Annotated in this window: 48 protein-coding genes and 1 tRNA gene (1 of these 49 running past the window's edge); 29 read left to right on the forward strand and 20 right to left on the reverse strand. The window is 55.3% G+C overall.

The annotated features are described in order from the left end of the window. Positions 1-47: 47 nt before the first annotated feature. Positions 48-124, forward strand: a tRNA-Met gene (locus ACVDG4_RS22455). Between the two features lie 199 nt (positions 125-323). Here ACVDG4_RS22455 and ACVDG4_RS22460 read toward each other — a convergent pair. Together ACVDG4_RS22460 and ACVDG4_RS22465 are read right to left on the reverse strand one after the other, a co-directional pair. Further along, on the reverse strand, positions 324-1,262 hold the full coding sequence (locus ACVDG4_RS22460; protein ID WP_447236752.1) for a LysR family transcriptional regulator: 939 nt from the start codon (positions 1,260-1,262) through the stop codon (positions 324-326). 174 nt (positions 1,263-1,436) lie between these two features. After that, positions 1,437-2,234 (reverse strand): creatininase family protein, encoded by a 798-nt coding sequence (locus ACVDG4_RS22465; RefSeq protein ID WP_447236753.1) that lies wholly within the window; start codon positions 2,232-2,234, stop codon positions 1,437-1,439. A gap of 153 nt (positions 2,235-2,387) precedes the next feature. Here ACVDG4_RS22465 and ACVDG4_RS22470 point away from each other — a divergent pair, with 153 nt between their 5' ends. After that, positions 2,388-3,422, forward strand: a complete 1,035-nt coding sequence (locus ACVDG4_RS22470) for a putative metalloprotease CJM1_0395 family protein (protein WP_447236754.1) — start codon at positions 2,388-2,390, stop codon at positions 3,420-3,422. A gap of 37 nt (positions 3,423-3,459) precedes the next feature. Here the strand turns inward: ACVDG4_RS22470 and ACVDG4_RS22475 are convergent, their stop codons facing one another. Continuing rightward, positions 3,460-4,185 (reverse strand): YEATS-associated helix-containing protein, encoded by a 726-nt coding sequence (locus tag ACVDG4_RS22475; RefSeq protein ID WP_447236755.1) that lies wholly within the window; start codon positions 4,183-4,185, stop codon positions 3,460-3,462. Between the two features lie 243 nt (positions 4,186-4,428). On the opposite strand from ACVDG4_RS22475, the gene ACVDG4_RS22480 reads away from it, so the two are divergent. Then, positions 4,429-4,947 (forward strand): MarR family winged helix-turn-helix transcriptional regulator, encoded by a 519-nt coding sequence (locus ACVDG4_RS22480; RefSeq protein ID WP_209174874.1) that lies wholly within the window; start codon positions 4,429-4,431, stop codon positions 4,945-4,947. 39 nt (positions 4,948-4,986) lie between these two features. On the opposite strand, the gene chrA is transcribed toward ACVDG4_RS22480, so the two are convergent. Together chrA and ACVDG4_RS22490 are read right to left on the reverse strand one after the other, a co-directional pair. Continuing rightward, entirely contained in the window at positions 4,987-6,324 is a 1,338-nt protein-coding gene (gene chrA / locus ACVDG4_RS22485; protein ID WP_447236756.1) for a chromate efflux transporter, read from the reverse strand. A 424-nt stretch (positions 6,325-6,748) separates the two neighbouring features. Continuing rightward, complete coding sequence (locus ACVDG4_RS22490) at positions 6,749-7,204, reverse strand: methylated-DNA--[protein]-cysteine S-methyltransferase (RefSeq protein WP_447236757.1); 456 nt, start codon at positions 7,202-7,204, stop codon at positions 6,749-6,751. Between the two features lie 111 nt (positions 7,205-7,315). Here ACVDG4_RS22490 and ACVDG4_RS22495 point away from each other — a divergent pair, with 111 nt between their 5' ends. The 4 genes from ACVDG4_RS22495 to ACVDG4_RS22510 all read left to right on the forward strand — a co-directional run bounded on the left by ACVDG4_RS22495 (position 7,316) and on the right by ACVDG4_RS22510 (position 10,727). Next, positions 7,316-8,227 (forward strand): DMT family transporter, encoded by a 912-nt coding sequence (locus ACVDG4_RS22495; protein WP_447236758.1) that lies wholly within the window; start codon positions 7,316-7,318, stop codon positions 8,225-8,227. Between the two features lie 164 nt (positions 8,228-8,391). Beyond that, a complete protein-coding gene (locus tag ACVDG4_RS22500) occupies positions 8,392-8,982 on the forward strand; it encodes a L,D-transpeptidase (protein ID WP_306147884.1) in 591 nt (196 codons plus the stop codon). Positions 8,983-9,005: 23 nt separating this feature from the next. After that, positions 9,006-9,551, forward strand: a complete 546-nt coding sequence (locus tag ACVDG4_RS22505; protein WP_447236759.1) for an OmpA family protein — start codon at positions 9,006-9,008, stop codon at positions 9,549-9,551. An 84-nt stretch (positions 9,552-9,635) separates the two neighbouring features. Further along, positions 9,636-10,727: a LacI family DNA-binding transcriptional regulator gene (locus ACVDG4_RS22510; RefSeq protein ID WP_447236760.1), complete on the forward strand. Its 1,092-nt coding sequence runs from the start codon at positions 9,636-9,638 to the stop codon at positions 10,725-10,727. Between the two features lie 59 nt (positions 10,728-10,786). Here the strand turns inward: ACVDG4_RS22510 and ACVDG4_RS22515 are convergent, their stop codons facing one another. The 4 genes from ACVDG4_RS22515 to ACVDG4_RS22530 all read right to left on the reverse strand — a co-directional run bounded on the left by ACVDG4_RS22515 (position 10,787) and on the right by ACVDG4_RS22530 (position 16,578). After that, complete coding sequence (locus ACVDG4_RS22515; RefSeq protein ID WP_447236761.1) at positions 10,787-12,424, reverse strand: BCCT family transporter; 1,638 nt, start codon at positions 12,422-12,424, stop codon at positions 10,787-10,789. 30 nt (positions 12,425-12,454) lie between these two features. Further along, positions 12,455-12,868 (reverse strand): universal stress protein, encoded by a 414-nt coding sequence (locus ACVDG4_RS22520; protein ID WP_447236762.1) that lies wholly within the window; start codon positions 12,866-12,868, stop codon positions 12,455-12,457. Positions 12,869-13,084: 216 nt separating this feature from the next. Further along, positions 13,085-15,253, reverse strand: a complete 2,169-nt coding sequence (locus tag ACVDG4_RS22525; RefSeq protein ID WP_447236763.1) for a sensor domain-containing diguanylate cyclase — start codon at positions 15,251-15,253, stop codon at positions 13,085-13,087. 149 nt (positions 15,254-15,402) lie between these two features. Next, complete coding sequence (locus ACVDG4_RS22530) at positions 15,403-16,578, reverse strand: pyridoxal phosphate-dependent aminotransferase (protein WP_447236764.1); 1,176 nt, start codon at positions 16,576-16,578, stop codon at positions 15,403-15,405. Positions 16,579-16,811: 233 nt separating this feature from the next. Between ACVDG4_RS22530 and ACVDG4_RS22535 the strand changes: the two genes are divergently transcribed. The 5 genes from ACVDG4_RS22535 (at position 16,812) to ACVDG4_RS22555 (ending at position 21,027) form a co-directional block, all read left to right on the forward strand. Continuing rightward, positions 16,812-17,879: a CobW family GTP-binding protein gene (locus tag ACVDG4_RS22535; protein WP_447236765.1), complete on the forward strand. Its 1,068-nt coding sequence runs from the start codon at positions 16,812-16,814 to the stop codon at positions 17,877-17,879. Between the two features lie 9 nt (positions 17,880-17,888). Beyond that, positions 17,889-18,869 carry a WD40 repeat domain-containing protein gene (locus ACVDG4_RS22540; protein ID WP_447236766.1) on the forward strand — a complete coding sequence of 327 codons (981 nt, stop codon included), beginning with the start codon at positions 17,889-17,891 and terminating at the stop codon, positions 18,867-18,869. 63 nt (positions 18,870-18,932) lie between these two features. After that, positions 18,933-19,427 carry a DUF2937 family protein gene (locus ACVDG4_RS22545; protein ID WP_447236767.1) on the forward strand — a complete coding sequence of 165 codons (495 nt, stop codon included), beginning with the start codon at positions 18,933-18,935 and terminating at the stop codon, positions 19,425-19,427. 45 nt (positions 19,428-19,472) lie between these two features. Further along, positions 19,473-20,387: a LysR family transcriptional regulator gene (locus ACVDG4_RS22550; protein ID WP_409694464.1), complete on the forward strand. Its 915-nt coding sequence runs from the start codon at positions 19,473-19,475 to the stop codon at positions 20,385-20,387. Between the two features lie 100 nt (positions 20,388-20,487). Continuing rightward, a complete protein-coding gene (locus tag ACVDG4_RS22555; protein WP_133951281.1) occupies positions 20,488-21,027 on the forward strand; it encodes a TetR/AcrR family transcriptional regulator in 540 nt (179 codons plus the stop codon). A 65-nt stretch (positions 21,028-21,092) separates the two neighbouring features. Here ACVDG4_RS22555 and ACVDG4_RS22560 read toward each other — a convergent pair whose 3' ends face one another. Beyond that, on the reverse strand, positions 21,093-22,166 hold the full coding sequence (locus ACVDG4_RS22560) for a Glu/Leu/Phe/Val dehydrogenase dimerization domain-containing protein (RefSeq protein ID WP_447236768.1): 1,074 nt from the start codon (positions 22,164-22,166) through the stop codon (positions 21,093-21,095). Between the two features lie 246 nt (positions 22,167-22,412). Here ACVDG4_RS22560 and ACVDG4_RS22565 point away from each other — a divergent pair, with 246 nt between their 5' ends. After that, positions 22,413-24,338 carry a HoxN/HupN/NixA family nickel/cobalt transporter gene (locus tag ACVDG4_RS22565; protein WP_447236769.1) on the forward strand — a complete coding sequence of 642 codons (1,926 nt, stop codon included), beginning with the start codon at positions 22,413-22,415 and terminating at the stop codon, positions 24,336-24,338. A 41-nt stretch (positions 24,339-24,379) separates the two neighbouring features. Here the strand turns inward: ACVDG4_RS22565 and ACVDG4_RS22570 are convergent, their stop codons facing one another. The 3 genes from ACVDG4_RS22570 to ACVDG4_RS22580 form a co-directional block, all read right to left on the reverse strand. Next, on the reverse strand, positions 24,380-25,138 hold the full coding sequence (locus ACVDG4_RS22570; protein ID WP_447236770.1) for a gamma-glutamyl-gamma-aminobutyrate hydrolase family protein: 759 nt from the start codon (positions 25,136-25,138) through the stop codon (positions 24,380-24,382). Between the two features lie 68 nt (positions 25,139-25,206). Further along, a complete protein-coding gene (locus tag ACVDG4_RS22575; RefSeq protein WP_040452569.1) occupies positions 25,207-25,875 on the reverse strand; it encodes a response regulator in 669 nt (222 codons plus the stop codon). A 7-nt stretch (positions 25,876-25,882) separates the two neighbouring features. Beyond that, positions 25,883-27,244 carry a cache domain-containing protein gene (locus tag ACVDG4_RS22580; RefSeq protein ID WP_209179893.1) on the reverse strand — a complete coding sequence of 454 codons (1,362 nt, stop codon included), beginning with the start codon at positions 27,242-27,244 and terminating at the stop codon, positions 25,883-25,885. A gap of 189 nt (positions 27,245-27,433) precedes the next feature. Between ACVDG4_RS22580 and ACVDG4_RS22585 the strand changes: the two genes are divergently transcribed. The 3 genes from ACVDG4_RS22585 to ACVDG4_RS22595 all read left to right on the forward strand — a co-directional run bounded on the left by ACVDG4_RS22585 (position 27,434) and on the right by ACVDG4_RS22595 (position 32,336). After that, positions 27,434-28,534 carry a TRAP transporter substrate-binding protein gene (locus ACVDG4_RS22585; protein WP_055672577.1) on the forward strand — a complete coding sequence of 367 codons (1,101 nt, stop codon included), beginning with the start codon at positions 27,434-27,436 and terminating at the stop codon, positions 28,532-28,534. 118 nt (positions 28,535-28,652) lie between these two features. After that, the gene (locus ACVDG4_RS22590; protein ID WP_306147845.1) at positions 28,653-29,648 is read left to right on the forward strand and encodes a TRAP transporter small permease subunit; all 996 of its coding nucleotides are present in this window, start codon (positions 28,653-28,655) and stop codon (positions 29,646-29,648) included. 21 nt (positions 29,649-29,669) lie between these two features. Further along, entirely contained in the window at positions 29,670-32,336 is a 2,667-nt protein-coding gene (locus ACVDG4_RS22595; RefSeq protein WP_447236771.1) for a TRAP transporter large permease, read from the forward strand. Between the two features lie 85 nt (positions 32,337-32,421). Here ACVDG4_RS22595 and ACVDG4_RS22600 read toward each other — a convergent pair whose 3' ends face one another. Further along, entirely contained in the window at positions 32,422-33,165 is a 744-nt protein-coding gene (locus ACVDG4_RS22600) for a response regulator transcription factor (protein ID WP_447236772.1), read from the reverse strand. After that, positions 33,162-35,204 carry a PAS-domain containing protein gene (locus ACVDG4_RS22605; protein ID WP_447236773.1) on the reverse strand — a complete coding sequence of 681 codons (2,043 nt, stop codon included), beginning with the start codon at positions 35,202-35,204 and terminating at the stop codon, positions 33,162-33,164. The genes ACVDG4_RS22600 and ACVDG4_RS22605 overlap by 4 nt, the downstream gene beginning before the upstream one ends. Before the next feature lie 166 nt (positions 35,205-35,370). Here ACVDG4_RS22605 and ACVDG4_RS22610 point away from each other — a divergent pair, with 166 nt between their 5' ends. The 10 genes from ACVDG4_RS22610 (at position 35,371) to ACVDG4_RS22655 (ending at position 46,697) form a co-directional block, all read left to right on the forward strand. Further along, positions 35,371-37,356 (forward strand): AMP-dependent synthetase/ligase, encoded by a 1,986-nt coding sequence (locus tag ACVDG4_RS22610; RefSeq protein WP_133951297.1) that lies wholly within the window; start codon positions 35,371-35,373, stop codon positions 37,354-37,356. Beyond that, on the forward strand, positions 37,353-38,180 hold the full coding sequence (locus ACVDG4_RS22615) for an ABC transporter ATP-binding protein (protein WP_133951299.1): 828 nt from the start codon (positions 37,353-37,355) through the stop codon (positions 38,178-38,180). Before ACVDG4_RS22610 ends, ACVDG4_RS22615 begins: the two co-directional genes overlap by 4 nt. Before the next feature lie 13 nt (positions 38,181-38,193). Continuing rightward, complete coding sequence (locus ACVDG4_RS22620) at positions 38,194-39,147, forward strand: branched-chain amino acid ABC transporter permease (protein ID WP_133951301.1); 954 nt, start codon at positions 38,194-38,196, stop codon at positions 39,145-39,147. Positions 39,148-39,151: 4 nt separating this feature from the next. Next, complete coding sequence (locus ACVDG4_RS22625) at positions 39,152-40,228, forward strand: branched-chain amino acid ABC transporter permease (protein WP_306147840.1); 1,077 nt, start codon at positions 39,152-39,154, stop codon at positions 40,226-40,228. A 107-nt stretch (positions 40,229-40,335) separates the two neighbouring features. Then, positions 40,336-41,664, forward strand: coding sequence for an ABC transporter substrate-binding protein (locus ACVDG4_RS22630; RefSeq protein ID WP_133951305.1), 1,329 nt, complete (start codon positions 40,336-40,338; stop codon positions 41,662-41,664). 54 nt (positions 41,665-41,718) lie between these two features. Further along, complete coding sequence (locus ACVDG4_RS22635) at positions 41,719-42,573, forward strand: ABC transporter ATP-binding protein (protein ID WP_008196185.1); 855 nt, start codon at positions 41,719-41,721, stop codon at positions 42,571-42,573. Between the two features lie 26 nt (positions 42,574-42,599). After that, entirely contained in the window at positions 42,600-43,838 is a 1,239-nt protein-coding gene (locus ACVDG4_RS22640) for a phenylacetate--CoA ligase family protein (RefSeq protein WP_447236774.1), read from the forward strand. 130 nt (positions 43,839-43,968) lie between these two features. Continuing rightward, a complete protein-coding gene (hemH, locus tag ACVDG4_RS22645) occupies positions 43,969-45,045 on the forward strand; it encodes a ferrochelatase (protein ID WP_447236775.1) in 1,077 nt (358 codons plus the stop codon). Positions 45,046-45,243: 198 nt separating this feature from the next. Then, entirely contained in the window at positions 45,244-46,230 is a 987-nt protein-coding gene (locus ACVDG4_RS22650) for an SPFH domain-containing protein (protein WP_286183432.1), read from the forward strand. Next, a complete protein-coding gene (locus ACVDG4_RS22655) occupies positions 46,227-46,697 on the forward strand; it encodes an NfeD family protein (protein WP_133951313.1) in 471 nt (156 codons plus the stop codon). The genes ACVDG4_RS22650 and ACVDG4_RS22655 overlap by 4 nt, the downstream gene beginning before the upstream one ends. Positions 46,698-46,722: 25 nt before the next feature. Here ACVDG4_RS22655 and ACVDG4_RS22660 read toward each other — a convergent pair whose 3' ends face one another. The 3 genes from ACVDG4_RS22660 to ACVDG4_RS22670 all read right to left on the reverse strand — a co-directional run bounded on the left by ACVDG4_RS22660 (position 46,723) and on the right by ACVDG4_RS22670 (position 49,541). Next, positions 46,723-47,577 carry an OmpA/MotB family protein gene (locus ACVDG4_RS22660; RefSeq protein ID WP_133951315.1) on the reverse strand — a complete coding sequence of 285 codons (855 nt, stop codon included), beginning with the start codon at positions 47,575-47,577 and terminating at the stop codon, positions 46,723-46,725. A gap of 26 nt (positions 47,578-47,603) precedes the next feature. Further along, a complete protein-coding gene (locus ACVDG4_RS22665) occupies positions 47,604-48,371 on the reverse strand; it encodes a motility protein A (RefSeq protein WP_133951317.1) in 768 nt (255 codons plus the stop codon). A 156-nt stretch (positions 48,372-48,527) separates the two neighbouring features. Next, a complete protein-coding gene (locus tag ACVDG4_RS22670; RefSeq protein WP_306147837.1) occupies positions 48,528-49,541 on the reverse strand; it encodes a KpsF/GutQ family sugar-phosphate isomerase in 1,014 nt (337 codons plus the stop codon). A gap of 192 nt (positions 49,542-49,733) precedes the next feature. Between ACVDG4_RS22670 and ACVDG4_RS22675 the strand changes: the two genes are divergently transcribed. The 3 genes from ACVDG4_RS22675 (at position 49,734) to ACVDG4_RS22685 (ending at position 53,788) form a co-directional block, all read left to right on the forward strand. Then, positions 49,734-51,206, forward strand: a complete 1,473-nt coding sequence (locus tag ACVDG4_RS22675; RefSeq protein ID WP_447236776.1) for an outer membrane beta-barrel protein — start codon at positions 49,734-49,736, stop codon at positions 51,204-51,206. Positions 51,207-51,279: 73 nt separating this feature from the next. Next, positions 51,280-52,566: a lytic murein transglycosylase gene (locus tag ACVDG4_RS22680; RefSeq protein WP_447236777.1), complete on the forward strand. Its 1,287-nt coding sequence runs from the start codon at positions 51,280-51,282 to the stop codon at positions 52,564-52,566. A 163-nt stretch (positions 52,567-52,729) separates the two neighbouring features. Beyond that, entirely contained in the window at positions 52,730-53,788 is a 1,059-nt protein-coding gene (locus ACVDG4_RS22685) for an SGNH/GDSL hydrolase family protein (RefSeq protein ID WP_447236778.1), read from the forward strand. 92 nt (positions 53,789-53,880) lie between these two features. On the opposite strand, the gene ACVDG4_RS22690 is transcribed toward ACVDG4_RS22685, so the two are convergent. Beyond that, positions 53,881-55,314, reverse strand: coding sequence for a glutamate synthase subunit beta (locus tag ACVDG4_RS22690; RefSeq protein WP_447236779.1), 1,434 nt, complete (start codon positions 55,312-55,314; stop codon positions 53,881-53,883). Between the two features lie 86 nt (positions 55,315-55,400). After that, positions 55,401-57,671: the end of a glutamate synthase large subunit gene (gene gltB / locus ACVDG4_RS22695; RefSeq protein WP_447236780.1), read on the reverse strand. 2,529 nt of this gene lie beyond the right edge of the window; the window shows 2,271 of its 4,800 coding nt (coding positions 2,530-4,800); the start codon falls outside the window, past its right edge; its stop codon occupies positions 55,401-55,403.

Here is a 57,671-nt window from a genome sequence, read left to right on the forward strand (position 1 = left end):
CTAACGCCTACTTGAGTGCATCTCTTCAACGATAGCCTCCACCTTCACGCGGGATGGAGCAGTCCGGTAGCTCGTCAGGCTCATAACCTGAAGGTCGCAGGTTCAAATCCTGCTCCCGCAACCAAATCCCAACAAAATAAACAAAACCTCGCTCTCGCGGGGATATGCGCGTCCTGGTCGGCGCACCGAACTCCTCGCAGAGGCCAAAACGCCAATCCGCTCAAACAATAGGGTAAATTCTAAGGCGATATTTCCGGAAGTGATTGGGTCTCAGCCGATCATTTTCAGGTTGGCCCGATCCTAACTAAAAATTTATTCGCACATCAAGAAACCGGCCTAATCATTGATGCCCGTATTTCGGAAATGCGTTCGCCAAGCGTATTGGAAAATTCTTTAGCCACGATAGATATCGGTCGATGGGTCGGAGTCAGTATGGACAGATTGTTTTGGATCCGAGGCCGAAAGGGTCTAAAGACTATCAGTGGCGGGCCAAAACCATGCTTGTATATTTCTTGAGTTTTGAACGCTGTTACCATGTCGCAAATGAGTGCACAAAGACCAGCTTCTACGAATTTTAGACCAGGTTTGGATGTTTGGAGTTCAAATCGTTGAATTAATTGGACGCCTGTATCACGAAATCGGTCCAAAATTTGCTTTTGACTGCGGTGTTCCGGATGCAGCAGAGCAAGCGGGTACCCGTCGAGATCTGCAGGTGTGATTACTTCTTTAGATGCGAGTGGATCTGAAGAGGAAAGTGCACACATGCACTCCAGTTCGAAATCAACTTGATCAAAAGAACTCCTAATCCTGGGGGTTTCAGCAATCCCGATGTCAAAGTGTTGCGCTGCGATCAGGTCTTCGATTTCTGAAGAAGACTTGCTGGCTAGCGCAATATTCACTTTTGTCTTATCGGATAAAAAACGTGATATCACATCCGGCAAGAAGTCCTCAGCGACTTCCGGAATACAAGCGATACGCAGCTGACCTTGTTCTCGATTGGCAAGTCCACGCAAGGTACGCTTGGAAATTTCGAGGCGTTTTAGAATAGCGTCCGCTTCCTCTAGGAAAAATTCAGCTTCCGGTGTGGGCACAAGACGACCCTGTTCTCTGACAAAAAGTTTGAGTTCGAGTTCGGTTTCAAGGCCGGATATGGTTGAACTAATGGCCGGTTGCGTGCGCCCAAGCGTTCGTGCGGCTTCAGATATTGATCCGCACCGCATGACTTCCCGAAAGGTCGCAAGCTGCCTGATAGAAAGGTTCATAGAGGCTCTATGTTACAATCCGCAAATCCACTCACACTGTGGAACTGAATTTAACCACCGTCAACTGCTTGTCGTTGTTGGAAAAATCCAATTTATAGCAATCGCGAAAAGATTTCTGAACATTACTCAGTATACTTTCCGTTGTGAAATATGCGTTGGGAAGTCGTTCATTTATTAACGGTGCTTAAGCCGCTGAAGATCATAACTTTGTACATCTTCTAAGAGTTCGATTAAGGCATGAGCCGCGTGATCCAGTGATTGCTGCCCCTTTTCTACGGTTGCTGCAGAAGCGTTGCCTTGAGTGCCGTGCGGGTTGAGGTCTTGTGCTTTCCAGCCGAACTGGGCCTTCCCGTGCCCTCTTAAATGTCTAAATTCTTTGAGAAAATTCTGTTGTTCCGATGAGAAGTCCTGTGAAAGTTCCATCCGCACTAAATCAGGCCGGATAGCAAGCATGAGCGACGTTTCAATGTCACCGCCGTGGATGCCGTAGGTAAATTCGTCCTCCGGAAAAAGACCTTCTGGCTGTCCAAAGCGGAGCCAGTTCGTTCCAAGCACAAACATGTCGTGCCGAATGCGCAGTTCCCGGCTCACAATATCAATCACGGGAACATTACCGCCGTGGGAATTGATGATAACCAGTTTCCGTATTCCGGTACGGGCGACCGACTCACCGATCTCTATCCAGCAATTGGTAAGGGTGTCCCAGGTGAGCGTAAGGGTTCCCGGATAATCGATGTGTTCGTCTGATTTTCCGATAGTCTGTACAGGAAGGAATGTCACTGGAAGGTGCTTAGGAAGAAGCTCAATTACCCGTTGGATCTGACCCTCGGCGAGCGTAGTGTCCGTCGAGAGTGGCAAATGTGGCCCATGCTGCTCAATTGCCGCCACAGGCAGGACTGCGATCCAGTCTTCGGTGCCGGCACCTTTGAAGTCCTCTGTTGTCATCTCATGCCAGAAACGTTTGGGCAGCATTCTTGGTATCCTGATTCTAAGTCTCGCCTTCTTGATACCCGATTTTCTGTTGTCTGACGAAAATGGGCGCCGAATAATCCTCGCGAAGTTTTGATCTCGAATTCTTAATGCAAATTAACAAATTGGCGATGTTTTTCGGGGATATATGGCCCGATGATCGGCGCACTTTTATCCAACACGCCGGCGAACCTATTGAGAAGCAGCGGTGTCGCTGGTGACGCGGCTCCCGGTTCTGAGGAGACAGCCCAGAACCGGGACGGTGGTGCTGTGCGCGACAGTCAGGCGAGCCCAAGGGCTATTGCTGTCCGGGCGGGGGCGACCACCCTTTTAACGCCGCAAGCAATCCTTGCCTTGCAAGAAACCGATGAATCGGACGCCCCAGCGCGCCGAAAATCCCAGGCGGAACCGTTAGGTAATGGGCGCCAATTATCTGAAGAAAGTGGCCAGGACCAATCTCAGAAGTCCGGCGATACTGTGAGTACTGGTGCAGCGCAATCAGCCGGCGCGCAATTGCCTGCTAACCCTGCGTCTTCTGGTCAGGATGCGGCACAGCAGACAGAGCCGGACGACGATGCAGATGGAGATGGCCTGACGGAGGGCGAAGAAAAACAGGTTCAGGAACTGAAGCAAAGAGACCGTGAAGTCCGAGCACACGAGCAGGCTCATGCTCGGGTGGGCGGTGCTTATGCAAGTGCGCCGACCTACACCTTCCAGCAAGGCCCTGACGGCAAGCGTTATGCCGTTGGCGGTGAGGTTCAGATCGATACCTCAACAGAACGCACACCTGAGGCAACGATCCGGAAGATGCGCGTGGTGATCAGCGCTGCTCTGGCCCCGGCCGAACCCTCTGGCCAAGACCTTAGAGTTGCGCAACAGGCACGTTCGCAATTGTCTGAGGCTCAAGCTGAGCTGCGTCAACAAAAGCTGGAAGAGTTGCGCGGCGATGAAACTGATGAAACGTCAGAAGTCTCGGGTGCTGAGAACAGCTCGGCGAGCAGGAATAACCCATCTGAAAATGTGGCCAGTGCCAATGAGGCAGAATCATCGGACGACGCCAATTCCGATAATGAGGATGATAGTAGCAGCTCCTCGCGCAACCGACCTGACGCCAGCGCAATAGAGGCGTACCAAGCAGCCTTGGAGCGGGCGAATGACTTGCAACAAGCAGCAGGATCGCTTTTTGCCTGAAGACGCTTTCGGCTTCATTTATGATACCAGCGTGATGCTAGAGAATTGCACCGGTTGCAAGACGGGCTGCCAATTCGAGACCATCTTGTGTGAGCGAAACAAGCCTCCGGCGGGTTCCGAAAGGCAAATGGTGGGTGGCAAGCTTGCGGTCGATCAGTTTCGCGATGGCGTCTTCTGTCTGGTCGTTTGTGATCCCGCAATCCTGGGAAATGCCGTCTATTGTCCGGACAGCCAAATCGCCCAATGCGCTTAAGACCGTTTTCTCAAGATCGCTCAGCGACCGACCTATTTGGCTGAGTTTCGGCGACAAAGGACTTTTTTGATCAGCAACTGCGGCTTCTTCCTTTTGTAGTTTATAGGCGAGATTGTCCTTTAGCTCCTGAATTTGAACTTCCGCGCGCTGTTGGCTGTCGGCCATCTTGTTAGTCAGCTCGTTGATGACGCGATCCGACAATGTCGACAGAAAGGCCTTTGCCGAGAAACCGGCCAATATGCAGAAGCCTCCAAAAATGAGATAGGACTCACTGTTTTCGCCGTTCTTAACTTCATTCAAGATGTTCGATTGTAGAAGTGAAAGGAAAAGGGGAACAGTGAAAGCGGCGATGATGCCGACTATCGCAAAACCGGCCATACCGAACCGAACCTGCGTCGAAGCGGTCTTTGATGTGGTTAGAAATGCAGCGATGCCACCCAACCCACCTGCGATCAAGGTGGTCAGGCTCAATGGCAAAAGTGCTTCCAGGAATGAGATGATATCCGCCATGGGTTTCAATGACAGTTAATGCCGCCGCTGCCTTGATATCGCACGTTCACCTGAAGAGACGCTTGAGGCGGGCTGACGTGAAACTGCCCTTCCAAGGCTTCTGAGCTGCGGCAAGTTTTTTGCGCAGAACACGCTTGTGGGATGTCGAAATTCAGACTGTCATTTGACGGTTAAATAACTTGGTTAGGTTTCCACCCGTTCAAGATGAACGATTTGAATGAATCTGCGTTCGGGGATCCATTAATGCCTTTCAACTACAAAAAGAGCATTACATTCCGGCTGTTACAGGCCGCCAAAGCACAGCGCGCCCGGTCAGGTGCGCATCTGATGCGGATTGGTTTGCATCCAGGGCAGGAGCTTGTTTTGAAGGTTTTGGCGGATGCCGACGGCCGGACGATGAGCCAGCTTGCTTTGGCCCTTGGGGTTCAGCCGCCGACGGTCACCAAAATGGTTACCCGGCTCTCCAGTCAGGGATATGTCCGCCGTCAGGTGTCAGATTCAGATGGACGCCTTGCACGTGTCTATCTGACAGAAACTGGCCGGGACCTGGTCGTCTCTGTCGATAAAGCCTGGAAGCGTTTGGAGCGTGAGGCAATGGCGGGCATTGAAGACAAGGATCGCAAGAAACTGCGTAAGCTTTTGCGGCAGGTTGAAAAAAATCTGTCTGTCTCGGTTGATGATGACCCGGATCACGAAGAGGATCTGGAACCCGACGAAGCGGACACAGCGAGCAAAACCAATAAGGAATTGACTGCCGCTTAATAGGGGCGGTCAGCGCCACACTCTTAAACCAGGTGTGTTTTAGCTGGTCAGCATTTTTGCGGCCAGGCCGAGGGCAGCCGTTGTTCCGATCACTGTGAACATTCCGCGCTTTGCCCAAAAAACAAGTATGGCGGCGGCAACGGCGATCGCAAAAAGGATCGTGTCTAAGCTGCCAGGGGCCGGCGATATGACTGTCACGGGACCGATCGACGCGGTCTTTGTTTCAGTAAACAAAACATTGATTGCGAACCATACGGCAAGGTTTAAGATTGTGCCCGCAACGGCAGCAGTGATCGCTGACAGAGCGCTTGCCAAATACGCATTCCCATAGAGCCGTTCCATCCAAGGGGCACCAGCCAAAACGAACAAGAAACTTGGCACAAACGTTACCCAGGTGGTCATTGCTGCAGCGAGCAACGCCATGGTTACCGGTGTGAACGGTCCTGGGTTCTGCCAGCCTCCCAGAAACCCGACGAATTGCGTCACCAGAATGAGTGGGCCCGGAGTTGTTTCGGCAAGGCCGAGGCCATCCAGCATTTGGCCTGCAGTTAACCAGCCTTTTGTGTCAACAGCGACCTGGGCCATGTAGCTGAGGAGGGCATAAGCTCCCCCAAAACTGACCACAGCAAGAGTTGCAAAGAACCCTGCAACGTCAACGAGGACGGACTGGGGTGTCAGCAATAGAGCAGCCAGGAACGGCGGCGTCAGCCAAACAAACCCTCCGATTGCGAGCGTCTTGAGCGTGTTGATGGCAGATGGATGAGACTGCGATGTGTCTGCCGGTCGCTCTTTTTCTTCTTCCCGCTTGTCAAAGAAAAGCCCGATAGCTCCGGCTGTGATGATGACCAACGGAAAGGGAACTGCGAAGAAAAACAGGGCGCAAAACGAAAGACCGCATAGTAGCCAGCTTAATCGGGTCTTTAGTGCCTTTGCGCCAATCCGGAACAACGCTTGCAGCACGATTGCCAGCACTCCGGCTTTGATGCCGTAGAACAGCGCGTTGATAATCTGGGTTTCGCCATATGCCGCATAGATGTAGCTCACGACAGCCATTGTGAGAGCGCCGGGCAGGATGAAAAGCAAACCGGCGATCAGCCCACCCAAAGTCTTACCGGTCAACCAGCCACAATAGGTTGCCAATTGCTGGGCTTCCGGACCGGGCAGAAGCATGCAGTAATTCAAGGCATGAAGAAACCGCTCCTCGGAGAGCCAATTACGGGTTTCGACAAACTCCTGGTGCATCACCGATATTTGCGCCGCAGGGCCACCAAAAGACAGAAGCCCAACTTTCGACGCGACTTTCGTCACCTCCATAAGTGACGGCAAGTTGTCATTGAGATTTTCATTTTTGTTATTGGTGTCGGGACTGACTGACATGTGGGATCCGGTCACGCGAATTGGTGTTTCGGTTTCCTAGTGCGCCTGTATGACCCCAGCAAGACAGAAGTCTTGGTGCCAAAGATTACAAAACGCTCATTTGAATTTTCTTGTAGCCGACCCACGTCAAAATCGAACGATCTAAATTTCAAGGAGAAAGAGAGGGCGGTTATGTCCGGCCATACAATCGACAATGAACGAGGCGCTAAACGGGCTGAGGAACTGCGCAAACGGTTCAATAAGGTCTCGACGGCTTCTCTTGGGCGCAGCGGACCGCGAAATCCATTCAATATGAATATTGGGCGGCGCTCAGATACTTCCCGGTATAATTCTCAGAACAAAGCCTTGGCATTTTGGCTTGTCCTTGCACTTCTGGTTATGTCCGCGACGCTCTTTCTTTAACGCGTAAGCCTCAGAATGCGGGCTAAATCAAAAAAGGAAAGCCGCCCTCGAGTTTGAGAAGCGCAATTTTTGTCTCAGTGCCGCCAGAACCGGAATAACCGCCGAGCCCGTTGGCAGACAAAATTCTGTGACATGGGATGATGACCGGGATCGGATTGGCTCCGCAGGCTTGACCGATCGGTTGCCCATAAGTGTCCAAGTCCCGTGCCAGGTCCCCATAGGTTCGTGTCTCGCCGTACGGGATCTCCAGCATGGCCTTGAATACGGCCTGATGCAGATCACCGCCTTTGGGGCTCAGAGGCAAATCGAAGTTTTTCAAGTCTCCCCCTAAATAGGCTGACAATTGGCGGATAGTTTCTCGCAGAAGCGGCTTTTCCGCTTGGCTTGGCTCACCATTCCATTGTAGGTCGGTGATGGCGCCATCGGTTTCTGTCACGGTGAGGCAGCCCAGCCATGTTTCAATTCCTGCAACTGGCATCTTGTATCCTTGTGGCCCTGCACCTGTTCCCCTAGGCCGAGGCAGGGTCGTTATCTGCGTTTTTGGTTCTCTTCAACACCAACTGCAGCATTCTAGAAAGGTCAACTGGCGATGTCTGCAGTGTCAGGTCAAGGACAAAATGATGGCAGCAGTGGTGCCAATACCACGGCTCCAATTGCCGGGATCGGGCTGATTATTCTTGCTTGCCTGTGTTTCTCAGTTTTGGATGCGACCGCAAAGTACCTGTCCGCAAGCCTGCCAACGCTTCAAATTGTTTGGGTGAGGTTTGTCAGCCATGTGGTTCTCGCCCTGGTTCTGTTTCAGGTTTGGAAGTCACCGCAGTATTTGCGTACAGACCGCTGGGCGCTCCAAATCGTGCGTGCCTTCTGTTTGTTAGGGACGACGATCTTTAATTTCTTGGCGGTTCGCTATCTGCAGCTTGCCGAAACGATGTCAATCATGTTCGCAGCACCGTTTGTCATTACCGCTCTCGCCGGGCCGTTTCTTGGGGAGTGGGCCGGAATCCGTCGGTGGGCTGCCATTGTTGTCGGGTTCATTGGTGTACTCGTGGTGACCCGGCCGGGGCTTGGAGGGCTCCATTGGGCCGTCGTCTATTCACTTGCCGCGATGACGTTCTATGCCGTTTATGCGCTCCTTACCCGGAAATTGGCTGCGACCGACAGCTCTGCCGGAATGTTGATCATTTCAGGTGTCGTTGCTGCGGTTGCCATGGCGCCTGTGGGCATTTCTGTGTGGCAAGCCCCCAATGGGCTTTGGGAGTGGACCTTGCTGGTTGCGACCGGTGCACTTGGCGGCGGAGGTCACTTTCTCTTCATTCTTGCACACCGTATGGCCCCAGCCCCTGTCCTTGCGCCCCTGATTTATGTTCAGATCGTTTGGATGATTGTTCTTGGCTATCTGATTTTTGACGATGTTCCGACCGTGACGACGATCCTGGGAGCGTCCATTGTTGTCGCTTCCGGGCTTTACATCCTCTACCGGGAGCAAGTGAAGGCAGCGTAAGCCGCAATTCCGGTGTCTCCCCTGTTGACCCTGCGCTGGAGTTGACGGCTTAATAATCCCAGATTTGAAATGTCAGGTCTCAATTGGCTGGATTGCCTGGGAGGATCGGGATGGAATTTGATCGCCGGACGCTGCTGAAGGGTGCAACGGTTGTTGCCGGAAGTATGGCATTGCCCACGGCTGCGCGCGCAAGTGCGGCAGCCAATGCCTACTTTACCGGATACCAGGATGACAACGGGTATCGGTATCGCCGGACCAACTTCAAGAAGATTGATCCGGTCTGGCACCGTCAGATGGTCAAGTACTTCAGTCCGGAGCCTCCTGGCACGGTGGTGATCGATACCAACAACCATTTCCTTTATTGGGTCTGGGAAAACAATACTGCGCTCCGTTACGGGGTCGGAGTTGGCCGGGAAGGCTTCAAATGGTACGGGCGGGCCCGCATTGATCGGAAGGCCTTATGGCCGCGCTGGGTGCCGCCCCCCGAAATGCTGAAACGCCAGCCTGAATTGCCGCGCAAAGTGGAAGGCGGGGCGGCGAACAACCCGCTTGGGCCGCGGGCGCTTTATCTCTACCGCGATGGCGTTGACCTTGGATACCGTTTGCACAGCACCCTGGAGCCTTGGAGTATCGGTCATGATGTGTCGAGTGGCTGTATCCGGATGTTCCCGGAAGATGTGATCGATCTCTACCAGCGCTGTCCGAAGGGCACAGGTGTGCTGGTCCTGGAGCACCTTGGGGCAAATGCCGGTTGAACCCGGTCATAAATGAAAAACAATTGGGGGCGTTTTTGTCTATTCGATTTGGGCGTACGACAGGCGGCATCTGTTTGGCTGTCGTTTTTGGCCTGGGGCTTGCCAGCTGCAATACGGCGTCAAACCTTGCTTCACCGAACGTAACGAATGCTCCGGCGGCCGGTTTTGCCGAAATCCGTCCGGGATCTGAAGAAGAGTTCATCATCAATGTGGGCAGAAGGATCTATTTCGACAGAGGATCGGCGACGATCTCTGATGAAGCGAAAATGACCCTCGATAACCAGGCAAAATGGTTAAAGCAGAACAAATCCTGGTTGGTGAAAGTACAGGGCCATGCCGATGATCCGGGCAGTGAAGCGGCCCAAAAAACACTGTCGACACAAAGGGCAACAGCGGTTTACAACGCGCTTGTTGCACGGGGTGTCGATGCCAAACGCATGTGGACCAAGGGTTATGGCGTGGAGCGTCCTGTAACCGATTGCGATGCGGTGACCTGTCAGTCGCAAAACCGCCGCGTCGTCGTAAATTTGCGAGAAGAATTCGACGCTTCCGCTCCCCAAAGTAACTGATCAGAGGATTGTTACGCGGTATCGTTCCAGCTGGCGCAGTGTTCCAAACTGCCGCCCGCTGCAACCGAACTTTGAGTGCACGGCATGCCCGACAGTGAAAATAACAAGTCCCGCACACCAGAAGGGATGCAAAAACCCGGAAAACGCCTGACTCTGGGTCATATTGCCGACCAACTTGGGATCTCGACAGCGACAGTCTCTTTGGCCTTGCGGGACAGTCCGCTGGTCGCTGAAGAAACCCGGGCAAAGGTCAAGCAGACAGCTGAAGAGATCGGCTATATCTACAACCGGTCAGCCGCTTCTCTGCGCACCTCGAGAAGTCAAATTGTCGGGGTGGCGGTCCATGACATCTTGAACCCGTTCTTTGCCGAAGTGTTCTCAGCTCTTGAGGATGTTCTGGAGGAGCAGGGGCAGATGATCTTCATCTGCAATCACAGGGACGATGTTAAGCGGCAAAAGGCGTTCGTGAATACCCTGCTTCAGCACCGTGCCGACGGTCTGATCCTGTGTCCCTCGGTGGGAACCTCTGCTGAGGAGATAAACCGCCTTGTCGATCAGGGCATCCCTGTGACTTTGGTCGCGCGGGAGGTGCCGGGTGTTTGGGCGCCGTGTGTGCGCGGCGACGATGAAACCGGCATGTACCAGATCACAAAGCACCTCATTGATCAGGGGCACAGTCAGATCGCCATGCTGGGTGGCCGCCGGGACAGTTCCACCGGCAGATACCGGCATACAGGGTGGCGGCAGGCCATGCTGGATGCTGGACTAGACCCGGATGCGCAAGTTGATATGCCGGAACTGATGACCCAAGCAGACGGGCGCTCGGCCGCACCGGCGATCTTGGGAGCCGCTGAACGGCCGACAGCGGCCGTTTGTTTCAATGATTTGGTCGCCTTTGGCATGATGACCACTTTGCGGCGGGCGGGCGTCGAACCTGGGCCGGAAATGGCCATCACCGGGTATGACGATATTGATGGTGCAGATGCCCGCACACCGGCCCTAACAACTGTCGGCGCCCAACCGGACAAGATCGGGCGGCTTGCAGCATTGACACTGCTCCGGCAAATCGCGGGTGATCGTGTTCCGAACACACCGATCGTCATCGAACCCCAACTGCGGGTTCGCGAAAGCTCGCCGCCGCCCGGAGTGCGGTTGGCGCCGCAGCTCCATGACTAAACACATCAACAAAAATGGGCGGCTTGGCCGCCCATTCACGTGTCTAAATCACGTTTCACCTAGCGCGGTTCATCTTTCAATCCCTTGAAGATCGCATAACACGCGAGCAACAAGACAATTGTGAAGGGAAAGCCAGTAGAGACCGCCATGGCCTGCAAGGCCCCGAGGCCGCCGCCCAGCAAGAGCGCAATCGCTACCAAGCCTTCAAACGTGCACCAGAAGACCCGTTGAGAAACAGGTGCGTCCACCTTGCCACCGGCAGTGATCGTATCAATGACCAGGGAACCGGAGTCCGACGAGGTCACGAAGAAGACAATGACCAGGATGATGGCAATGAACGACGTGATGGATGCGAACGGCAGATCCGCAAGCATTCCGAACAAGGAAAGCTCGGGGCTGTAAGACGCGATCACGTATTCTCGAACCTGACTTCCCGAATCCGTCAGTACTTGCTCGATCGCGGTGCCGCCGAAGGCGGTCATCCAGAGAACCGAAACGATTGACGGAATAATCAGAACGCAGATTACGAACTCGCGCACTGTGCGGCCGCGGCTGACTCGGGCGATAAACATGCCGACAAACGGCGACCAGGAAATCCACCACGCCCAATAAAACGCAGTCCAGCCCTGCCGGAAACCGTCATCTTCCCGGCCGAAGGGCATGGAAAGCGGCACGACCTCGCGGGCATAAGCGCCAAGGTTCGCAAAGAAATCGCTGACAAGCGTTATGGTTGGGCCGGCAATGATGACGAACAGCAGCAGCAAAGCCGCAATCATCATATTGATCTCTGACAGCACCTTCACGCCGCCGTCGAGACCTCGCATCACCGACACAAGAGCGACAACCGTGATGCCGATGATGAGAACGACCTGTGCCGTATCGCTCACAGGAATGCCGAAGACAAACTCCAGTCCGGCATTGGCTTGCTGAGCGCCAAAACCGAGGGATGTCGCAAGGCCAAAGAGTGTTGCGAAAACTGCGAGAATATCGATGACGTGTCCCGGCCAGCCCCAAGTCTTCTCTCCAAAAATCGGGTAGAAGACGGAACGCATCGTCAACGGCAGGCCCTTGTTATAGGAAAATAACGCTAGAGAAAGCGCAACGACTGCGTAGATCGCCCAGGGATGCAGGCCCCAATGGTAGATGGTGGCGGCCATGCCCATGGCCTTGGCCGCGGCAACATTCTCCTCAATAAGGTTGCCATCCGCATCAAAGGGGGACGGCACACCGAGCGGCGATGAAAACGCCATGTGATAGACAGGTTCGAGCACGCCGAAGAACATCAGACCGATGCCCATGCCTGCTGCGAACAGCATCGCGAACCAGCCGAAGTAGGTATAGTCGGGTTCTGCGTCTTTGCCCCCAATGCGGACACTGCCCAAAGGGGTCACAATCAAGAGCAGGCAGACCAATACGAAAACATTTCCAGACAGGATGAAGAACCAGTCCAGGTTGGACGTCAGCCAATTTCGCAGGGCGTCAAAGACCGGTCCAACTTCCGTCTGGAAAGCGAGCGTCAGAAAGACAAACGCGACGATTGTCAGGCCCGACACCAGAAAAACAGGATTATGGATGTCCAAGTTAAATGGTCCAACCTGTGTTTCGATATTGTCTTGGCCGATCTCATAGTCGGTATCGATCATGTTGGCAGCGCCGTCGGGATCCGGGATGCCCAGATTGCTTGTATCGTCGCTCATGGAGCGTTCCTTTCAACGTGAGAGGCGGGTCTAGCGGACAAGGAAGACCGAAACGCCCGCGTGGGACGCAATTCGGCCGCCGTTGGACGGCCAGAAGCGATCGAACAGGTGCGGCACGTGCGTTGCCATAACCACCAGATCCGCGCCGGTTTCGTCGATCGCCTTTAAGAGAGCGTTTTCCAGATCAATCGACGGGTCATGCGAAAAAAACGCTTGTCCGGTCGCATCAATCCCATGCTGCCTGCCTTGTGCTTCGGCAAACTCCGCCATCTTGGATTTGAGTTCATCTGGGTTGTGTGCGAGCGCAGACGGGGCTGCCGTTGATACTGCGGCGAAGACAACCGGAATGTTTTCAGACTTGGCGATTGCTGCCGTAGCCGAGATCGCCTTCTCAAGCGCATCAGGGTGTCTGAGGTCAATTGGAACGAGTATTTTTTTGAACAAGCGAACCTCCCATGGTTGCGTTCACCAAGACGTTGTCGTCGAGGTAAACCGTAATGGCGCGGTCGCGTTCCAAATTTTTCTGTGATGGGCTTGGTTTATGCTCACGTACTCATGCGCCAAACACCACGGTAGGGTCTCACCGTGATGTTCGACTGTCAAATGTACGGCATGCTCCGGCTAACCTGCGACACCCTGTCGCAAAGTCGGATGTCGTTCCTAAACTGCAGCGTCCGGCTCCAGGGCAGGCGTGAACTCGACGCAGCGGTTCCTGCCAGTTTCTTTTGCGGTGTAAAGGGCCGTATCGGCCCGCTGCATGAGCGTGGAAAACTCGACATCTTCACGCGCAATGGATGCAAGCCCCATGCTGCAGGTAATCGTCTGGTCAACATTGTCGAACTGGCACTCTTCGACGATTTTTTCGCGAAGCCGCTGTGACACCAGCATGGCATCTTCCATGGTGGTGTTGTGCAGGATCATGCAGAACTCTTCGCCGCCGACGCGTCCAAATACGTCAACCGCGCGCAGTGCACCGCCGATAATACCGGTAAACTTCTTGAGCACTTCATCGCCGACAGCGTGGCCGCACCGGTCGTTGATACGCTTGAAGTTATCGATGTCGATCATGACAGCCGTGAAGGGGCGCTGTGTCCGACGGTAGCGAGCGACTTCCGTGTTAGCGGCTTCGAGGAAAGCCCGTCTGTTCATGATGCCGGTCAGGTCGTCGATACTTGCGATCCGCTCCAGGTTGATCTTGGCTTGCATCAGAGCCTTGTGGGCACGGTCGCGGGCGATCTCATGACCCACCCAATCCGCAAACTGCCGAACGATTTGGACATCAGCTTCTGTAAACGGACGTTTCCTTACTTCTTCGGACGTGAAGTTGATCGTCCCGTGGATTTCCCCATCGACCAGGAGAGGAGCACCGATGTAGGTTTCTAGGCCGAAAACCCGGTAGCACGGATGTTTTGCGAACTCAGACTTTGAGGCCTCTGCCGTTGCGATCGGGCCGTCGGCATCCAGAGTCAGGGTGCAATAGGTATCTTCCAGCGGGAAGGATGTGCCTGGTTCGATGACACATCCCGGGCTGTGCGCATGGCTGATGGAATAGCGATCATCTATGACGTGACTGATGATCCCGCATGGCAGGTCGAGATGCTCACATCCGAGCCGAAGGATCTCTGCAATCTTGTCTTCGTATGTAAGTTCGTTGGTTGACGTAATCGCATAAAGCTCTGCGAGTGTGCGCTCTGTCTTTTTCTTGTCCGTGATGTCGACAATCATGACCACGAGCCCTGAGACGTCGCCCGCCTCGTCAAACCTTGGTGTTGCCTCAAACTGGCATTCGCGGGAAATGCCGTCCGGGAAGTGGAAAGAGATGTCTGCGGCAGACTTCTCGCCGGCATAGGCTTTTTGAAACACCTGGCGAACCTGTTCGCGCTCTTTCCACGGAAGGCGTTCGCGAAGACGGGTTCCCAGGAGTTCTTCCTGCGTGCCATTGAACCATTCGCAGCCGATCTTGTTGATGAAGACGCACCGGCCTTCAAGATCAACCTCAGTAATGGAACAGGAAACGTTATCGGCAATCAGAGAGAGGTTCCGGTAAGCGGATTCGGCCTCAGCTTTGGCCGTTTTCATCTCCGTGATATCTGCCCGGATACCTGCTCTCCGGCCGCTCCGGGTCTTGGTCTCTGAAATCCGAAGCCACCGGCCATCCGCCAGAGATTGTTCAATCACCTTGCCGTCGGCAGCTTTATGATGACTCAGGCGTTCCTGGAGCCATTCCTCTTTCGTCAGGCCTTTAGTGTCGTACTGATCTCTATCAAGACCGTATTTCAGGATGGCCCTAAAAGAGTTGCCAGGCTGCATGGCGGGTGCTGAAGGCGCGTAGATTTCGCGGTATGTGTTGTTGCAGACAACCAGTTTGTCATCCGTGTCGTAGATTGCAAAGCCTTCCGAAATTGCGTCCAGAGCATCGTCCAGCGTTTCCGCGATGTTTTTGACCCGTTTTTCCAACGCGATCCGCTCAGATTGGTCGCGTGAGATGAACAGGATGCCAGTTAGTTCGTGATCAGCGTCGAAGAGCGGTGCGCTCACGACCTCGAGGGGGACAATACTTCCGTCCCCTGTTTTGATATCGAAGGCATAGGATTTGCGATGCCGCTGGTCAGTCGGCGTGTCGTAGATCTCGCCAAGATTTTCGAAATGCTTTTTGTCTGCGAAAAAGCGCTCGGTCGTCGTGCCAATTAGGTCCTGACGATCCACCTTGAGCAAGTCTTCCATCGCCTTGTTGACGAAGATGATCGTGCGGTCGGGTTGCGTGACCAGAACACACTCATTGAGCTCTCCAAAGGATTGCTCCAGATCCAAGGCAATATTTGTCGCCATCTCTCGTTTCCCACCATCGCGCTTTTTTCAGCTTGAGCGGCATTGAACGGCCTAAAGGTTTAATAAAACAATACGTAGCGTAATTCGAATTTTCTTAAGGTAAATTATGTCTTATTCAGAAGTATCTTAAGATGGGTGTGGATAAAGACTTATGATTTTTGACCAGATAGGAAAATTTCTATCCTGTTAAGCGCTCTCTGGATGTTTTCGGATGAGTTCGCATAGCTGAGGCGGATGTAACCTTCTCCGAGTACACCGAAGTCCGGGCCTCCGATTACGGCAACGCCGGCTTCTTCAAGGAGTGCAGACGCCAGCTTTTTAGCCGGCCAACCAGTCTGCTTGATGTTTGGATAGGCATAGAACGCACCGAGCGGTGTTTTGCACGAAATCCCTTCTATTGCATTCAGACCCTCGACGACGATCTTCCGGCGCTGATCAAACTCCCGAACCATCGCATGAACGGCGTCTTGCGGACCGGTCAGCGCGGCAAGTGCAGCATATTGGGCAGGGGCGTTGACACAGGACCAGGCGTTGACCGCAAGCTTGCGTGCTTTGTCGATCAGCTGATCCGGCCACAAGGAAAACCCGAGCCGCCATCCGGTCATGGCATAGGTTTTGGACCATCCGTCCAGTAAAATCAGGCGGTCACGGATTTCCGGATACGACAGCAACGACACGTGCTCCATGCCGTCATAGGTCATCTGAGAATAGATTTCGTCAGAAAGAACGGCTGCCTCGGGGAAGGCAGCCAGACCTTTGACCAGTGTTTCGATTTCCGTTCTCGGCGTCACACCGCCGGTTGGATTTGCTGGTGAATTGAGGATCAGAAGACGGGTTTTTTCCGTCATTAGAGACAGCGTTTCTTCAGCGGAAAACCCAAAATTATTTTCTTCGCGAATAGGCACCGGAACCGGGCGTGCGCCCGTGAACTCAATCATTGACCGATAAATTGGAAAACCGGGGTCCGGATAAAGAATATCCACGCCGGGTTCGCCAAACATCAGTATCGCCATAAACATGGTGACCTTGCCGCCTGGCACAATGACGACATTGTCCGGATTGCTGTCGACGTTGTGACGCTTGTAAAGATCGGCTGAGACCGCTTCGCGCAACGGCGCAATGCCGGTTGCCGGTGTGTAGCCATGGTGGCCGTCCTTAAGGGCCTTGATGGCAGCTTCGACGATGTGGTCCGGCGTTTGGAAATCCGGCTGACCAATACCGAGATTGATGATGTCATGCCCTTCGCCCGCCAGCTGCGTGGCGCGCGCAAGAACGGCGAAAGCATTTTCCTCACCGATCCGATCAAACCCACAAATTGTTTTCATGACGTCATCGTTCCGTGTTGCAAATCTGACTTCCCTCCAGTGATAGCACGCTGCGAGACGCCTGAAAGGCCGCTTGTGCTGAAAGCAGTTCGGGGTCCGGCAGTTCGCGCACTGACTTCCAACAGCTGCAAAAATCGCGATCTGCTCTCCCAATTCGGCAAGGATATGATTATATGGCGGCTAACCGGGGCTCAGATGAGCCCGCCTTTTTCAATTTTCCAGGAAGATACGCAATGTCTGCGACCCAGGAGACCCCGGCTCAGATTCCGGTCACCGTTTTGACAGGATATCTGGGCGCCGGAAAAACCACTTTGCTCAATCGGATCCTGACCGAAAACCACGGTCAGCGGTATGCCGTTATCGTCAATGAGTTCGGGGAAGTCGGCATCGACAACGACCTGTTGGTCGAGTCGGATGAAGAAATCTTTGAAATGAACAATGGCTGTATTTGCTGCACGGTTCGTGGTGATTTGATCCGCACTGTTCAGAACCTGATGAAGCGCAAGGGCGCCTTCGATGCCATAATTGTGGAGACCACTGGCGTCGCCGATCCTGCGCCCGTCGCGCAGACTTTCTTTATGGACGATGATGTGCGGGCAGCAGCCAAGTTGGACGCGGTCGTGGCGGTTGTGGATGCGCGTCATGTACTGCAACGTTTGGAAGATACCCAGGAAGCTGAAGATCAGGTTGCCTTTGCAGACGTTATCTTGATCAACAAGACCGACCTGGTATCTGCTGACGAATTGAGCGCTGTTGAAGCCCGTATCCGGTCGATCAACCCATATGCGGTTCTTCATCATAGCGAACGATGCGGTGTCGACATCGCGAAGGTGCTTGATCGCGGGGCCTTCGATCTTGATCGGATCCTGTCGCTCGATCCCCATTTCCTGGAACACGGTCATCACGCCCACGAATGCAGCCCGGACTGTGATCATGACCACGACCATCATCATCATGACCACAGCCATGATCATGGTCACCACCATCATGGTCACGAAAAGACGCATTCCGTCAAAAGCATTTCACTGACCGCGGGTGATCTTGACCCTGAAATGTTCTTCCCTTGGATCAATCAGGTGACCCAGATCCAGGGACCGAACATTCTCCGAATGAAGGGGATCCTCGCGTTCAAGGATGACCCACAGCGTTATGTCATCCAGGGCGTTCACATGATCGTCGAGGGAGATCATCAGCGGGACTGGAAGAACGACGAACCGCGCGAAAGCCGGCTGGTCTTTATCGGCCGGGATCTGAACTGGGATGTCCTGAAAGCAAACTTCAAGGCTTGTGCCGCGGAATAGGAGCGCAGGGTGCCGATTGTTGCTCCTATGGACGTGGACGGCTTCGTTGTCCGAGCCGGATTTTTGGGTGATGCTGCGTATGTCGCGACCGGTGAGGGCGCCATACACTTCGTTGAAGTAGGCGAAACTCACCTGGCGCCGCACAAGAATGGCCTTTTGGCCGCGGAGCCATCGTTTGATGGCACATCTCTGATCACTTCGGGCGATGATGGTGCGATTTATGCCTCGTCGCCGGATGGATCGAGCGAACTTCTGGCAGAACGTCCCCGCAAGTGGATTGATCTGATTGCCTGCGGGCCCAACGGCGCTGTTGCCTTTGCAAGCGGCCGGACAGCGTGGGTTCGCTTGTCGGATGGCCGGGAAAAGGAGTTTGTCCACGATCGGGCCGTAGGAGGTATTGCGTTTGCGCCCAAGGGCCTGCGGTTGGCCGTCTCGCGGTATGATGGTGCCACATTGTGGTGGGCAGGCACCGAAGGCAAGCCGGTCAACCTGACCTGGAAAGGTGCCCATCTTGGAACAAGTTTTTCACCCGACGGCAAATACCTCGTTACGGCAATGCAGGAAAACGCGCTGCATGGCTGGCGCTTGTCTGACAGTCAAGACATGCGCATGACGGGATATCCGGCAAAAGTTAAGTCTTTCAGCTGGTCGGTCAAAGGCAAGTATCTTGCAACCTCCGGAGCCAATGCCGCGATCGTTTGGCCGTTTTTTGGAAAGACCGGTCCGATGGGCCAATCCCCATTGCAGCTTGGGACACGGAGCGACGTCTTGGTTACGGCGGTTGCCTGCCATCCAAAGGAAGAGGTCGTCGCGCTGGGCTATCAGGACGGCATGGTCATGATGAGCCGGTTCGAAGATAACGCGGAAGTCTTGTTGCGGCGTCCTGGAGGCCATTCAATCACCAGCCTTGGCTGGGATAACGCAGGGCTTCGGCTCGCTTTCGGCAGCGAAAAGAACGAAGCAGGCATTATCTCTCTTCAGGACGAGTAGATCTTTGTGATCTGGTTGTCTTGGCTGTGAATTAGGCTTGCATCATTTCATGGAGTGGTACAGATGCTGCGGATCTTCACAGTTTTGACGATGCTAGCCAGCGGCACGCTGACATCACAGCTTCCGGAGTTCGCGCAACAATACCGGCAGCGCCTCGGCGGTGCGATTGATGCGTTGGAGCAGGTGATGACGGACTTCCGGCGAGATGCGGCGGATTATGGTCTCACTGTTCCAGAGGCGATTGACCGGCAAAAGGCATCAGCAGATCCGTTCATTCGGGCGCGGGGCGCAAGTATTGAGCGGATGAGCCAGCGTCTCGTTCATCTTAAAGATCAAAGATCCGGTTTTGAAACAGCCAGTCCGTTTGAGCGGATCTTGATCCTCGTCCAGAGCCCGGACCGCGAACTGGCGCAAGCGACCGCGGAGGATTATGCGCCTGCTATTCCGGTCACCCCGGTCGGTCTGGTGAGCGCTGGGGTCGGCGCTGTGGGTGGATTCATTCTCATTTGGTGCTTGTCGGGACTTGTCCGCTTGACGCGCCGTCGCGCCCCCGCTTGAACTGTGGTGATGTGAACACCTTAGATTCGGTGGAGGCTTTACCCTATGGACGCGCTGACGCGGATGCGTTGTTTTATTCAGGTCGTAGATTCCAAGGGGTTTTCCGCCGCTGCCAGAGACATGGGGCGGTCCAAGGCGCTCGTCTCCAAATACGTTAGCGAGTTGGAAGATGAGCTGGGGGTCCGATTGCTGAACCGGACAACCCGGCAAGTTTCCATGACCGAAGTTGGAGAGTCTTACTACAAGGAAGCCTCTGAAATCCTCCAGCGCATTGACGACCTCCAGGCATCAGTTCAGTCATCCCATCAGGAGATCCGCGGGCGGCTGCGTGTGTCGGCGCCGCGGTCTATGGGGGACAAGCTCTTAAATGCGGCCATGATGGAGTTTCTCGCGCAGCATCCTGATGTCGTTCTTGATCTCAGGCTTGAAGACCGGTTCGTGGACCTTGTGGAGGAGGGGTTCGACATCGCGGTGCGGGTGACGCAGCTCGAAGACTCAAGTCTGATTGCGAGAAAAATAGCGCCCTTTCGGACAGTGATTTGTGCCAGTCCGGACCTGCTGGCTAAAGTCGGTGTTCCAAATACACCGGCTGATCTTGCCGATCGTCCTTGCATCATCGATACCAATTACCGGTACAAGCAAAACTGGGCGTTTGGCAGCCAAGGCGAACGCCAGATGGTCACTGTAAAAGGGCCGGTTGAGGTTAACAGCGCCGAGGCGGTCTGTGAGGCCGCGCTTCAGGGGCTTGGCTTCATACGGATGCCACTGTTTTTCGTCTCAGAGTACATTAATGAAGGCCGTCTCAAGATTGTGCTGGCGGAACATGAAGAGCCAATGCGCGGAATATATGCCGTTTACCCGCATCGGCGCCATTTGACAGTAAAGGTCCGGGCGTTGGTAGATTTCCTTGTCAGCTGGTATGCGGCTCGATCAAGGGCGGAAGTGCGCACGGAGGCTTAGCGCGAGGAATTTGAGTGACTTAGGGTAAATAAGATCCTGCACGGCGAAAATAAGCGTAATTTTTTCTTGATTAAAAAAAATACAGGCTCACAATCTGAACATGAGTGACTCCAAGGACGATATTGCCGCGGGCCTGGAACAGGTTTTCTGGAGCCGTGGTTTCGCGGAACCGAGTGTTCCCGTCTTGCGCGCCGGCGTCGGTGTCAGCATGCGTACCCTCTACCGGTATTTTCCCTCTCGTGAGGCGATGATTTTGGGCGCTTTGGAGTTCCGGCATCAACGGTACATGCGGTACGTCACAGATGGTGTTGAAGAGCCTGGTTTGAGTGCTGCCGAGCAGTTGTTTGACAAACTGGGTGGCTGGATGCGGATGACGGAGGGCAAAGAGTGTTTCTTCCGGCAAGCTCTTGCAGCAAACCCTGACAGTACAGACATCGCTGAGACCGTGAACCGGCATAAATCGGAGCTGCTGACGTTTTTTGGAAATCTCAGCGGTCAGATGCAGTTCGCTTCAACGCTCTATCTTCTCCACGAGGGTGTAACCGCTTCGTACGCGGAGTTGGGTGAGCAGGCTGTAGAAGATGCCAAACGTCTGGTGCGTCAAATGTTCAAGAGCGCGAACGAGAGCAAATACTCTTAAAGACAGCATTATGTCTTAGAAAAGGCGGGAACATGCCCGCCATTCCTTTAACTTTTTTACAAGGCTCAGATCGAACGCGCAGCAGAGAGGCGTTCTTCGGCCATTTTGTCAGCAATCTGTTCCGGTGCCGCATTCTCGCGGACTGCCCGGTCGTAGATCCGCATCAGCGTATCGCCGATTGCAATTGTTTTTTTCCGGACTTCCTCGTCATTGCCGCCTGGCTTTGCCAGAGCGATCGAGATAACGCCGCCTGCGTTGATCGCGTAGTCTGGTGCATAGAGAATGCCGCGGTTTTTGAGAGCCACGCCATCAGCCGGTGTCTGCAGTTGGTTATTCGCAGCACCCGCCACGATCCGCGCCTTGATTTCCGGAATGGTGCGGGCGTTGAGACCTGCGCCTAGAGCGCACGGTGCAAACACATCTGCCTCCACCTTGTGCGCCTCCGCCGGATCTACCGTTTTTGCACCAAAGGATTCAACAGCCTTCTCCTCGGCCGGCTTGTGAATATCGGAAACGATAAGGTTGGCGCCGGCTTCATGAAGTTGACGGGCGACATCGAAGCCGACATGCCCAAGACCTTGAACCGAGACTGTCCGACCGGACAAGGACGGATCACCGAAGACATGCGCAACGGAAGCTTTAATGCCCTCAAAGACACCCAGCGCGGTGTAGGGTGAGGGGTCTCCCAGTCCTGTTGCCTGGGTGCCGCGCACGTGGTCCGTGTGGCGCGCAACCGCCTCCATATCTTCTGGTGAGACGCCGACGTCTTCAGCCGTGATGTAAGTGCCGGACAACCGCTCCACATGCCGTCCAAAGGCTTCCATCAAAGCTTCTGACTTATCCTTGCGCGGATCAGCGATGATGACCGCCTTACCGCCGCCAAGTTCAAGGCCTGCGAGTGAGTTCTTGTAAGTCATGCCTCGGGACAACCGGAGCGCATCGTTCAAAGCTTCGGACGGCGTAGCGTAAGGCCAGACGCGGCAGCCACCGAGAGCGGGGCCAAGCCGGGTGTCATGGACGGCGATGATCGCTTTCAGACCGGTATTCGCATCTTGAACGATCACGATGTTTTCGTGGTCTTCCATTTCCGGATGGTCAAAGACAGCGGTGTGATGGACAGTGGTATGGATGGCGTTCATGGTTGGCTCAATTCAAAATGATTGTTGTTGAGTATATTTTATTCAAACATTCCGAAATTTGCTGCTTTTCTTACTCAATTGAATGCTTATAAGTGAAGGTTCTTTCCTGCTTGTCAGGATTATTGTGAAAAATTTTTCATTTCGTTTTTGCGGCTGCGAACAGTTTGGGTCATCTTGTTGCCGCCTTCTGGGACAACAACCCGATTGCGCTATATTAAGGTTCAGGGATTCGAGCAGGAGCAACAAGTGCGTCAGCAAATCGTTCGCGCGTGGAACTTGATGAACGCCAGGGCAGTCTTGTTCCTTGCGGTATTTGGTTTTGCGATGTTTGGCGCGACCGGCGCTCAGGCGCACCCGCACGTCTTCGTGGAGGCGCGCTCTTCCCTTGTGTTCGATGAGAACGGTGATGTTGTCGCCGTCCGGCATATCTTCCGCTTCGATGACGCGTTTTCAGCCTTTGCGATTCAGGGCTTCGATACCAATCAGGACGGCATCTATTCTCGGGAAGAGCTTGCCGAACTGGCTGACGTCAATGTCGAGAGTATGGCTGATTTCGGCTATTTCACGTTTGGCGACAACACGCGCATCGAATTGGATTTCGCAACGCCGACCGACTACTGGCTTGAGGTGAAGACTGTCGCACTCGAAGACTACTGGGTCATGAAGCCAGAGGACTTTGAGGCGATCGCCGAAGATATTCAGATGAACGGCGGCACAATGCCGGAGGATGTAAAGCTCCTTGAGCTGCATTTCACGTTGCCGCTCAAAGATCCAAGTGATGCGTCTGCACCAATCACGCTTGATGTCTATGACCCGACTTATTACGTCGATTTCCGGTTTGGCCAAGAGGATAGCGCACTCGGAACAGTAAATGCGCCTGGTGCGTGTCAGATCACGCGCAAAGAACCGCCGCCGCTTGATGATGCGACGGCCTATGCTCTTGCTCAAATCGGTCCGGATCAAAGAGACCTGCCGCCCGAGCTGCAGTCTGCAGCCGCGACACAAGTCAACCAGATGATTGTCACCTGTGGGGCTGCTGCTCAAGTAGCCGCCACTCTCAACGCTTCAGAGCTTTCAGAACAAAAATCATCAGCAGGAAATGCTTCGCCCGAGACTGCGGCAGCGGCAATTGAAAGTGCAATCGCGCAAGGCCCGGGTACAGAGCCGATGTCCCGGGCTTCAGATGTGCTGCAAAACACGCAGCAGACGATCACGATAGAGCCGGGTTTGATGGACCAGATTTTCGGATCGATTGCCCAGATGCAGAAGGACTTTTATCAAAAGCTGGTCGCGAGCTTGAGGTCTTTCCGGACCAATCCGAATGCGTTTTGGCTGCTCGTCGGCCTTTCCTTCGCCTATGGAATATTCCACGCGGCAGGTCCGGGGCATGGGAAGGCGATCATCACGTCTTATGTCGTCGCCAACAACGAAACCTTGAAGAAAGGTATTATACTTTCCTTCGCCTCCGCGTTTGCTCAAGCAGTCACCGCGATCGTCCTGGTGGGCGGGCTTGCCGTTGTGTTCAATCTCACGAGTATCGCTATTCAGGATACGGCGCGCTGGTTCGAGATCGGGTCTTATGTGCTGATTACAGCTCTGGGCGCCTGGCTCTTGTGGCAAAAGGCGGGAAAACCCGTTCTGGCAAGCATGGTGAACCGTCAGGCCCACGAGGGGCTTGCTTTTGCCGGTGCCCACGCTGGGGGGCATCATGGCCACGATCATCATCACCACCACCACCACGGTCATCACCACCATCATCATGACCATGACCATCATATTGGCCCGGATGGTGTGTGCTCCAGTTGTGGGCATGCCCACGCACCGACACCGGATATGCTTCAGGGCAAGATCACGCTGTCCAAGGCCGTGTCCATCATTTTGGCAGTAGGCTTGCGGCCCTGCACCGGTGCGCTTGTCGTGCTGGTCTTTGCTTTGTCGCAGGGCATGATCGCTGCCGGGATTGCCTCAACGCTTGCGATGGCCGTCGGTACAGGGATTACCGTTGCGCTTCTGGCAGGGCTTGCCGTCTCGGCCAAGGATCTGGCCGTCCGCCTCTTCGGCGAAGGCAGCCCCATGGCGGTAAGAGTGCACCGTACAATCGAGATCCTGGGCGCTGCAGTGGTGTTTTTGCTTGGGATTACCCTTTTAATCGCCGCTGTCGGCTGGGGATAGGAACTGATTTGTTCCGAAAGAAAGAGAATTTGGGCTGGCGCTTAGAGTGCCAGCCTTTTTTGTCTGTAGGTGCGAACGGCGCCTCCAAAAGCTGAAAACAATTTCTTGGAGGGCCCGTCGGTCATCACCCAATACTCCGGGTGCCATTGGGTGGCCATCACATAGCCAGGTGCATCCTTAATGGTCATGGCTTCGATCGTGCCGTCTTCCGCTTTGGCTTCGATCACAAGCCCTTTGCCGAGTTCCCCGACCGCTTGCCGGTGGAGGGAGTTCACCTCAAACGGTTCCTCTCCCAGGACGGTTTCCAACGGGCCGCCTGTGTTGATCTCGACGGTATGAGCGATACGGAAACGTTCGTCCTGACTGTCTGATGTCGGTGGCCGGTGGTCCTTACGCCCTTCAATCTCCTGAACCTCGGTCAATAGTGTCCCGCCAAAGGCTACATTCATCTCCTGCATACCGCGGCAAATCGCGAACACCGGAACGCCGCGTTCCACAGCCCTCTTGATTAGCGGCAAGGTGGTTGCGTCGCGGTCCGGATCATAAGGCCCGTTGGCTTCTGTCGGTGCTTGTCCATAAAGCTGAGGATTTACATTCGACCGCGATCCGGTCACCAGAACACCATCAACGTTGTCCAGAGCCGCATCGATATCCAGGTCCGCTCCAAGAGCCGGCAGGATCATGGGTATGGCGTCTGCGCCTTTGAGAACCGCCTGCAAGTAGGTGGAGATGGTTGCATGCCAGTTGAAGCCATCGATGGATTTGACATCGGCGGTCACGAGAACCAGCGGTTTGGACATGGTCTTGCCTTATCAGATTGTCTGGACAGAACGTTACGAGATCAGAAGAGAGTGATACCGCCTGCCGATCAATCGAGCAATCCAAGATCCTGTGCAACCTTGTAGAGCTGCGCTGCGTTCTTGTTGCCGACCTTCTCCCGCAAGTTCAGACGATGAGACTCAACCGTCCGCACACTGATCCCGAGGCTCTTGGCAACTTCCTTGTTGGGCAGGCCTTTGGCAATTGCTGTGAGCACCTGGCGCTCGCGGTCAGTCAATCCATAGGGATCCTCAATCGGAGCGGAGGTTGCGGTGCCAACAAGTGTCGGCCCCACCGCAGAGGAGAAATAGTATCCGCCGGACGCCACACTCGAGATCGCAGTGATCATTTCAGGGGCCGAAATATCCTTCAGGATGTAACCGCGGGCACCGGCTTGAACAACGCCGCGCACATATTCAGAGTTGTCATAGATCGACAGGATCAGTACCGCGATTTCCGGGAAGGATTTGCGAACTTCCGCAGCGGCTTCAAGGCCGTTCATGACCGGCATCGAGACATCCATCAAGAGGACATCCGGCCGGAGTTCATGCGCCAGTTTGACCGCTTCCCGGCCATTCGTTGCTTCGCCCACAACTTCGATTTCCGGAACCTTGTTCAACCGGGCCCTTATCCCGTCGCGGACAAGGGCATGATCATCGGCCAGCAGAACCCGTATCGGTTTGGTCATTGGCTCAAGATTAGGTGAGTGAACTGTCATGTTCATATCATGCAGCCATTGCAGTGGCGTTGTCGAGAGGCATTTCAACGTCGATCTGTGTGCCGCCGAACTTGCCGCGGCTCATGGATAATTTGCCGCCGTATGTTTCGATACGCTCGCGCATGTTCCGGAAACCCAGACCACCAGTTTTCGGCAGCGGATAAGGCAGTCCAATCCCATCGTCTTCAACCCGCAGCTTGAGCGTGCGCGCGCCGACGGTCAGGGAGATGTTGACTTCCCCGGCTTCAGCGTGACGGGCCACATTTGTCATGCACTCCTGCACAACGCGATAAAGTGACGTCTTTGCGCCTTCTGACAAGCGGGCGTGGCATCGTTCTGCCTCGACGTTGACGGTTATGCCCGATTGGGCCTGGAATTCTTTGCCAAGGCTCCCGAGCGCTGCAGCCAGACCCATGTCGTCCAGAACACTTGGCCGCAGGTCCCGGGAGATCCGGCGAACCTCGGTGATGGTTCCGTCGATGATGTTCAGGCATTTTGCAGCTTGGGCCTGAAGGTCCGCGTTTTGGTTGGCTTCGCTATGGATCAATTCAAGCCCATACCGCACGGAAACCAACAGCTGCGATATACTGTCATGAAGTTCGGTGGAAACGCGTTTGCGTTCTTGTTCCTGAACTTCAAGGATCCGGTTGGTCAAGGCCTTCAAACGCGTGTCGGCAAAGCGCTGCTCAGAGAATCTGACGGCAGCGATCAAGGTGCCAACGATTATGATCGCGGCCAGCGTAATCAAAAAAATCACGAAAAGTGTTTGACGGATGCTGCGGGCAAAATCGGCTCGTATGGCAGCAATTTCCTTCGCAATATCGTCGGTATAAAGACCGGTTCCGAGCATCCAGCCCCATTTGTCCAGAAGAATGGCGTAACCGAGCTTTTCTTCTACCGTTCCGGTCGACGGCTTGTGCCAGACATATTGATGAAAGCCCCCGCCCTGTTGCGCTGCCTTGATCAGATTCTGGATGACAAAATCGCCCGTCTTATCCTGCAAGTCCCACCAATTGTTACCGACGAGCTGCGGTAATTTGGGGTGCACAACGTTGGTGCCGTCCAGCGTGTAGACGAAAAAATAGCCGTCATAATCAAAGGTCAGATTCTTCAAGATCTCCTTGACCTCAGCTTGAGCAGCCTGCCTTCCGTCCGGTTCGTTTTCATAGATCTGTTCAATCGACGTAAGCGCAAGGCTCACGTAATTCCGGATTTCCTGGCGTTTTGCGGCCAGGATCCGCGTTTCAACGGAACGGGTCTCTGCGTCAATCAGCGCGCTGGACTGATAATAGCTGACGCCGCCGATCAGCAACGAAACAGCGATCAGTGGCAGGATCGTGATCAGCAGCAATTTTGTCTTAAACGTCACCCACTTGTTCCTCATATTGCGCGAACCGGCGCCCTAACAGCACTCTCTTGCGTGGAATTCAGTAGTACTACTGAAAAGATGCGCAGAACCACGAATAGCATCAGTGCCGCTTGGTCAACTAGACATACGGCGAGATCGGTGCAAGGGTGTATTCCGGTCCGATATCAGGTCCGTTTAGGGAGGAAACTAATGGATCGTCGTTCGTTTATCAAAAAAGCTGGTCTTGGTGCTGGTGGTATCGCTGCAGGTTCTGCTCTTGCGGCTCCGGCCATCGCGCAGGGCACCAAGGACATGGTCATCGTGTCAACCTGGCCGCGGGACTTCCCGGGTCTTGGTATTCCGGCTCAGCGCCTCGCAGCTCGCATTGCAGAGCTGACCGAAGGCCGCATCAACGTTCAGTACTTCGCCGCTGGCGAACGCGTTGGTGCTTTCGACTCCTTCGATGAAGTTGCTTCCGGCAACGCGCAAGCTTACATCGGCGCAGACTACTACTGGAAAGGTAAGCACCCGGGTTGGGCTGCGTTTACTGCTGTTCCGTTCGGTCTCACTTACACTGAAATGGACGCCTGGATTAAGTTCGGCGGCGGTCAGGAACTGTGGGATGAGCTGGCAGGTGAATTCGGCCTGAAGAACTTCGCCATGGGTAACACCGGCGTTCAGATGGGCGGCTGGTTCAACAAGGAAATCGAGACAGCTGACGACCTTAAAGGCCTGAAGATGCGTATTCCTGGCCAGGGTGGTGACGTCATGGCGAAACTCGGTGCCTCTCCGGTTTCTCTGCCGGGTGGCCAGATCTACGAAAACCTGGTTTCCGGTGCGATCGATGCGACAGAGTGGGTTGGTCCGTTCAACGACTACTTCATGAAGTTCTACGAAGCTGCGAAGTACTACTACTATCCGGGTATGCACGAGCCGGGCGCACAGCTGGCTATGGGCATCAACAAGGCATGGTGGGATACACTTGACGCGACCGATCAGGCGATCATCGCGGCAGCTTGTAACGAAGAAAACGCCCTGACCATGGCTGAGACAAACGCCAACAATGGTGTTTACCTCAACCGTCTGATCAACGAGCACGGCGTTGAGCTGCGTGAATTCAACGACGAAATCTATGATGCGTTCGGTGAAGCAGCTCAGGAAGTTCTTGAAGAGGCAATGGACCATTCTCCGATGGCCAAGAAGATCTTCGAAAGCTTCATCAATGCCCGCAAGGACATCGGCAGCTGGATGGCGATTTCCGACGTTGCATACAGCAACAAGCGGAACGCCGTTCTAGGTATTCCTTCATAAGGGATGCTCTTCTACGGATAGGGGCGGGAAACTTCCCGTCCCTTCTTTTTATTGACACGATAAAAAAGGCTCCGCCACGATGACTGCCTTGGACAGTGTTCAAGACGGATCTCCAGCCATGAATACCGGCACGGGACCAACACCAGAAAGCGCGCGTCTTTTCCGCCTATTCGGTTGGGGCGTACTGGCCATCATGGCCGCATATCTGTTGAACAATTATCTGACATACTGGCAAGACTTACCCGGCATTGCGCCCATCTATGGTGGTGCTGCAAACGGGTCGCTGCCGATCGTCTGGTCTTGGTTGCAAATGGCTGTTTACGCCGGTTTTCTGGCGGCCGTATTCGTCTATGTGATGCGGAGTACAACACCGCTGCGCGTCGACAGCGCGCGGATCAGCAACATCAACACCTTCATAATCCGAGCCGCATTTTTTGCGGTTTTGATCGTTGGATTGGTGGACAGTGCGATCTCCTTCCTGCGGATCGAAGAGCTCTTGCCGGGAATTGTTGGGCAGGATCTCGCAGATGAGCTTGGCAAGTCTCGGTTCCGCGGCGCCTACGTCCACATGCCGTTGATTGCCCTGTCGATCGTGATCGCCGCCTTTACAAGAACACTTGGCTTTACCTGGCTCGCGCTGCTTGTGGTGGTGGCCGAGCTCGCCATCGTGATTGGCCGTTTTGTGTTTTCCTACGAGCAGGCCTTCCTCGCCGACTTGGTGCGCTTCTGGTACGCAGCACTCTTCCTGTTCGCGAGTGCCTATACGCTGCTTGAAGAAGGGCACGTTCGAGTGGATGTGTTCTATGCCGGTATGGCTCCGAAGACCAAAGGCTATGTCAACGCGATCGGGTCGGTTGTACTGGGCATGAGCCTTTGCACGACGATCCTTGTTCTCGGCATGGGCGGAAAACAGAACATCATCAACAGCCCGATCCTGGCCTACGAAGTGACACAGGCAGGATTTGGTCTTTACGTGAAATACCTCATGGCCGGTTTTCTGGGAGTGTTCGCCACCTCCATGATGATCCAATTCGTGGCCTATTTCCTGGACGCCATTGCCGACATTCGCGGTGAACCTGGCGGACGGGATCACGAAAACCACCCTGTTAACTAGAGCCAGACGAGATCGTTTGATATGGAACTTTTCTTCCTTCTTCTTCTTGTCGTGATCATGGCGTTTGCGCTTGGCTGCGGTTTTCCGGTGGCATTCGCCCTTCCAGGCGCGGCAATCATCACAATCGGACTTGCAGCCGGTGCCGGCGCGCTCTTCGCCAGTGGGGCGGACGCGTTCTTCCACTCCGGCAGCGCCGCACAGTGGCTGAGTGCCGGTGTTACCAACTTCCGGGGCATCTACTGGGAAGCGGAACGAGATACGCTCATAGCGATTCCGCTTTTCGTGTTCATGGGCATCATGCTCCAGCGGTCCAAGATCGCTGAGGATCTTCTCGTGACCATGGCGCGGCTTTTCGGTCCGGTTCCGGGCGGTCTCGGCATTTCTGTTGTGTTCGTGGGCGCGCTGCTGGCGGCAACGACGGGCATCGTTGGTGCGACTGTTGTGGCGATGGGTCTGATCTCCTTGCCGGCAATGCTGCGGAACAATTATTCGGTGCCGCTGGCAACGGGTACGATCGCGGCTTCAGGTACGCTCGGACAGATCATCCCACCGTCCATCGTTCTGATCATTTTGGCTGACCAGCTCGCAAGTGCGGTCGACCAAGCCGGGTCCATCCGGCAGGCGCTTTACAAGGACAACACCGGCGAACTTTCGATGCCGTCCGACTTCTCGGTCGTGTCGACCAGTGCCGGCGAGATGTTCCTTGGCGCGTTCTTGCCGGGTCTTGTTCTTGTTGGGCTGTACATGCTGTTCATCCTCGGCTTTGCACTTCTGAAGCCAAGTGCTGCACCTGCAGTGCATGAGGAAGGCACGTTTACACGCCAGTTCGCAGTGAAGGTTTTCATTACCCTGGTTCCGCCGCTGGCCTTGATCTTCCTGGTTCTGGGTTCGATCATTGCGGGTATTGCAACTGTGAACCAGGCTGGCGCGATCGGTGCTGTCGGCGCCATGATCATGGCTGGGTACAGGCTGCGTGATGGTGAGAAGGGGGCATACACTCCTGCGATCATCGCTATCGTGGCGTTGCTGGCGATTGCCATTGTGATCAGCTTCATTGGTGCCGTGAACATCAAGTTGATCCAGACAAGCCAGGACCTTCTTGGGCTTGTGTTGGCTCTGATTGCCGTCTCGTTGCTGCTGATTGCGATCTTCTGGTCTGGTTGGCGCACATTGAAGTTGGAAGACACCCTCCGTGGTGTGATGGTCGAAACCGCGAAGACGACGTCGCTGGTCTTTATCATCTTGCTTGGTGCGGCGATGCTGACATCTGCGTTCCGGGCCTTCGGTGGTGAAGACCTTGTGAAGGACTTCCTGCAGGGGCTGCCTGGCGGCTTCTGGGCGCAATTCCTCATCGTCATGCTGGTAATCTTTATCCTTGGCTTCTTTCTCGACTTCATCGAGATTGCGGTTGTGGTCGTGCCGATTGTTGCACCGATCCTGCTTGCTGACCCGTCTGCAAACGTCACGGCTGTTTGGCTTGGTGTGATGATCGGTCTGAACATCCAGACCTCCTTCCTGACACCACCATTTGGATTTGCGCTGTTCTACTTGCGCGGGGTTGCGCCTGCGATCGTGAAGACGGTCGATATGTACAAGGGCGTGATCGCGTTCATTGCATTGCAGCTCGTCGCGCTCGCGATCGTGGGCTTCAATCCGCAGCTCGTGAACTATCTTCCGAACCGTTCGACTTTGTTGTCGGAGACTGCGCCGCCACCAAAGAACCCGCGTCTTCAATACTGCATGGAAAGAATCGTTCACGAGGATTTCCAGCAGAATGGTGATGGCATTCTTGCAACGATCCAGTCGACGGCAAACTTGGACATGAGCTATCTGCCGGAGGACCTGCGTGAAGACTTGGCCGAAGGCTTTGAAAAAGCGCAGAACGCACTCCCGCTGATGCAGGAGATCAAGGACGCAGAGGCGGCGGTAGCAGCAGCTGCGGGCGACTACCGCCCAATCCACGGCCTGGTTCGGGCTCTAGAGCGGGATGCCCGCCGCATCGACGAGACGATCGAAGAGCTTAAAGTGGTCGTCAGCCGGTCTGGTCCGGAAGGCATCTATACGGTAGAGCAAGGCGAACGGGCTCAGGCACGGATCGACACTCTCCAGGCTGAGCATGATGCGCTCCTGGCTCAGATCCCTGAGGAATGGGACGACACATACGCGACCTTCTCTCAGATCCAGAAGGCCGAGAACACAGCCCGCTTGACCTTCCGCCGCAATGCGGACCAGGCCTATGAGCCAGTGCTCGAGCTGAAGGCAATCCTGCGAGATGTCGACGTTGTCGCCAGTTTCGAAGCTGAACTTGAGGCTTTGAAAGAGCAGGTTACCCAGTTGGAACCGGAAGCCGCGGTGGAGGCAATTGCTGCGATGCGATCCAAGGTCGGGTCCGCTGAAGGCACAAGCGATATTCGCAAGGGCCTGACGGAAGCCCGCAAGATCATGCGGAGCCGGACACCCAACGCGGAAGAGGCGATTGCGGAGATCGACAAGTCGATTGCTGCTGTCCAAGCCGATCTTGCCTGGCGCCAACGTGCGGCATCGGAGCTGTTGCCCCAACTGGAGGCGTATGACGCTGCGGTTGGCACCAACATCGGATTGCGTCAGCAGGACCGCTTGCCGGACGCAATGGCTCTGGAAGTCGCTGGATGTCTCTCCGATCACAGAGACATTTCGCTCAGCTTCTGAGTTAAACAGAAACGAAAAAAGCGGGGAGAGAAATCTCCCCGCTTTTTTGTTTGGATGGGCGGTTGCTCTGCGTTGGGGACTGAGCTCAATCCCACTTCACATCGCAGGTCAGCATGTAACCGGACCCGTAAATCGTCCGGATATGCGCAGGGCCGTCTTTCCTGTTCAGTTTCTTGCGGATACGCGAAATGCGAACGTCGATGGACCGGTCGAGGCTTTCATCGCGGCCGCCGTGTTCAAGTAGGTAATCCCGGGTGAGTACCCGCTTTGGTGCTCGCAATAGTGCCTCCAGGAGTGTTGCTTCCCCGGTCGACAGAAAGGTTTCCTCCCCTTCCGGAGATGTTAGGCAGTGGGAAGACGGTATGTAACTCCAGTCTGCAAAGCACGCGGTTTCTTTTTTCTTGGCAGCGCGGATCGGTTCGCCCCCCAATCTTCGGAGAATGGACCGGATCCGTGCCACGACTTCCCTCGGGTCGAACGGTTTGACCACGTAGTCGTCCGCGCCGAGTTCCAAACCGAGGACCCGGTCCGTGGCATGTGCACGCGCGGACAAGACAATGATTGGCACGGACGAGTGCCGGCGGATCTCATTGATCAAGGCCATGCCCTCCATGTCCGGGAGGCCAAGGTCAACAATGCAAGCGTCTGGTGTTTCTGCCTCAAGAGCGGCCAGCATCTGCGCTGCAGTTGAAAATACCTCACCTTCCATATCGAAGGGTTGCATCGCCTCAATCAACAGACGACCGATTTCCGGTTCGTCATCGACGATGAATGCGCGGGTCTTTCCCGTTGCCAAAGGCTTTGAGTGCGAAGAGCGTTCTGATGTCATGGTTGCAGTATTTTGCGGAGTGTTTCCGCGAGTTGGTAGTCGTTAAAAGGTTTAGCTAAAACAGGAAATTCGCAACTGCTGTTGTTGTCTGCGAGTGCCGACCAATCCGCATACCCAGTCATTAAAGCGATCCCCAACTCTGGCCGGTTCTGGCGTATTTCACGGGCAAGCTTCAAACCGTTGGTTTGCCCTGGCATGATGATGTCACTCAAAACTGCACGCAGCTCCGGCAGGTCCAGCGCGAGTTGACGGGCATCTTCCGCATTTTCCGCCTTCAATATCGCGAACCCGAGGTTCTGCAGCTGATCAGCGATGGTTTCGCTCACATCCGGATCATCCTCGATCAGCAGAAGCAGTTCTCCTGAGCCGTATTTTAGGGATGCTTTGTCTTCGCTTTCGCCGATGTCACCCGCGTCTTGCAGCCTGACAAGCGGCAAGTAGATTGTAAGTGCGGTGCCTTCTCCCAGCTTGCTGCGTACTTGAATCGCACCGCCGGACTGCTGAATGAAGCCATAAACCATTGACAGACCCAACCCGCTGCCAGTGCCGAAAGCCTTGGTCGTAAAAAAGGGTTCAAAGATTTTGAGTTGGCTGTCTTCATCCATACCGCTGCCTGTATCAGCAACGGTTATCGCGGCATATTCTCCCGCCGGCACCGACAATTCTTGAGCTTGTTGAGAACCCAGATCAGTTGCCTTTAAACCGATGGAGAGTGAGCCACCATTCGGCATCGCATCCCGCGCGTTGAAGGCCATATTGATGAACGTCGTTTCCATCTGGGTCGGATCGATCAATGCGCCAATGCTGCGATCTTCGGCAACTATGGTAAGTGAGATGGAAGATGGCAGGGAGCCTTCAAGCAGTCGCGCCGCTGACCCGATCACATCGGCGACCGGAACCCTTTGCGGATCGACCGGCTTGCCACGGCTGAAGGCCAATAGGCGCTGGATCAGGTCAGATCCACGTTTAGCGGCTTCCAGCATCGGGGTGACCTTGCTGTCGAGCGCTTCCTTACCAACAGGTGTTTCCATCCGGCCAAGCGTAAGAAGATTGCCCATCATAATGGCCAGGAGATTGTTGAAGTCGTGCGCCAATCCCCCGGTCAGTTTGCCGACGGCATCCATTCGCTGGGATTGGACCAGCGCCGCTTCCGCTGCTTTTTGATCGCTGGCATCAAGGGACAAAACGAATATTCCGAGAGTCCGCCCGTCAACAGTCATGTCGGGGATGAGCGTCGATCGCATATAGGCCATCGTGCCATCCAGGCGTTCCCTTTGATACTCATAGCTGACCGCATTGCCCTCAAAGGCGCGATTGATATGCGGTTCAAGCTCTGCAAACAGCTCGTCGCCCACAATATCCCGCGCTGGACGCCCAGCAATTGAGACGATGGAATGTCCGAACCAGTCCGCATATCTGCGGTTTGCAAACCTGAAAACCGGTCCCGGTGAGAGGTACGCAATGAGGGCCGGGATGTTGTCTGTAACGAGACGCAGCCAGTCCTCACTCTGCTGTAAGGCGTGCGTTCTTTCTTCGACAGTTCGTTCGAGTTTCTCCTGCCGCTGACGTTCTTCGGTGACATCCGAGTAAATCGTCACGAACCCGCCCTGGGGGAGTGGCGTCCCGGAAACCGCAATGATCTGACCGTTTGGGCGGATGCGTTCGAAATAATGCGGCTCGAAAAGCTTGGCGCGTTCGATCCGGCGTTCAATCTTGGCTTCGATGTCTCCCGGGCCATATTCGCCCCGTTCGGCATTTACGCGAATAAAATCTTGCAGGTGAGAACCGCGCCGCACAATGCTCTCCGGCATGTCCAGCATGTCGTACAATCCGCGGTTCCAAGCGACCAGGCGAAGGTCGCTGTCAAAGACGGTAAACCCCTGATTAATATGATCAAGAGCCGCCTGCAGCAGGTCGATCTGCGCTTTGAGTTGTTTGGTCTCCTCCATATCCGAACAGTAAGGTGCGATGGAGGCTTTGGCTACTGCCTTGTTTCGCACCCGCAGCGAACTTGCAACATTTCGATAAGATTTGAACATACTGCTGCAAACCACCCGAATTAGCGTGAAGGCGTTGGGAGTGGATCAAGCCTTTGTCCGTTCGACAAACCAGATTCTGGTTGAATGGGATGGCACTAGGTAGTTTCATATCCAGCATGAGAACGACCTCGGATAACCGGGGCGCCTTCTAAGGGAAGAAACATCTATGGTAGGGTCGGCCAGCGCTGGACAGCGCGCGGAGGACACCTTTCCGAAAATCCTTCTAAGCAATGGGAAGGTATTCGGTTCTCGGACGGCGTTCCGGGAAAAAGACCGGGGGATCTGGCAAAGCTGGACCTGGTCTGAGGTGCTTGATGAAATCCGTGCTTTTTCAATCGGACTTCAGTCTTTGGGTCTGAAACCCAAGGATAAGATCGCTATTGTCGGGGCCAACAGGCCGCGCCTGTACTGGTCGATGGTGGCCGCGCAGGCCCTCGGCGCGGTGCCAGTGCCAGTCTATTCCGATTCTGTTGCGGAAGAGATGGCATATGTCCTCGGCCACGCGGAAGTGCGATTCGCGGTGGTCGAAGATCAGGAGCAAGTCGATAAGCTGCTCAGCATGGGCGATGAAGTTCCGTCGTTGGAGCATCTCATTTATGACGATCCTCGTGGCTTGCGCGACTACCAGCAGGATCATCTGCACTTCTTCGACACGGTTCAGGAAATCGGCCGGAAACAGTTGTCTGAAAACTCCGGCCTGGAAGCCGAATGGGTCAACGGGTTCTCAGGGTATCAAGGCAGCGACATTGCGGTGATGTTGTACACCTCCGGAACCACTGGGCGTCCGAAGGGGGTCATGCTTTCGTTTGACAACTTGGTAATATCGGCACGCAACGGAAATGCTTTCGATAACCTCGATGAGACGGAAGAGGTTCTGGCCTATCTACCGATGGCCTGGATTGGCGATCACGTGTTTTCGCTCGCGCAGGCATTTACGGCCGGATATTGCGTGAACTGCCCGGAAAGCATGGACACGATCGATACAGATCGCCTCGAAATCGCACCAACATATTTCTTCGCCCCGCCGCGCGTTTATGAAAATCTGCTGACCCGGATCATGGTCCAGATGGAAGACGCCGGTAAATTCAAGAAAAAGATGTTTGACTATTTCATGGGTGTTGCCCGGAAAGTCGGCGAGAAAATCTTGAACGGTGAGCAAGTCTCGTTTGGCGACCGTCTTCTTTATAACATCGGCGAGTTCTGCGTTTACGGCCCTCTCAAAAACCGTATGGGTCTAACTCGCTTGAAAGTTGGCTACACTGCAGGCGAAGCGATTGGCCCGGAGATCTTCCAGTTCTTCCGCTCACTGGGGTTGAACCTCAAGCAACTTTATGGCCAGACCGAAGCCAGCGTTTACATCACCCTTCAGCCGGACGGCGAGATCTATGGTGACACGGTGGGTAAACCGGCACCGGATGTTGAGATCAAAATCGCCGACAACGGCGAGGTCATGTACCGCTCTCCCGGTGTTTTTGTCGGTTATTTCAAGAACGATGAGGCGACAGCCAGCACAAAGACCCCAGACGGCTGGGTGCATACCGGCGACGCCGGCATTATTGCAGACAACGGACATCTCAAGATCATCGATCGGGCCAAGGACGTCGGCAAACTCAATGACGGAGCTTTGTTCGCTCCGAAATACATCGAGAACAAGCTGAAGTTCTTCCCGAACATCAAAGAGGCGGTTGCCTTCGGTCATGAGCGGGACATGGTGACGGTGTTCATCAACATCGATTTGACTTCGGTCGGGTCTTGGGCTGAACGGAACAACGTCAACTATGCGTCCTACCAGGAACTGGCGTCCAACCCTGAAGTCTATGCGATGATCGAAAGTCACGTAGATCAGGTCAACCGTGACCTTGCCGGCGAACCGATGATGGCGGGTGCCCAGATCAAGCGCTTCCTGGTCCTGCACAAGGAACTTGACGCTGATGATGGCGAATTGACACGGACGCAGAAGGTCCGCCGGTCGTTTATCGCAGACCGGTATGCCCCGTTGATCGAGGCGCTCTATGACGGGTCGACCAGCAAACACGTGCGTACGGAAGTCACCTTCGAAGACGGGCGCAAGGGCGCCATCGAGGCGACTGTCGAAATTCGCGACATGAAGACCTACGAGCCCGGTGCAGGGTTCCAGGAGGCAGCCGAATGAACGCTCTAGTATCAGAGAAAGAACTTTCACCGGCTGCCGCTGGAGCACCTGCTGCGGGTGAAGAGCTCCTGCGCGTGGATAACGTGTCCTTGTCGTTCGGCGGCGTGAAAGCGATCACCAACATCTCTTTCGACATTCTGAAAGGGGAAATCCGCGCCATCATTGGTCCGAACGGGGCCGGCAAGACCTCAATGTTGAACGTTATCAATGGGTTCTATCACCCTCAGGAAGGCACCATTACCTGGCAAGGCAAAGTGCGCCGGAAGATGAAGCCGTATGAGGCGGCCAGCAATGGCATCGCCCGGACCTTCCAAAACGTTGCGCTGTTCAAAGGCATGACGACGCTGGACAACATCATGTCCGGCCGGTCCTTGAAGATGCACAAGAACTTCTTCTGGCAAATGCTTTGGCGAGGTCCGGCAGAGGCGGAAGAAATCGAGCACCGCAAGAAGGTCGAGGACATCATCGATTTCCTTGAGATCCAGGCGATCCGCAAAACTCCTGTCGGCCGTTTGCCGTATGGCCTGCAAAAACGGGTCGAGTTGGGCCGGGCGCTTGCCATGGAGCCTGATCTTCTTCTCCTGGACGAGCCGATGGCCGGCATGAACTTGGAAGAAAAAGAAGACATGAGCCGCTTCATCATCGATGTGAATCAGGAATTTGGAACAACCATCGCCCTGATTGAACACGATATGGGTGTTGTGATGGATCTCTCCGACCGTGTTGTCGTGCTCGACTACGGCAAGAAAATCGCGGACGGTCCACCCGAGGAAGTTCAGGCCAGCCAGGCCGTTATCGACGCTTATCTCGGTGTGAGCCACTAACGGGGGGAACCAAATGCTCTACGATATTTTCATTGATCCCTTCGTCCAGATGTACCAGATGCCGGACTTTTTCCTGCAGGTGCTTTGGGAAGGATTTGTTGCCGGGATCCTGTATGCGCTCATTGCGCTTGGATTTGTGCTTATCTTCAAGGCCTCCGGTGTCTTCAACTTTGCCCAGGGCATCATGGTGGTGTTCGCCGGCTTGACGCTTGTGGGCCTTCATGAAAACGGCGTTCCGGCGTATCTGGCCTTGCTGCTGACCATCGGTGTCATGGGTGTGCTGGCCTACAGCGTGGAACGGGTTGTGATGCGTCCGCTGGTCAATCAGCCAGACATCATCTTGCTGATGGCGACCATCGGTCTGACTTACTTCCTGATTGGGTTTGGTGAATTTGTCTTCGGTGGTGAGCCCAAGCAAATGATCACTCAAGAACTTGGCCTGCCAACCGGTTCAACGGCATTTGAATTCGGTGAGCGCGGTCTGGTTATCCTGCAACATATTGATATTGCAGCGGCTGTGATCGCGGTCATCATGGTGGCGTCGCTCGGGATTTTCTTCAACAAGACGCGTATTGGCCGGGCCTTGCGTGCTGTTGCCGATGATCACCAGGCAGCGCTTTCCGTCGGCATTTCGCTTAATCAGATCTGGGCAATTGTCTGGTTCGCAGCAGGCCTGGTTGCGCTTGCAACGGGGATCATGTGGGGCGCGCGCTCCGATGTGTCCTTCGCGCTGGAAATCGTCGCCTTCAAGGCCTTGCCGGTCTTGATCCTCGGGGGCTTTACCTCGATCCCAGGCGCGATTGTTGGCGGCCTTATCATCGGGTTCGGCGAAAAGATCGGTGAACTTTACTGGGGTGGTCTTGTCGGCGGCGGCATCGAGTCGTGGCTCGCCTACATCATCGCACTCATTTTCCTGCTGTTCCGGCCTCAAGGGCTGTTCGGCGAAAAGATCATCGAGCGGGTTTGACACCATGTTTTATCGCGAAGCTGGCCAATTCAAAACAAGTTACCAGGCGGACCAGGCGCTTATGCCGATCCGTCAGGACCGGATCGGTCTTGCGGCAATCCTGCTGATCGCATTTGTCGCCATTCCGTTCTTTGCCAACGACTTCTTTCTGACGTCCATCATGATCCCGTTCCTGGTATTTTCGCTGGCGGCGATCGGGCTGAACGTTCTGACGGGGTTCTGTGGGCAGTTGTCACTCGGCACCGGCGCCTTCATGGGTGTCGGAGCCTATGCTGCCTACAAACTGACAACCATCTTCCCGGACGCCAACGTTATCTTGATGGTGTTGTTGTCCGGCGTGTTCTCCGCTGGAGTTGGCGCAATCTTTGGTCTTCCGAGCTTGCGCATCAAAGGCCTCTACTTGGCTGTGACCACACTAGCGGCCCAGTTCTTCCTGGAGTGGTGCTTCATCCGCATTGGCTGGCTCTACAACTACAATGCTTCCGGGGCGATCGAAGTCCCGCATCGTGAAGCCTTCGGTCTCGTGGTGTCAGGTGCGGAATCGTCTCCACTTGTGCGTTACTTTATCGTTCTGACAATCACCGTCGGCATTGCGATGTTGATGGCGAACGTCTTGCGCGGCCGGATCGGACGGTCCTGGATGATGATCCGCGACATGGACATCGCGGCGGAACTGATGGGCATCCGCCCCTTGCAAACCAAGCTGTTGGCTTTTGCCGTGTCGTCTTACATCTGCGGTGTGGCAGGTGCGATGATGGTGTTCTTCTGGCTCAACGCGGCTGAACCGTCATCCTACTCCATCCAGCTGTCCTTCCAGGTGCTGTTCATGGTGATCTTGGGTGGCTTGGGCAGCCTAGCAGGTGCCTTCATGGGGGCGGCGTTCATCTGGATCCTGCCGGTCTTCCTGAAGTTCATTCCGGGTGTTCTCGGATTTGACGTGGCAGCAGAAGCGGTCGAGCATGTCACCTTCATGATCGTCGGTGCATTGATCATCTTCTTTCTGATCGTCGAGCCGCACGGGTTTGCCCGGCTGTGGCAGATCGGGAAACAAAAGCTCAGGGTCTGGCCGTTCCCGTACTAAGGCGGCCAGCCTTATACCCGCCATCCGGACTTGGACCAGTCCGGGGAGGAATGGCGTCACTGGTCTGGCGGTACCGGATCGTCCGGTCCGCATGGGAGGAGTACAAAATGAACTTCAAGCAACTTGCTCTGGGAACAGCTGTTGCCGTCGGTGTGGGCTTGTCGGGTGCTATGACGCCTGTTGCCCAGGCCGAAGACACCAACTATGTTCCGCTGCTGACTTACCGGACCGGTCCGTTCGCAGCTTCAGGTATTCACATTGCCAACGGCATGCACGACTATCTGAAAATGCTCAATGAGCGCGATGGTGGTATCGGCGGTGTCAAGCTGGCCCTCGAAGAGTGCGAAACCGGTTACAACGCGCAAAAGGGCGTGGAGTGCTACGAAGCAACCAAAGGCAAAGGTGCGCTTGTCTATAACCCGTATTCAACGGGCATCACGCTCCAGCTGATCCCGAAGGCCAGCGTTGACAAGATCCCGGTTCTCTCCATGGGTTACGGTCTGTCTGCGGCCGCAGACGGCAACACATTCCCTTGGGTCTTCAATGTGCCGGACACATACTGGGACGGTGCTTCCGTGGTCATCAAATACATTGGTGAACAGGAAGGTGGCCTGGACAATCTGAACGGCAAAAAGATCGGTTACATCTTCCTGGATGCCGGTTACGGCCGTGAGCCGATCCCGCTTCTTGAACAGCTCGCAGAAAAGCATGGCTTTGAGCTCCTGAAGTACCCGGTTGGTCTGAAGGAAATGCAGAACCAGTCCTCACAGTGGCTGAACGTGCGCCGTGACCGTCCGGACTACATGATCATGTGGGGCTGGGGCGCAATGAACCCGACCGCTATCAAGGAAGCCGTCAAAATCCGTTACCCGATGGACAAGTTCATTGGTGTGTGGTGGTCCGCAGGCGATGACGATGCGGCTGCAGGCGGTCAGGATGCCAAAGGCTACAAGGCTCTGAACTTCTCTGGCGTTGGCCGTGACTTCCCGGCTCTGGATGACATTCAGAAGTATGTCATTGACGCTGGTCTGTCTTCCACGGACGGCGAGACACTGGGTCAGACGCTCTACAACCGTGGTGTGTTGAACTCCGTAATCGTTGCCGAAGGCATTCGGACTGCTCAGGAGCTGACCGGTAAGAAAGTGATCACCGGTGAAGATATGCGGATGGGTCTGGAAGCCTTGAACCTTGATGAAGCTCGTCTTGCGGAACTTGGCCTTAAAGGTTTTGCACATCCGATGAAGGTGACCTGTGAAGACCACTCCGGCAGCCATCCTGTGTTCGTTCAAGAGTGGAACGGCACAAAGTGGCAGCAGGCATCTGGCTGGATTGAACCGATGACCGACGTCGTTCGTCCGCTTATCGAAGCTGCGGCCAAAGAATACGCCGAGAAAAACGCTCCGTGGCCTGCACGGACTGAACCCTGCCCGAACTGATTGGCAGCCCGCTCCGCCGCACCACTGCGGCGGAGCCACTCAGGAGAGGACGGAATGGCTTTATTGGATGTAGAAACGCCGAACACGGAAGCTGCCGCTGAGCCGGCTGAAACGATCCTGTCGGTCAACAATATCGAAGTGATTTATGACCACGTGATCCTGGTGCTCAAGGGCGTGTCCCTGACTGTACCAAAGGGTGGGATCGTGGCTCTGCTCGGGGCGAACGGCGCCGGCAAATCAACCACATTGAAGGCCATATCCAATCTGCTCGGCGCTGAGCGCGGAGATGTGACAAAGGGCAAGATCCTGTTTGAAGGGGAAGAAGTTCAAGCACTGTCTCCAAATGATCTGGTCCGCCGCGGGTGTATTCAGGTCATGGAAGGCCGGCACTGCTTTGGTCACCTTTCAATTGAAGAAAACCTGCTGACAGGTGCTTACACCCGCAAGGACGGGCACGCTGCGGTAAAGGCAGATCTGGAGATGGTTTATGACTATTTCCCGCGTTTGAGAGAACGCCGCCAGAGCCAGGCGGGGTACACCTCAGGCGGTGAGCAACAGATGTGCGCCATTGGCCGGGCCCTGATGAGCCGGCCGAAGATGATCCTGCTGGATGAACCGAGCATGGGCCTTGCGCCGCAGCTCGTGGAAGAGATTTTCGAAATTGTTCGCAAGCTCAACCAAAACGAAGGTGTTTCCTTCCTCTTGGCTGAGCAGAACACCAACGTTGCGCTCAAATACGCAACCTACGGCTATATTATGGAATCCGGACGGATTGTTCTTGATGGGGCTGGGAAATCCCTTCTGGAGAACGAAGACGTCAAGGAATTCTACCTTGGTGTTGGCGGCGAAGGACGCCGCTCCTTCAAGGACGTCAAACACTACAAACGAAGAAAGCGCTGGCTGGCCTAAACAAAGGCTTACAGGCGGAGACGACCATGAGCAATCAACCATATGAGGCGCGCGAGCAGCAAAGCCCTGCTCAGCGCGAACAGGATCTCTTTGCCCGGCTACCGGAGCAACTGAGTGGCGCCATGCAGTCTGCCCCAGGGTGGGCGGCGCAATTGGATGGTGTCGATGCGCATTCCGTAACAGACCGTGCGGCGCTTGCAAAACTACCGGTCTTGCGCAAATCCGAGATGCTCGAGAAGCAGAAAGCGGCTCCTCCGTTTGGTGGCTTCCTATCGCAAAACGGTGTCACGGCCGCGCGCGTTTTCATGTCGCCTGGACCGATCTGGGAACCTCAAGCACCCGGTCTGGATCCGTGGAACGGGGCGCGGGCGTTGCACGCTGCAGGCTTCAAGATGGGCGATACCGTTCTCAACGCCTTCTCTTACCATTTGACACCTGGCGGGTTCATCCTGGATCAGGCTGCGATTGCGATGGGCTGCTCCGTGTTTCCTGCCGGTGTTGGCAACACGGAAATGCAAGTGGAAGCGGTCGAAGTGTTAAAGCCGACCGGTTTCACGGGAACGCCAGACTACCTCAAGGTTCTCCTCGACCGTGGGGCAGAGCAGGGCCGGGACATGTCCTCCATCAAGGTTGCGCTGGTCTCCGGCGGAGCCTTGTTCCCGGCCTTGCGCGAGGAATATGCATCCAAGGGTATATCCGTTGCGCAGTGTTATGCGACGGCCGACCTCGGTGTCATTGCATATGAGACCGAAGCGCGCGAAGGCATGGTGGTCAATGAGGACTACATTGTTGAGATTGTGCGCCCAGGAACCGGAGAGCCTGTTGCCGATGGCGAAGTCGGTGAGCTTGTGGTCACCAACTTCAACCCCCTCTACCCGTTGATCCGGTTTGGAACTGGGGACCTGTCGATGGTTATGCCCGGTCAGTCGCCCTGCGGGCGGACCAACATGCGGCTGGCCGGGTGGATGGGACGGGCCGATCAGCGGACCAAAATTAAGGGTATGTTCGTCGACCCGTCCCAAATCGCCCAGATCCTCAGCAGCCATCCGGAAGTCAAGAAAGCACGCTTATCTGTCAGCCGTGCCGGGGCAAGTGATGCCATGAAGTTATCTGTCGAGACGGAGGTCACGGGCAACGGGCTTGCTGAGCGTGTTGCAGATACCTTGCGGGATGTAACCCGTTTGAAGGGAGATGTAGAACTTGTGTCTCTCGGGACGCTGCCGAACGACGGGAAAGTCATCGCTGACGAACGCGACTACGGCTAAGCCTTCCAGTCGCCTGGTCGGTGTCTGATAAGAAAAGATCATCTGCGCCGGTGATGCCGCATTGGCCTTCCGCAGTCGTTGTCCTATGTATGGGCGAAAGTGACGCAAAGCGTAAGGGTAATGAAAGCAGATGAACGTTCAACCGACAGCTCCCATCCTCGATCACGCGGCTGAGTTTCAAAAAGTCCGCCTGCCTGAGGGACACCCGGATGTGAAAGCCGGAAAGGTCGGCGTCCTTCTTGTCAATCTCGGCACGCCGGATGCGACAGACTACTGGCCAATGCGCCGGTATCTTCGCGAGTTCTTGTCGGACAAACGCGTGATCGAATGGCCTAAGGCGATTTGGTATCCGATCCTCTATGGCATTGTTCTGATGACCCGCCCGGGGAAATCCGGCAAGGCCTATGAAGAAATCTGGAACCACGAGAAGAATGAGTCGCCCCTGCGCACCATTACCCGCAGTCAGTCGGACAAGCTCACTGAAATGCTGGGCGATGCCAATGGCTGGCTGAAAGTGGACTGGGCGATGCGCTATGGCCAGCCGTCAATCCCCGATAAGCTGAAAGCGCTGAAGGATGCCGGCTGCGACAGAATTCTCGTGTTTCCGCTTTACCCGCAGTATTCGGCCACAACCACGGCCACTGTGAATGACGTAGTCTGCAAAACCCTGATCGACATGCGCTGGCAGCCGGCAATCCGGACTGTGCCGCCCTATCATGATGATCCGATCTACGTGAACGCCCTGGCGAAATCGGTCGAGAGACATCTGGAAAGCCTGGATTTTGAGCCGGAAACGATCCTTACGTCCTACCACGGTATCCCGCAGTCCTATTTCAAGCGCGGCGATCCTTACCATTGCCACTGTATGAAAACGACGCGCTTGATGCGTGAGGTGCTGGGCATGGACGAAACGAAATTGCGTACCACGTTCCAGTCCCGTTTTGGGCCTGAAGAGTGGCTTCAACCCTACACCGACAAGACCGTAGAACACCTTGCCAAAAACGGCATGAAGAACATTGCGGTCATGAACCCTGGGTTCGTGTCGGATTGCCTTGAAACGCTCGAAGAAATCGCTGGCGAGGCTGGCGAGATCTTTGAAGAGGCCGGCGGCGAAAACTTCACCCATATCCCATGCCTCAACGACAGCGATCTGGGAATGGATGTTCTGAACACGATCGTTCGCCGCGAGCTCGGCGGTTGGATTTGATCTGAATTGGAAGTTGAAGTTCATCGGGCGTTGCGAACAGCAATGCCCGGTGTGTTGAGGCCGTCATAATCCAGCCAGGCTCAAGCGCCTAATATCATTTTGAAAACAGTCACACCACGTTGACGCTGGGTGTTTCGTCTGGAACAACCCGACCTCACGTCGTAGTGTGTTGTCAGATAATGATTTTAGGAGGCTGAAATGCCTATTGCCGGATTTGATATTGTTTTGATCGGCGTACTTTTGCTGGTCATCCTTGTGTTCTTTGCCGGGGTCAAAACAGTCCCGCAAGGATACAATTACACGATTGAGCGTTTTGGGCGGTACCGTAAGACACTGACCCCAGGACTGAACTTCATCATCCCGTTCATCGACCGGATCGGTCACAAGCTGAACATGATGGAGCAGGTCCTGGATGTTCCCTCGCAAGAGGTGATTACCCGGGACAACGCGACCGTGACGGCCGATGGTGTCACGTTTTATCAGGTGCTTGATGCCGCCCGGGCAGCCTATGAAGTTCTGGGTCTACAGAACGCGATCCTCAATTTGACAATGACAAATATCAGGTCGGTCATGGGATCCATGGATCTTGATAGTCTTTTGTCCAACCGCGACGAAATCAATGCCCAAATCCTGAGGGTTGTGGACGCCGCCGCAGAGCCGTGGGGTATCAAGATCACCAGGATTGAGATCAAGGACATCAATCCGCCGCGTGATCTTGTTGATGCTATGGGCCGGCAGATGAAGGCCGAGCGGGAAAAACGGGCATCGATCCTTGAAGCGGAAGGCAAACGTCAGTCCGAAATCTTAAAGGCAGAAGGCGAGAAGCAATCGCTCATCCTTGAGGCAGAAGGGCGCAGAGAATCAGCGTTCCGGGACGCGGAAGCCAGAGAGCGTGAGGCGGAAGCCGAGGCCAAAGCAACGCAAATGGTCAGTGAGGCCATCGCCAATGGTGATGTGCAGGCGATCAACTACTTCGTTGCCAATAAATACGTTGAAGCCTTTACGGCGCTGGCTACGTCCCGCAACCAAAAGACCCTGATTTTGCCGATGGAAGCAACCTCCTTGCTTGGCTCGTTGAGCGGTATCGGCGAGATCGCGAAGGAAGCTTTTGGTGATGGCGATAAACCTCAACGGTCATCATCTGGGGTGCCGGTTACACGTACATCGCCCGGAGAACAGCAATGAGTCTCACAGAGAGCATCATACAGGCGCTCGGCTCATGGAGCTGGGTCGTCCTGGGGTTGATCCTTCTGGGACTGGAAATCCTGGCTCCTGGCACGGTCTTCCTATGGTTTGGACTATCTGCCATTGTGGTCGGGATTGTTGCGCTTCTCTTCGATTTCAGCTGGCAAGTTCATGTCGGCCTCTTTGTTGTCCTCTCAATTGTCAGCTTGCTGATTGGTCGTAAGCTGATGCTGAAAGCGGCTTCGGAGACCGGGGATCCAGGGTTGAACAAGCGCGGCAGCCGGTACATTGGACGTGAATTCACCCTCACGACGCCGTTAAGCGAAGGCGCCGGCAAGCTGTCAATTGATGATACGATTTGGCGGATTTCAGGCCCAGATTTGCCAGCAGGCACAAAAGTGCGTGTCGATGGTGTCGACGGCGCTCGGTTGGTTGTGTCCGATGTTAACGGGGAGAGCACGTCTTAGCCCCGTCGTAGATCGCAACACTGGCTCAGAGCTTGTGACCTGGCGGGATCGGTGGTTCTTCGGCCATCAATAGGATGCCAACCCGCCGGTTGGCAGCAAGATAAGGATCGTTCGGGAACAAAGGTTCTGTGTCCGACTTTCCAACCACCGAATAGAATTGTCCGTCCGGCACACCATACTCTGAGAGAATCTGGCGGGCGACATTGGCACGCTCCGTCGACAGGTCCCATCCAGTGTAACTGGGGTCTACCGTTGCTGCACCCGCAGTTGTGTGACCGGTGATCTCGATCCGGTTGGGCATTCGCGCAAGCACCGGTGCCATCTTCGCGATCAGCCGGCGTGTGGTCTCGTAAGGATATTTCGACCCTTCACGGAACATGGACCGGCCATCCTGATCAACCAGCATGATGTTCAGGCCTTCCTCGGTCTCTTCCAAAATGATGTTGGTCGAAACTTCCGTGATTTCCGGCATTTCCTGCCAGGCTTGCCGAAGGGAGGCCGCGGCGGTTGCGAACTGACGTGGTTTTTCGATTTCCGCTTCCATCGTGTCGTGCGTGTTGGCTTCCGGGCCTTGTTTGCGGCGCTTTTCGTGGCGCTCTTGTGCAAAGTCTGAGTCCAGTTCCTGCTCGACCTGGCTGATATCTTTCATATAGTCCCGGATCGGGATGCCTTCGACTTCGATGATCCCGGTACGGCGAGAGTTTTCTTTCACGCCAAACGCTTCGCGCATCGAACCGGCGACGACCTGAAGTTTTTCTTTATCTTGAATGGAAAACGAGATGATCAGAACGAAGAAACACACGAGGAGTGACATCAAATCGGCGAACGTCACCAGCCAATCCGGTGCGCCGCCTCCCCCTTGTGGTTTCTTTCTTGCCATAACGCGTTACTCGCCCCTAAGCCAACTTAAGCAGCTTCTGCCAGATCAGCCCGGGCTTTTTCCGGCAGATATGCGACCAGCATTTCCTTGATCAGGGCAGGGCTCTTGGATTCTCGGATTTGGCAAACACCATCGATGATCAGGGTTTGGTTCAATTCATCGACATCAAACTTTGCATCCAGCTTGTCGACCATCGGCAGGCACAAGATGTTGGAAATCAATGCGCCATAGAGCGTTGTCAAAAGAGCAACCGCCATGGACGGGCCGATCGCGGCCGGATCGTCCATGTTCGCAAGCATTTGGACGAGACCGACCAGCGTACCGATCATGCCGAAGGCCGGTGCCGAATCCCCAAGGGCTTTCATCACACGTTTGCCCTCCGACAAACGGCTTAATTGAAGGTCGCGTTCGCGCTCCATGGCTTCCTTGATGAATTCCAATTCGTATCCGTCGGCGATGTATTGCACGCCCTTTGCAAGGACAGGATCTGAAACGTCGACGTTCTCAAGACCGAGCGGACCGGACTTGCGAACTATTTCACCGAGGTTGGTAATTTCAGAGATGAGGTCGCGCGGGCTTGCGCTTTTCCCGGACAACGCAACCTTGAAGGCGGTCGTGAACGCCGCTGCGATATCGGAAACCTGAAATCGGATAAGGGTCGCGGCAAGGCCGCCACCGATAACGATCAGCATAGATGGAACATCGACGAATTGGCCGAAACTGCCGCCAAGAAAAATAGCGGTAATAACGATGGCAAACGCACCGATAATTCCAAGTAGGGTCGCGAGATCCATACGAAACACACCAAGGTCTCGGGCGAAAGGCCCAGTCAAACTTGGGAGCAGTGTAGGCTCGCTATGGCTAATCAAATGCTAATGCTGCCACTAAAATTTCGCAGCGCTGAGAAAATGTCAGAATCCGTGACCTACTTGTGAACGCAAAGCTTTCGTCTAAGCGGCACCAGCTCGAAGAAGGTCATGCATGTGAACAATTCCAACCGGTCGGCCGTCTTCTACGACAAAGACAGTCGTGATCGAGGAACTGTTCAGGAGTTCCAGGATTGAGGCGGAAAGTGTCCCTGGATGCACAGTCTTCGGCCCGCGTGTCATGATGTCACCAGCCGTTTTTTCCAGAAGGTTGGATGTCACATGGCGGCGCAAATCACCATCGGTGATGATACCCATCAACTGGTTCAACTCGTCTACGACACCCAGAACGCCAAAGCCTTTTTGTGACATGACAACAATACCGTCGGTCATGGGTGTAGCTGCCGGGACAAGTGGTAGCGACTCACCAAGATGCATGATGTCTTTTGCCGTCTTGAGGCTGGCGCCAAGGCGGCCACCAGGGTGAAAGACCTTATAGTCCTGAACGGTAAACCCGCGCCCCTCGAGAAGCGCCACCGTCAAAGCATCGCCGAGGGCAAGCTGTACCAGAGCAGATGTTGTTGGTGCCAGCCCGTGCGGGCAGGCTTCAGCCACACTTGGCAGCTTTAGAATAATGTCCGCGGCTTGGCCGAGCGTGCTGTCCTGCCGTGATGTGATGGCAACCAATGGAACTTTAAAGCGCCGTGTGTAGGCCACAAGGCTGGCAAGTTCCTGTGTTTCACCGGACCAGGACAATGCAAGGACAACATCATCTTGGGTAATCATCCCGAGATCGCCGTGACTTGCCTCCGTGGCATGGACGAAGAACGCAGGCGTTCCTGTTGAGGCAAGGCTTGCCGCGATCTTGGTCCCAATATGGCCGCTCTTGCCGATGCCCGAGACAATGACACGCCCGGAAATGCCTTGGATCAGGCTGCAGGCTTTCTGGAAAGGCGCCGCAAGCCCATCTTTCAGAGCCACCCGCAATGCGCTCAGCCCTGCCATTTCGGTTTCTAGGGCCCGCTCAGCGGAAACGATATACTCCATGTGCAGCTCTGAGCTTTCCGAAGTGTTGGGGTCTTGAGCTGGGCTGGTCATGGATCGCGGTCTTTCTTGCTTTTCGGCGCTAGAATTAGGCCACAGCAGGCTTTCGTTCAAGAACCTGTTTATTTTATGTCCATATCCAGCAGCTATGGTTAATCAGCGTTGGCATTTTGCAATATGGAAACGAAGCATTAACCATCATTCGTCAGGTTGGGCGGGTATAATCTGACCGCTTTCTGGCTGTGAATGACCCGTTTTTTAACATGCATCATCTGTTTCGCGCTTAGCCTGGCGCTTGCGGAACCGTCGTTCGCTCAGACGGCGGTGCCGGGTCTGCGTGGTTCGGATGATCCTGGACGTGTCAATGCTGCAGATGTTGATGGCCGGGAAGAAGCAGAAACACCGGCAGGTGTGAACCCGACACAATCAAACGTTTTTGCCCTACGCCCTTCCGTTAATATTGCGGAAGAAGAGGATGGATCAACGGGACTCGGTGCAGCCGGACGTGTCCAGCCGGTGCGGCCATTCTCCGACAGGATAACTGCCGTAACGCGTGCCGTCCCTCTCGCTCAGGGCGGAATCGACGATACTGTCTTTGGAGGTGACACCACGTTCGATGCGCCGGACGGGATTCGCCTCGGCTCGTTCATTTTGACACCGCAATTGACCCTCACCGCTGGCTATACCGACAACACCTCAAGATCAGCAACTGGTGGTGCGGGCAGTCTTTACAGAATCGCCCCGGACATTTCTCTGACTTCGGATTGGGTCCGGCACCAGTTTGATGCTTCCCTGCGCGGCAGTTACATCGGTTATCCTGGAAATCCGGATGACGATGACATTTTCGGGTCGGCCGCTGCGGGCCTGCGTCTAGATATTACCGAGGCAACACGGGTTGATGCGGACATCAGCTACGGCATTAGCCGGGAAGAAGATGGGAGCGCCGAGTCTCTCGGGAATGACACCTTCATTCATGAAGGCAATATCGATCTTGGTGTCACGCGCAATGTCGGTCTTCTTGCTGCGACTGCAGCCGTTGGCGCAGATCGCAGGGTCTATGATTCAGATAGCACCATCGAGAGCGGGCGGGACAACACAGTCTATTCCGCGAGTTTGAGGCTCGGCAGCAACGCCGGAGGCTTGTTGTCACCGTTTGCTCAAGGCTCGCTCCTTTTCCGCCGGTTCGATCAAACCTGCAGCGACAGTATCTGCGAAATCCGGGATGCAGACGGGTATGAGCTTCGTGGCGGTCTTGCCATTGCGGCCGGCCCGAAACTTGTCGGCGAAGTCAGCGCCGGTTGGCGTTTGGAAGACATTGAAGACAGCCGTTTGAAAAATCTGTCGGGACTTGTGATTGACGGATCTCTGGTCTGGTCGCCCAGCCGCCTGACAACGGTCACAGCTGGTGTTGGAACGAGTTTTGATGCGACGGATATCGACAATGCCAGCGGCTCCATTATTTACTCTGGAGATCTTCGGCTTGCGCACGCCTTCAGCGACCGCTGGGTAGGCGAGGCTGGGCTTGGTTACAGCTATCGGACATATGAAGGCGTTTCGATCGAGGAAAACACGCTGACCGGTTTTGGTGGAATGACATACGCGTTGACGCAAAACGTTGCGCTCACTGCAAATTACATTCATCGCCGCTTTGAGAGTTCCCAAGACGGTGGTGATTACACCGAAAACGCCATTGAAGCCGGCCTTCGTTTCCGGCATTAACTACACAGTAACCAAAAACAGATCATTTGGACGAGGCGGGGCGACACTACGGTTAGGGCATTAGGAGGCCCGTATGCGGGATATTTTTCGGCAAACGACACGTGTGATCGGCGGAATGCCTTCGGTTTTTTCCTTCAAACCAGTGCTGCGCAACAGCCTACGAGCGCTTGTTATTGCGGTTGGCAGTCTGAGCGCCAGTACCGCCTTCGCTACGAGCGGCGGGGCGTCGGATCCCGGTTTTACCCGATTTATCAAGGATTTCTGGCCGACAGCCCGGTCTGCTGGCATCACCGCACAGACCTACAATGCGGTCTTCACGGGCATGCAGCCCGACAACGATACGATCCGCCTGATGAGCAAGCAGTCGGAGTTCGTAAAGCCGATTTGGGAATACCTCGATAGCGCAGTTTCCGATACCCGTGTCGAAAAGGGCCGTGAGCTTCTGACCGAGTACGATGGTGTCCTGCGCCAAATCGAAGCCCGCTACGGTGTCGACCGTGAGGCCGTGCTCGCCATTTGGGGCATGGAAACCAACTACGGCGGCTTCATGGGCCGTCACAACGTTATTCAGGCGCTCGCGACACTGGCTTATGCCGCGCCGAGGCGGACAGACTTCTGGCGCAAAGAACTCGTAACGGCACTTGCGATTGTTCAGGCCGGGCATGTGAAATTCTCTGAGATGGAAGGCTCCTGGGCAGGAGCAATGGGGCATACCCAATTCATGCCGTCCAGCTGGAAAGCCTATTCGGCGGATTACAACGGTGATGGAAAGCGGGATATCTGGACCTCCATTCCAGATGCTCTAGCGTCCACCGCCTACTATTTGAAACGCCATGGTTGGCAGACGGGCAAAACGTGGGGCTATGAAGTCCAGCTCCCGAACGGTTTTGACTACAATCTTGCCGATGGTGAGAAGACACTCACACTTGGTGAATGGCAGCGTTATGGCATCCGCCGGGTTAATGGCCGCGGGTTCCCGCGTCCATCCGACAAGGGCATCCTTGTCTTGCCTGCCGGCGCCTCCGGCCCCGCCTTTCTGATGCTGCGCAATTTTTATGTGATCAAGCGGTACAACAATGCAACGGCTTATGCCCTGGCAGTTGGCCATCTGGCGGATCGTATTATCGGTGGTGGACCTCTCGCCGGAAACTGGTCGAAGGAACATCTGCCACTAACACGGTCTGAAACGACCGAGTTGCAGGCGCTTTTAAACCAGAAGGGCTTTTCTGTTGGGGCTGCCGACGGCAAAGTCGGTCCGGCCACACGCCGGGGTATCCGGGCCTATCAGCGATCAAAGGGCATGGTGCCGGATGGGCATCCGTCAGTTGTTTTGCTGGCGCACCTGAAAACAGGCCGCTAAACTGGCCCGAACACGGATCGGTGTCGGGACGCGAACAGTGGCTTTCAAATCTTCACTTCGACGTTTGACGCAGATGGCTCGGCCATATGCGTTGCCGTTCGCACTTGCCCTGGCACTTCTTGTTTGTCCGGCTGGGCCAACTGGCTGGTTTCAAAGAGAGGCCATGGCTGAAGAGCCGATAGTGCTTGCTCAGAATAATGGATTTCGGGGCTTCAACCCGTTCGCCCCAATTCAGCGTTTGTTTGGTGGTGGCCGTGAGAAAAAACGGCAAGCTCCAGTTCAGCAGGCTCCAAAAGTGGTTCGGCCTGCCGGCCTCCCGCCGCGTTTTGAGGAAGTGGAAAAAGACCCCGACGCCGGTCTGATCCTTGTGGTCGGAGACCGGATGGCACGGGGTGTGGCCGACGGTCTGCGATTTACGCTGGCGCAACAACCAAAAATCAAGGTTGAGGAAATCACCGAAGACCGGAAGGGTTTTGCAGGTGCAGAGCCGCCGGACTGGGCCACACGTACGCTCTCCCGTATTCGGGGCGCGGATGTCAAAGCTGTTGTTGTGATGATGGGCTGGCGCGACCGGAACGAAGAATTTCCGGGCGAGCCACCGATCGAATATATGACGGCCGAATGGCTTGAATCCTATCGCAAGAAGGTCATGGCGCTGGTTCGCAGTGTTCGGCAGGAAAAGCTGCCAATTGTCTGGGTCGGGTTGCCACCCACCAATGACGAACTTCTCAATGGCGATTTCACCCAACTGAACTCTATCTTTGCCGGGGCAGCGGAAGAGCGGCGTGTCCGATATGTTGATTTGTGGGATATCTTCCTCTCAGAGGATGGCGCCTACACATCCTTTGGTCCCAATGTGGACGGTAAGAACACCCGCCTTCGGACCAATGACCGGATCGCATTCACCTGGGCCGGGTACCGAAAAGTTGCGTTTTTTGTCGAACGCGAGTTGTCTCGTCTTCTTGGCGGCTATGGTGGACTGGCGTTCGAAGGTGTCGAGGATGACCCCAATTTCATCGTCTTGACGGGCCGGACAACATCACCTGAAGGTTTTTTGCTTGGCGGCGAGGACGATGCCGAAATTGACACCAGCAGCACGGCCTACCGGTTCTTCGTTGAAGGCGAGCCGCTTGCGCCGGTGTCCGGGCGTGTTGATGATCCGCGCATGATCGGGAACGACAGCGTGTCCTCCATGGTAGAGGCGGAAGCCGGAGACACATGAGTTTCTGTTCCGGGTCAGATGTACATTTCAACATAACAAAAAAGCCGCCGGACATCCGGCGGCTTTTGCATGTCGTCTCTGACGTGTTTCGATCAGCGCGGCAGGTCGCTTGACCCGGTCAAGTACTCGTCTACCGCGCGCGCTGCCTGGCGGCCCTCACGGATTGCCCAGACGACCAGCGACTGCCCTTTGCGAACATCTCCCGCAGCAAACACCTTGTCGATCGATGTTTTATAGTCGTCAGTGTTGGCCTTGACGTTGGTGCGGCCATCCAGTTCGAGTTTCTCACCGGCCTGTGCGATGTAGGTGTCCAGGCGTGGTCCGGAAAAACCGATCGCTGCAAAGACCAGATCGGCACGCAGGATGAATTCCGTGCCTTCAATCGGCTTGCGCTTCTCGTCAACACGGGCGCATTTCACACCGGTTACGACACCATCTTCATCTGCGACCAGACCGAGCGTTGCAGCAGAAAACTCGCGCTCTGCCCCTTCCGCCTGAGAAGAGGATGTGCGGAACTTGGTTGGCCAGTAAGGCCAGATTGTCAGCTTGTCTTCTTTCAGAGGCGGGATCGGCCGAATGTCGAGCTGCGTGACTGAAAGCGCACCCTGACGGAATGCAGTTCCAACACAGTCGGATGCGGTATCGCCGCCGCCAATGACGACAACATGCTTGCCGCCGGCCCAGATCGGGGCTTCGTCGCCTTCCGGTTCGCCGCCAACGCGGCGGTTCTGTTGAACCAGGTAGTCCATTGCCCAATGGCAGCCCTGAAGGTCCATGCCTTCAACGCCAGGATCGCGCGGACGTTCAGCACCGGCGCACAGGATTACAGCATCGTGGCGTTCGGTGAGCTCGTCCATGCTGACGGTGACGCCGACATCGACGTTGTAGTGGAAGGTGACACCCTCGCCCTCCATCTGTTTGATGCGGCGGTCGATGAAGTGCTTTTCCATCTTGAAGTCCGGAATGCCGTAGCGCAGCAGACCGCCGGCCTTTGGCTCCCGTTCATAGACGTGGACCGTATGGCCGGCCCGGGCGAGTTGCTGGGCCGCGGCCATGCCTGCGGGGCCTGAACCGATGATGGCAACGGCTTTGCCTGTCTTCGTGGCGGACGGTTCCGGGGCAATCCAGCCTTCTTCCCAGCCCTTGTCGGCAATCGCCTGCTCGATGCTCTTGATGTTGACCGGAATGTCTTCAAGGTTCAGCGTGCAGGCTTCTTCGCACGGGGCCGGGCAGATACGTCCGGTGAACTCCGGGAAGTTGTTGGTCGAATGCAGGTTGCGCAGCGCGATGTCCCAGTCGCCTTGAAAGACCAGATCATTCCAGTCCGGGATCTGGTTGTTGACCGGACACCCGCTTGGTCCATGGCAGAACGGGATGCCGCAGTCCATACAACGTGCCGCCTGGTTGGCGACTTCCTGATCGTTGAGCGGGATCGTAAATTCGCGGAAATGGCGAATGCGGTCAGAAGCTGGTTGGTACTTCTGTTCCTGACGATCGATTTCCAAAAAACCGGTTACCTTGCCCAAGGCGACCTCCTCAAATTTGTGCGTCCTCAAGGTGGCTGCAATCGGCCGCTATCGGCGGCCGAGAGCCATTTTGTTCAATGTGCCGGTTACTCCGCCGCGACCATGCCGAGGCGTTGCTCTTCCATTTCCCGCAATGCACGGCGGTACTCGACCGGCATGACCTTCACGAATTTCGGCCGGTAAGTGGCCCAATCGTCCAGGATCGCTGCTGCCTTGGTTGAGCCGGTCAGCTCCTTGTGCTTGGTCAGCATCTGCCGCAGGCGCTCATCATCATGACGTGTCATGTCGCAGGACAGGTCTACACGGCCTTTGTGCTCAATGTCACCGCCATGGTGATGCAGCTTCTCAAGCAAATCGTCTTCTTCGGTGACTGGCTCAAGTTCCACCATTGCCAGGTTACAACGGGATCCGAAGGTTCCATCCTCATCGAGAACGTAGGCGATGCCGCCGGACATGCCAGCTGCGAAGTTACGTCCTGTCTGACCAATCACCACGACAACGCCGCCAGTCATATATTCACAGCCGTGATCGCCGACGCCTTCGACAACGGCGACCGCACCGGAGTTGCGGACTGCGAACCGCTCACCTGCAACGCCGCGAAAGTAGCATTCGCCCTCAGTTGCACCGTAAAGCACGGTGTTGCCGACAATGATGGAGTCTTCGGCAACGATCCGGGTGTTTTCCGGTGGGCGGACAATGATTTTGCCGCCGGACAGACCTTTGCCGACATAGTCGTTGGCATCGCCTTCCAGGTCCATTGTGACACCTTTGGCAACAAATGCGCCAAACGCCTGACCCGCTGTACCCTTGAGCTTGACTGTCAGCGTGTCCGGTTTTTTGAGGCCTTTGTTGCCGTAGCGCTTGGCAATCTCGCCAGACAGCATAGCGCCAACCGACCGGTCCACCGAACAAATGGTCTCTTCGATCGTCGACGGTTCCTTGGTGTCCAGCGTGTTTTGGGCAGCTGCAATCAAGCGGCGGTCGAGTATGTCGATGATCGGGTGCTCTTGGCGCTCAGTCCAGCGGGTTTCTTCCGGCTTTGCGTCCGGCTGGAAGAAGATCCGGGAGAAATCAAGGCCGTTGGCTTTCCAATGATTGAGCGCGGCTTCCTTGTCGAGGAAGTCGGAGCGGCCAATGAGGTCATCGAGTTTTTCAACGCCGAGGGATGCCATTAGTTCACGGACTTCTTCGGCAACGAAGAAGAAGTAGTTGATGACGTGCTCCGGAGTGCCCTTGAAGCGCTTGCGCAGAACCGGATCCTGCGTCGCAATCCCAACCGGGCAGGTGTTCAAATGGCATTTGCGCATCATCAGACAGCCGGCCGCGATCAGAGGTGCGGTCGAGAAGCCGAACTCATCCGCGCCCAGAAGAGCGCCGATGATCACGTCACGGCCCGTGCGAAGCCCACCGTCAACCTGCAAGGCAACACGTGAGCGCAAGCCGTTCAGAACGAGGGTCTGCTGGGTCTCTGCAAGGCCAATCTCCCACGGAGAGCCGGCATGCTTGAGCGAGGTCAGCGGTGATGCACCGGTGCCGCCGTCAAAGCCTGAAATGGTGATGTGGTCTGCCCGTGCCTTGGCAACGCCTGCGGCCACGGTCCCGACGCCGACCTCGGAGACTAGCTTCACCGAGATGTCCGCGACCGGATTTACGTTTTTCAGGTCGTAGATCAGCTGTGCCAAATCTTCGATGGAATAGATGTCATGGTGCGGGGGAGGCGAGATAAGGCCAACGCCCGGGGTCGAATGACGGACTTTTGCGATCACCGCATCCACCTTGTGGCCCGGCAACTGACCGCCTTCGCCAGGCTTTGCACCCTGAGCAACCTTAATCTGGATCATGTCGGAGTTGACCAGATATTCGGTTGTCACGCCGAAACGTCCCGAGGCGACCTGTTTGATGGCCGACCGTTGCGGGTTCATGGTGCCATCGGGGAGCGGATTGAAACGTTCTGGCTCTTCGCCACCTTCACCGGTGTTGGACTTGCCGCCAATCTTGTTCATGGCGACGGCAAGGCTGGAATGGGCTTCTTTCGAAATCGACCCGAACGACATTGCGCCGGTGACGAACCGCTTGACGATGTTCTCAGCGGGCTCAACCTTGGAGATGTCGATTTCGGAGCGGCCGATTTCCTCTGCATTTTTGATGCGGAAATGGCCACGGATCGCGAAGCGTCCGCTTTCCTGATTCACTTCTTTTGCGAACGTCCGGTACATGTCCGGTAGCTTGGAGCGGACAGCATGTTGCAGGTTTGCAATGGAATCTGGCGTCCACATGTGGTTTTCGCCGCGGATCCGGTAAGCGTATTCGCCGCCAACATCCAGCGACCGGCGCAGAATTGCCACATCGCCGAATGC

This window comes from Roseibium sp. MB-4, from assembly GCF_053005265.1.

Coding starts and splice junctions, on each gene's coding strand:
- ACVDG4_RS22585 (WP_055672577.1), top strand. CDS start 27,434: ATGGATCGTCGTTCGTTTATCAAAAAAGCTGGTCTTGGTGCTGGTGGT.
- ACVDG4_RS22590 (WP_306147845.1), top strand. CDS start 28,653: ATGAATACCGGCACGGGACCAACACCAGAAAGCGCGCGTCTTTTCCGC.
- ACVDG4_RS22685 (WP_447236778.1), top strand. CDS start 52,730: ATGGCTGAAGAGCCGATAGTGCTTGCTCAGAATAATGGATTTCGGGGC.
- ACVDG4_RS22530 (WP_447236764.1), bottom strand. CDS start 16,578: ATGAAAACAATTTGTGGGTTTGATCGGATCGGTGAGGAAAATGCTTTC.
- ACVDG4_RS22665 (WP_133951317.1), bottom strand. CDS start 48,371: ATGGATCTCGCGACCCTACTTGGAATTATCGGTGCGTTTGCCATCGTT.
- ACVDG4_RS22660 (WP_133951315.1), bottom strand. CDS start 47,577: ATGGCAAGAAAGAAACCACAAGGGGGAGGCGGCGCACCGGATTGGCTG.
- ACVDG4_RS22460 (WP_447236752.1), bottom strand. CDS start 1,262: ATGAACCTTTCTATCAGGCAGCTTGCGACCTTTCGGGAAGTCATGCGG.
- ACVDG4_RS22525 (WP_447236763.1), bottom strand. CDS start 15,253: ATGGCGACAAATATTGCCTTGGATCTGGAGCAATCCTTTGGAGAGCTC.
- ACVDG4_RS22615 (WP_133951299.1), top strand. CDS start 37,353: ATGAACGCTCTAGTATCAGAGAAAGAACTTTCACCGGCTGCCGCTGGA.
- chrA (WP_447236756.1), bottom strand. CDS start 6,324: ATGTCAGTCAGTCCCGACACCAATAACAAAAATGAAAATCTCAATGAC.
- ACVDG4_RS22675 (WP_447236776.1), top strand. CDS start 49,734: ATGACCCGTTTTTTAACATGCATCATCTGTTTCGCGCTTAGCCTGGCG.
- ACVDG4_RS22655 (WP_133951313.1), top strand. CDS start 46,227: ATGAGTCTCACAGAGAGCATCATACAGGCGCTCGGCTCATGGAGCTGG.
- ACVDG4_RS22635 (WP_008196185.1), top strand. CDS start 41,719: ATGGCTTTATTGGATGTAGAAACGCCGAACACGGAAGCTGCCGCTGAG.
- ACVDG4_RS22610 (WP_133951297.1), top strand. CDS start 35,371: ATGGTAGGGTCGGCCAGCGCTGGACAGCGCGCGGAGGACACCTTTCCG.
- ACVDG4_RS22470 (WP_447236754.1), top strand. CDS start 2,388: ATGATCGGCGCACTTTTATCCAACACGCCGGCGAACCTATTGAGAAGC.
- ACVDG4_RS22465 (WP_447236753.1), bottom strand. CDS start 2,234: ATGCTGCCCAAACGTTTCTGGCATGAGATGACAACAGAGGACTTCAAA.
- ACVDG4_RS22545 (WP_447236767.1), top strand. CDS start 18,933: ATGCTGCGGATCTTCACAGTTTTGACGATGCTAGCCAGCGGCACGCTG.
- ACVDG4_RS22490 (WP_447236757.1), bottom strand. CDS start 7,204: ATGCCAGTTGCAGGAATTGAAACATGGCTGGGCTGCCTCACCGTGACA.
- ACVDG4_RS22480 (WP_209174874.1), top strand. CDS start 4,429: ATGCCTTTCAACTACAAAAAGAGCATTACATTCCGGCTGTTACAGGCC.
- ACVDG4_RS22605 (WP_447236773.1), bottom strand. CDS start 35,204: ATGTTCAAATCTTATCGAAATGTTGCAAGTTCGCTGCGGGTGCGAAAC.
- ACVDG4_RS22625 (WP_306147840.1), top strand. CDS start 39,152: ATGTTTTATCGCGAAGCTGGCCAATTCAAAACAAGTTACCAGGCGGAC.
- ACVDG4_RS22600 (WP_447236772.1), bottom strand. CDS start 33,165: ATGACATCAGAACGCTCTTCGCACTCAAAGCCTTTGGCAACGGGAAAG.
- ACVDG4_RS22475 (WP_447236755.1), bottom strand. CDS start 4,185: ATGGCGGATATCATCTCATTCCTGGAAGCACTTTTGCCATTGAGCCTG.
- ACVDG4_RS22495 (WP_447236758.1), top strand. CDS start 7,316: ATGTCTGCAGTGTCAGGTCAAGGACAAAATGATGGCAGCAGTGGTGCC.
- ACVDG4_RS22575 (WP_040452569.1), bottom strand. CDS start 25,875: ATGACAGTTCACTCACCTAATCTTGAGCCAATGACCAAACCGATACGG.
- ACVDG4_RS22510 (WP_447236760.1), top strand. CDS start 9,636: ATGCCCGACAGTGAAAATAACAAGTCCCGCACACCAGAAGGGATGCAA.
- ACVDG4_RS22640 (WP_447236774.1), top strand. CDS start 42,600: ATGAGCAATCAACCATATGAGGCGCGCGAGCAGCAAAGCCCTGCTCAG.
- hemH (WP_447236775.1), top strand. CDS start 43,969: ATGAACGTTCAACCGACAGCTCCCATCCTCGATCACGCGGCTGAGTTT.
- ACVDG4_RS22550 (WP_409694464.1), top strand. CDS start 19,473: ATGGACGCGCTGACGCGGATGCGTTGTTTTATTCAGGTCGTAGATTCC.
- ACVDG4_RS22515 (WP_447236761.1), bottom strand. CDS start 12,424: ATGAGCGACGATACAAGCAATCTGGGCATCCCGGATCCCGACGGCGCT.
- ACVDG4_RS22500 (WP_306147884.1), top strand. CDS start 8,392: ATGGCATTGCCCACGGCTGCGCGCGCAAGTGCGGCAGCCAATGCCTAC.
- ACVDG4_RS22620 (WP_133951301.1), top strand. CDS start 38,194: ATGCTCTACGATATTTTCATTGATCCCTTCGTCCAGATGTACCAGATG.
- ACVDG4_RS22650 (WP_286183432.1), top strand. CDS start 45,244: ATGCCTATTGCCGGATTTGATATTGTTTTGATCGGCGTACTTTTGCTG.
- ACVDG4_RS22670 (WP_306147837.1), bottom strand. CDS start 49,541: ATGACCAGCCCAGCTCAAGACCCCAACACTTCGGAAAGCTCAGAGCTG.
- ACVDG4_RS22555 (WP_133951281.1), top strand. CDS start 20,488: ATGAGTGACTCCAAGGACGATATTGCCGCGGGCCTGGAACAGGTTTTC.
- ACVDG4_RS22570 (WP_447236770.1), bottom strand. CDS start 25,138: ATGTCCAAACCGCTGGTTCTCGTGACCGCCGATGTCAAATCCATCGAT.
- ACVDG4_RS22595 (WP_447236771.1), top strand. CDS start 29,670: ATGGAACTTTTCTTCCTTCTTCTTCTTGTCGTGATCATGGCGTTTGCG.
- ACVDG4_RS22535 (WP_447236765.1), top strand. CDS start 16,812: ATGTCTGCGACCCAGGAGACCCCGGCTCAGATTCCGGTCACCGTTTTG.
- ACVDG4_RS22680 (WP_447236777.1), top strand. CDS start 51,280: ATGCGGGATATTTTTCGGCAAACGACACGTGTGATCGGCGGAATGCCT.
- ACVDG4_RS22560 (WP_447236768.1), bottom strand. CDS start 22,166: ATGAACGCCATCCATACCACTGTCCATCACACCGCTGTCTTTGACCAT.
- ACVDG4_RS22630 (WP_133951305.1), top strand. CDS start 40,336: ATGAACTTCAAGCAACTTGCTCTGGGAACAGCTGTTGCCGTCGGTGTG.